This window comes from Eikenella corrodens, from assembly GCF_900187105.1.
Taxonomy (GTDB): domain Bacteria; phylum Pseudomonadota; class Gammaproteobacteria; order Burkholderiales; family Neisseriaceae; genus Eikenella; species Eikenella corrodens.
The window spans coordinates 1,743,402-1,801,072 of the sequence record NZ_LT906482.1 but is presented as its reverse complement, the minus strand read 5'-3'; the positions used below and the strand labels follow the sequence as shown (position 1 = coordinate 1,801,072).

Annotated in this window: 50 protein-coding genes and 1 pseudogene (2 of these 51 cut by a window edge); 19 read left to right on the top strand and 32 right to left on the bottom strand. The window is 56.2% G+C overall.

Annotated features, from left to right (window positions below):
- Positions 1-2,311: the 5' portion of an exodeoxyribonuclease V subunit beta gene (gene recB, locus CKV94_RS09035; RefSeq protein ID WP_003821902.1), read on the bottom strand. The gene continues 1,415 nt to the left of window position 1, outside the view; 2,311 of the gene's 3,726 nt are visible here — the first part of the coding sequence; its start codon is at positions 2,309-2,311; its stop codon lies off the left edge, out of view.
- A 477-nt stretch (positions 2,312-2,788) separates the two neighbouring features.
- Here recB and CKV94_RS09030 point away from each other — a divergent pair, with 477 nt between their 5' ends.
- The 3 genes from CKV94_RS09030 (at position 2,789) to imm45 (ending at position 5,979) form a co-directional block, all read left to right on the top strand.
- Positions 2,789-4,039: an NAD(P)/FAD-dependent oxidoreductase gene (locus CKV94_RS09030; RefSeq protein WP_003821904.1), complete on the top strand. Its 1,251-nt coding sequence runs from the start codon at positions 2,789-2,791 to the stop codon at positions 4,037-4,039.
- A 199-nt stretch (positions 4,040-4,238) separates the two neighbouring features.
- Positions 4,239-5,594 carry a prephenate-dependent tRNA uridine(34) hydroxylase TrhP gene (gene trhP, locus CKV94_RS09025; RefSeq protein ID WP_035579870.1) on the top strand — a complete coding sequence of 452 codons (1,356 nt, stop codon included), beginning with the start codon at positions 4,239-4,241 and terminating at the stop codon, positions 5,592-5,594.
- Between the two features lie 103 nt (positions 5,595-5,697).
- Complete coding sequence (gene imm45, locus CKV94_RS09020) at positions 5,698-5,979, top strand: Imm45 family immunity protein (RefSeq protein WP_003821908.1); 282 nt, start codon at positions 5,698-5,700, stop codon at positions 5,977-5,979.
- A 35-nt stretch (positions 5,980-6,014) separates the two neighbouring features.
- Here the strand turns inward: imm45 and CKV94_RS09010 are convergent.
- From CKV94_RS09010 to CKV94_RS09000, 3 genes and pseudogenes are all read right to left on the bottom strand, one after another.
- Positions 6,015-7,304: pseudogene (locus CKV94_RS09010) on the bottom strand (ISL3-like element ISPpu12 family transposase).
- A gap of 21 nt (positions 7,305-7,325) precedes the next feature.
- Positions 7,326-7,838 carry a signal peptidase II gene (lspA, locus tag CKV94_RS09005; RefSeq protein ID WP_003821921.1) on the bottom strand — a complete coding sequence of 171 codons (513 nt, stop codon included), beginning with the start codon at positions 7,836-7,838 and terminating at the stop codon, positions 7,326-7,328.
- Between the two features lie 3 nt (positions 7,839-7,841).
- Positions 7,842-8,738 (bottom strand): cation transporter, encoded by an 897-nt coding sequence (locus tag CKV94_RS09000; RefSeq protein WP_004364974.1) that lies wholly within the window; start codon positions 8,736-8,738, stop codon positions 7,842-7,844.
- Positions 8,739-8,834: 96 nt separating this feature from the next.
- Between CKV94_RS09000 and cadR the strand changes: the two genes are divergently transcribed.
- Together cadR and CKV94_RS08990 are read left to right on the top strand one after the other, a co-directional pair.
- Entirely contained in the window at positions 8,835-9,242 is a 408-nt protein-coding gene (gene cadR, locus CKV94_RS08995) for a Cd(II)/Pb(II)-responsive transcriptional regulator (protein ID WP_003821923.1), read from the top strand.
- Positions 9,243-9,436: 194 nt separating this feature from the next.
- Complete coding sequence (locus CKV94_RS08990) at positions 9,437-10,621, top strand: sugar transporter (protein WP_003821927.1); 1,185 nt, start codon at positions 9,437-9,439, stop codon at positions 10,619-10,621.
- 167 nt (positions 10,622-10,788) lie between these two features.
- Here CKV94_RS08990 and CKV94_RS08985 read toward each other — a convergent pair whose 3' ends face one another.
- Positions 10,789-11,061, bottom strand: coding sequence for a VOC family protein (locus tag CKV94_RS08985; RefSeq protein WP_231934010.1), 273 nt, complete (start codon positions 11,059-11,061; stop codon positions 10,789-10,791).
- Positions 11,062-11,175: 114 nt separating this feature from the next.
- Between CKV94_RS08985 and CKV94_RS08980 the strand changes: the two genes are divergently transcribed.
- Positions 11,176-11,811, top strand: a complete 636-nt coding sequence (locus CKV94_RS08980; RefSeq protein WP_088384379.1) for an IS1595-like element ISEco1 family transposase — start codon at positions 11,176-11,178, stop codon at positions 11,809-11,811.
- 10 nt (positions 11,812-11,821) lie between these two features.
- Here CKV94_RS08980 and CKV94_RS08975 read toward each other — a convergent pair whose 3' ends face one another.
- The 11 genes from CKV94_RS08975 to CKV94_RS08925 form a co-directional block, all read right to left on the bottom strand.
- Positions 11,822-12,502: an IS1595 family transposase gene (locus CKV94_RS08975; protein WP_049257889.1), complete on the bottom strand. Its 681-nt coding sequence runs from the start codon at positions 12,500-12,502 to the stop codon at positions 11,822-11,824.
- A 194-nt stretch (positions 12,503-12,696) separates the two neighbouring features.
- A complete protein-coding gene (locus CKV94_RS08970; RefSeq protein ID WP_023886315.1) occupies positions 12,697-13,446 on the bottom strand; it encodes a DUF4261 domain-containing protein in 750 nt (249 codons plus the stop codon).
- Positions 13,447-13,563: 117 nt separating this feature from the next.
- Positions 13,564-14,379, bottom strand: coding sequence for a pyruvate formate lyase 1-activating protein (gene pflA / locus CKV94_RS08965; protein ID WP_003821933.1), 816 nt, complete (start codon positions 14,377-14,379; stop codon positions 13,564-13,566).
- Between the two features lie 195 nt (positions 14,380-14,574).
- Positions 14,575-16,854, bottom strand: a complete 2,280-nt coding sequence (gene pflB / locus CKV94_RS08960; protein WP_003821935.1) for a formate C-acetyltransferase — start codon at positions 16,852-16,854, stop codon at positions 14,575-14,577.
- A 179-nt stretch (positions 16,855-17,033) separates the two neighbouring features.
- Positions 17,034-18,119: a DNA polymerase IV gene (dinB, locus tag CKV94_RS08955; protein WP_003821936.1), complete on the bottom strand. Its 1,086-nt coding sequence runs from the start codon at positions 18,117-18,119 to the stop codon at positions 17,034-17,036.
- Between the two features lie 220 nt (positions 18,120-18,339).
- Positions 18,340-18,933 carry a glutathione S-transferase family protein gene (locus CKV94_RS08950; RefSeq protein WP_035579735.1) on the bottom strand — a complete coding sequence of 198 codons (594 nt, stop codon included), beginning with the start codon at positions 18,931-18,933 and terminating at the stop codon, positions 18,340-18,342.
- A gap of 119 nt (positions 18,934-19,052) precedes the next feature.
- A complete protein-coding gene (locus CKV94_RS08945) occupies positions 19,053-19,763 on the bottom strand; it encodes a helix-turn-helix transcriptional regulator (protein ID WP_003821938.1) in 711 nt (236 codons plus the stop codon).
- A gap of 386 nt (positions 19,764-20,149) precedes the next feature.
- Positions 20,150-20,764 carry a peptide chain release factor H gene (gene prfH / locus CKV94_RS08940; RefSeq protein ID WP_003821940.1) on the bottom strand — a complete coding sequence of 205 codons (615 nt, stop codon included), beginning with the start codon at positions 20,762-20,764 and terminating at the stop codon, positions 20,150-20,152.
- A 114-nt stretch (positions 20,765-20,878) separates the two neighbouring features.
- Positions 20,879-21,463 (bottom strand): hypothetical protein, encoded by a 585-nt coding sequence (locus CKV94_RS08935; protein ID WP_003821941.1) that lies wholly within the window; start codon positions 21,461-21,463, stop codon positions 20,879-20,881.
- A gap of 4 nt (positions 21,464-21,467) precedes the next feature.
- Entirely contained in the window at positions 21,468-22,607 is a 1,140-nt protein-coding gene (locus CKV94_RS08930) for an RNA ligase RtcB family protein (protein WP_035579738.1), read from the bottom strand.
- Positions 22,608-23,053: 446 nt separating this feature from the next.
- Complete coding sequence (locus CKV94_RS08925) at positions 23,054-23,410, bottom strand: hypothetical protein (RefSeq protein ID WP_003821944.1); 357 nt, start codon at positions 23,408-23,410, stop codon at positions 23,054-23,056.
- Positions 23,411-23,928: 518 nt separating this feature from the next.
- Here CKV94_RS08925 and folP point away from each other — a divergent pair.
- Positions 23,929-24,771 (top strand): dihydropteroate synthase, encoded by an 843-nt coding sequence (gene folP / locus CKV94_RS08920; protein WP_003821946.1) that lies wholly within the window; start codon positions 23,929-23,931, stop codon positions 24,769-24,771.
- A gap of 97 nt (positions 24,772-24,868) precedes the next feature.
- On the opposite strand, the gene CKV94_RS08915 is transcribed toward folP, so the two are convergent.
- From CKV94_RS08915 to CKV94_RS08895, 5 genes are all read right to left on the bottom strand, one after another.
- Positions 24,869-25,636 (bottom strand): hypothetical protein, encoded by a 768-nt coding sequence (locus CKV94_RS08915; protein ID WP_003821947.1) that lies wholly within the window; start codon positions 25,634-25,636, stop codon positions 24,869-24,871.
- A gap of 122 nt (positions 25,637-25,758) precedes the next feature.
- Positions 25,759-29,457 (bottom strand): DUF2339 domain-containing protein, encoded by a 3,699-nt coding sequence (locus CKV94_RS08910; RefSeq protein WP_003821949.1) that lies wholly within the window; start codon positions 29,455-29,457, stop codon positions 25,759-25,761.
- A gap of 244 nt (positions 29,458-29,701) precedes the next feature.
- Positions 29,702-30,322: a phosphoribosylglycinamide formyltransferase gene (gene purN, locus CKV94_RS08905; RefSeq protein ID WP_035579740.1), complete on the bottom strand. Its 621-nt coding sequence runs from the start codon at positions 30,320-30,322 to the stop codon at positions 29,702-29,704.
- An 86-nt stretch (positions 30,323-30,408) separates the two neighbouring features.
- On the bottom strand, positions 30,409-31,224 hold the full coding sequence (murI, locus tag CKV94_RS08900) for a glutamate racemase (RefSeq protein WP_003821951.1): 816 nt from the start codon (positions 31,222-31,224) through the stop codon (positions 30,409-30,411).
- 114 nt (positions 31,225-31,338) lie between these two features.
- Entirely contained in the window at positions 31,339-31,815 is a 477-nt protein-coding gene (locus CKV94_RS08895) for an FxsA family protein (protein WP_003821952.1), read from the bottom strand.
- A gap of 181 nt (positions 31,816-31,996) precedes the next feature.
- Here CKV94_RS08895 and CKV94_RS08890 point away from each other — a divergent pair, with 181 nt between their 5' ends.
- Entirely contained in the window at positions 31,997-32,404 is a 408-nt protein-coding gene (locus tag CKV94_RS08890; RefSeq protein WP_003821953.1) for a nuclear transport factor 2 family protein, read from the top strand.
- Between the two features lie 148 nt (positions 32,405-32,552).
- Here CKV94_RS08890 and CKV94_RS08885 read toward each other — a convergent pair whose 3' ends face one another.
- Positions 32,553-33,182, bottom strand: a complete 630-nt coding sequence (locus tag CKV94_RS08885) for a DJ-1/PfpI family protein (protein ID WP_003821956.1) — start codon at positions 33,180-33,182, stop codon at positions 32,553-32,555.
- Positions 33,183-33,399: 217 nt separating this feature from the next.
- Here CKV94_RS08885 and CKV94_RS08880 point away from each other — a divergent pair, with 217 nt between their 5' ends.
- Positions 33,400-34,062: a M23 family metallopeptidase gene (locus CKV94_RS08880; protein WP_003821957.1), complete on the top strand. Its 663-nt coding sequence runs from the start codon at positions 33,400-33,402 to the stop codon at positions 34,060-34,062.
- An 87-nt stretch (positions 34,063-34,149) separates the two neighbouring features.
- Here CKV94_RS08880 and CKV94_RS08875 read toward each other — a convergent pair whose 3' ends face one another.
- Both CKV94_RS08875 and CKV94_RS08870 read right to left on the bottom strand, forming a co-directional pair.
- Positions 34,150-34,581, bottom strand: coding sequence for an EamA family transporter (locus CKV94_RS08875; protein ID WP_003821958.1), 432 nt, complete (start codon positions 34,579-34,581; stop codon positions 34,150-34,152).
- A gap of 275 nt (positions 34,582-34,856) precedes the next feature.
- The gene (locus CKV94_RS08870) at positions 34,857-35,426 is read right to left on the bottom strand and encodes a hypothetical protein (RefSeq protein WP_003821960.1); all 570 of its coding nucleotides are present in this window, start codon (positions 35,424-35,426) and stop codon (positions 34,857-34,859) included.
- A 132-nt stretch (positions 35,427-35,558) separates the two neighbouring features.
- Here CKV94_RS08870 and CKV94_RS08865 point away from each other — a divergent pair, with 132 nt between their 5' ends.
- Complete coding sequence (locus tag CKV94_RS08865; RefSeq protein ID WP_003821961.1) at positions 35,559-36,467, top strand: patatin-like phospholipase family protein; 909 nt, start codon at positions 35,559-35,561, stop codon at positions 36,465-36,467.
- Between the two features lie 131 nt (positions 36,468-36,598).
- Positions 36,599-37,669: a hypothetical protein gene (locus CKV94_RS08860; RefSeq protein WP_003821962.1), complete on the top strand. Its 1,071-nt coding sequence runs from the start codon at positions 36,599-36,601 to the stop codon at positions 37,667-37,669.
- 80 nt (positions 37,670-37,749) lie between these two features.
- Here the strand turns inward: CKV94_RS08860 and dut are convergent, their stop codons facing one another.
- From dut to guaB, 4 genes are all read right to left on the bottom strand, one after another.
- Positions 37,750-38,202 carry a dUTP diphosphatase gene (gene dut, locus CKV94_RS08855; RefSeq protein ID WP_003821963.1) on the bottom strand — a complete coding sequence of 151 codons (453 nt, stop codon included), beginning with the start codon at positions 38,200-38,202 and terminating at the stop codon, positions 37,750-37,752.
- A 99-nt stretch (positions 38,203-38,301) separates the two neighbouring features.
- Positions 38,302-39,048: a 3-oxoacyl-ACP reductase FabG gene (gene fabG / locus CKV94_RS08850; RefSeq protein WP_003821965.1), complete on the bottom strand. Its 747-nt coding sequence runs from the start codon at positions 39,046-39,048 to the stop codon at positions 38,302-38,304.
- A gap of 68 nt (positions 39,049-39,116) precedes the next feature.
- Positions 39,117-40,043, bottom strand: coding sequence for an ACP S-malonyltransferase (fabD, locus tag CKV94_RS08845; RefSeq protein WP_003821967.1), 927 nt, complete (start codon positions 40,041-40,043; stop codon positions 39,117-39,119).
- Between the two features lie 258 nt (positions 40,044-40,301).
- A complete protein-coding gene (gene guaB / locus CKV94_RS08840) occupies positions 40,302-41,768 on the bottom strand; it encodes an IMP dehydrogenase (RefSeq protein WP_035579741.1) in 1,467 nt (488 codons plus the stop codon).
- 155 nt (positions 41,769-41,923) lie between these two features.
- Here guaB and CKV94_RS08835 point away from each other — a divergent pair, with 155 nt between their 5' ends.
- The 8 genes from CKV94_RS08835 to CKV94_RS08800 all read left to right on the top strand — a co-directional run bounded on the left by CKV94_RS08835 (position 41,924) and on the right by CKV94_RS08800 (position 50,431).
- Positions 41,924-42,391 (top strand): hypothetical protein, encoded by a 468-nt coding sequence (locus tag CKV94_RS08835; protein WP_003821969.1) that lies wholly within the window; start codon positions 41,924-41,926, stop codon positions 42,389-42,391.
- A 71-nt stretch (positions 42,392-42,462) separates the two neighbouring features.
- Positions 42,463-44,289 (top strand): excinuclease ABC subunit UvrC, encoded by a 1,827-nt coding sequence (uvrC, locus tag CKV94_RS08830; RefSeq protein ID WP_003821970.1) that lies wholly within the window; start codon positions 42,463-42,465, stop codon positions 44,287-44,289.
- An 11-nt stretch (positions 44,290-44,300) separates the two neighbouring features.
- On the top strand, positions 44,301-44,891 hold the full coding sequence (pgsA, locus tag CKV94_RS08825; protein WP_003821972.1) for a CDP-diacylglycerol--glycerol-3-phosphate 3-phosphatidyltransferase: 591 nt from the start codon (positions 44,301-44,303) through the stop codon (positions 44,889-44,891).
- 229 nt (positions 44,892-45,120) lie between these two features.
- Positions 45,121-45,921, top strand: a complete 801-nt coding sequence (locus CKV94_RS08820) for a hypothetical protein (protein ID WP_035579744.1) — start codon at positions 45,121-45,123, stop codon at positions 45,919-45,921.
- Between the two features lie 225 nt (positions 45,922-46,146).
- The gene (locus CKV94_RS08815) at positions 46,147-46,965 is read left to right on the top strand and encodes a hypothetical protein (protein ID WP_003821975.1); all 819 of its coding nucleotides are present in this window, start codon (positions 46,147-46,149) and stop codon (positions 46,963-46,965) included.
- 163 nt (positions 46,966-47,128) lie between these two features.
- Entirely contained in the window at positions 47,129-47,884 is a 756-nt protein-coding gene (locus tag CKV94_RS08810; RefSeq protein WP_003821977.1) for a uroporphyrinogen-III synthase, read from the top strand.
- An 82-nt stretch (positions 47,885-47,966) separates the two neighbouring features.
- The gene (locus tag CKV94_RS08805; protein ID WP_003821979.1) at positions 47,967-49,214 is read left to right on the top strand and encodes a uroporphyrinogen-III C-methyltransferase; all 1,248 of its coding nucleotides are present in this window, start codon (positions 47,967-47,969) and stop codon (positions 49,212-49,214) included.
- Positions 49,211-50,431 (top strand): heme biosynthesis HemY N-terminal domain-containing protein, encoded by a 1,221-nt coding sequence (locus CKV94_RS08800; RefSeq protein WP_003821980.1) that lies wholly within the window; start codon positions 49,211-49,213, stop codon positions 50,429-50,431. Before CKV94_RS08805 ends, CKV94_RS08800 begins: the two co-directional genes overlap by 4 nt.
- Positions 50,432-50,679: 248 nt before the next feature.
- Here CKV94_RS08800 and glmS read toward each other — a convergent pair whose 3' ends face one another.
- The 4 genes from glmS to CKV94_RS08780 all read right to left on the bottom strand — a co-directional run.
- Positions 50,680-52,521: a glutamine--fructose-6-phosphate transaminase (isomerizing) gene (gene glmS / locus CKV94_RS08795; RefSeq protein WP_003821981.1), complete on the bottom strand. Its 1,842-nt coding sequence runs from the start codon at positions 52,519-52,521 to the stop codon at positions 50,680-50,682.
- 177 nt (positions 52,522-52,698) lie between these two features.
- Complete coding sequence (locus CKV94_RS08790; RefSeq protein ID WP_003821983.1) at positions 52,699-55,797, bottom strand: type I restriction endonuclease subunit R; 3,099 nt, start codon at positions 55,795-55,797, stop codon at positions 52,699-52,701.
- Between the two features lie 78 nt (positions 55,798-55,875).
- A complete protein-coding gene (locus CKV94_RS08785; protein WP_003821985.1) occupies positions 55,876-57,141 on the bottom strand; it encodes a restriction endonuclease subunit S in 1,266 nt (421 codons plus the stop codon).
- Between the two features lie 165 nt (positions 57,142-57,306).
- Positions 57,307-57,671, bottom strand: partial view of a virulence RhuM family protein gene (locus CKV94_RS08780; protein ID WP_003821988.1) — the 3' portion only. 646 nt of this gene lie beyond the right edge of the window; the window shows 365 of its 1,011 coding nt (coding positions 647-1,011); its start codon lies beyond the right edge, outside the window; the stop codon is at positions 57,307-57,309.

The following is a 57,671-nucleotide window of genomic DNA, read 5'->3' as shown; positions in this document are numbered from 1 at the left end:
ACACCAGCGGGTACTCCAGCCCTTTGGCGGCGTGCATGGTAACGATTTTCACCAAGTCTTCATCGCTTTCCAGCCGCAGCTGGTATTCTTTATTTCCCTTATCCTCCCTATCATTTTTATTTTCTTTGCTTTTCTTGTTTTTCTTGCTACTTTTCAGCCGCATTTCCAACCATTGCGCCAATGCGACTGGGCTGGCACATTCAGCAGCGGCCAGCGCCAAGATTTCGGCCAGCTGCCGGAAGTTGGTGAAACTGCGTTCGTTGCGGGTGTGCAGAAGATGCTGCTCGAGGCCGCTTTGGCGGGCAAAGCGGGTGAGCGCGGTGTAGATGCCGTGCTGCTGCCAGGCTTCAGCGGCGGTTTCGGCCAGGGTTATCCACTCGGCCAGGCGGTTTTCGTTGCCGTTCAATTCGGCCAGGTCTTGCGCGGTGTAGCCATAGAAAATGCCACCAAGCACGAAACGCAGGTATTCGGTTTGCTGCGGGGCCAGCCAAAACAGCAACAGGGCGTGCAGGGCTTCGGCTTCGGGCGTGTCGAACACCGATTGCTGTTGTAGCAATACGCTGCGCACGCCCCGACGTTTGAGCGCGCGCGCGACCATTTCTCCTTCTTCGTGTTTACGTACCAACACAGCAATTTGGCCGGGATGTAACGGTTTGTTTTTTTTACTATCTTTACCCTCAATCATGAGACTACCTGAAAAAGCTTGGTTTAATCTTGCAGCAATTTCGCGGGCACAATAGTTAGCAGAAAGTTCGCGCAAGAAATCTTTATTCGGCAGTTTGCCATCTTCGGCAGATGGATTGATCCAGCGCACGGCCACGGCGGCTTCGGGCGCAGGGCTGAGCAGGCTCTCGGCGCGGGCGGCCTGCACGGCGGGGTAGGCAATCTGCGGCAGCACGAAAGGGCGGCTGCGGGCGGCAAACAGATGGCCGATGCCGTTTACCAAATCGCGGTGGCTGCGGTAGTTGGTGTGCAGGGTATAGCTTTGCTCGGGGGCGGTATCGGCGGCAGCGGCGAGGTAGGCATGGATGTCGGCACCGCGAAAGCCGTAGATGGCCTGTTTGGGGTCGCCCACCAAAAATACAGGCACGCCTTGGCGGATAAAGGCGGTGTGGAAAATGGCGTATTGCAGCGGGTCGGTGTCTTGGAATTCGTCGATGAGCGCCACGCGCCATTTGGCAGCCAGGGCTTGGGCAAGCGCTTCGGCTTGCTCGGGATGTTCGGGGTTGGACAGGGCAGCATGCACGTCGAGCAGCAAATCATCATAGTCGCGGCGCGAGCTGCGGCGTTTGTCTTCGGCCAAACGGGTTTTCAGGTAGCCTAAACATTCGAGCTTGAGGCGGATGGCGGCTTCCTGCTCGGCATCGTCGATTTCGGCCAGGCGGCGGCCAAACACGGCCAAGGGTTGCAGTGCGGCGATGTCGGCTTCTTCAATATGCTGGTTTTTCCGGATTCTGTTGCGCAGGGCGTTTTCTTCAAAACACAGCAGCCTGTCCGGCTTGGAAAGCACGGGTTGTTCCAAACCTTCTTGTGCGGCTTGCCGGAGCTCGGTAAACAGGGTGTCGATGGAGGCATTGAATGTGCCGCCGTGAAGCTGCGGCTTGATGCGGCGGTACACGGCTTCGATTTCCTCCACATTCCGTTGCAGCTTCTGCCAAGCGGCATGGAGGCCTTTCTGTATTTGCGTCAGGCGGTTTTCAGGTAGCCTGTAGTCCAAAAAGGCGCGTTTGAGGCTACCTGAAAATTCGGCTAGCACGGAGGCGGGGGTGATGCCGAAGCGGGCGGCGATGCGCGCGTTTTGCGGGTGGTCGGCCACGTGTTCGCGCCAGAAATCCTGTGCGGCCACCAGGCGGGCGGCGGTGTCGACGGGGCCGGTTTCCAGCTCGAAGGGCACGCCGCACAAGAAGGCGTAGTCGCCCAGCACGCGCAGGCAGAAGCCGTGGATGGTGTAGATAGCGGCGGTATCGAAGCCGGACAGGGCGGCCTGCAGCTGCAGGATGAGTTTGCTGCGCTCTTGTTTGGCCAAGGCTTCGGCCAGCAGGTGTTGTAGAAACTCATCGGCCGGCGTCTCCCCGCTCTGCAGGGCAGCCAAAACTTCGCCCAGCCGGGCGCGCAGGCGGTTTTTCAGCTCGGCGGTGGCGGCTTCGGTGAAGGTAACCACCAGTATGTTTTCCGGCGCCCAGCCTTCGAGCACCACCAGGCGGGTGAACAGCGCGGCAATGCTGTAGGTTTTGCCCGTGCCGGCGGAAGCCTCGACAAGGTGGGTGCCCTGCGGCGGCAGCGGCAGTTGTGCAACGTGGAAATCCTGCATGGTGGAGTCCTTGGTGTTTCAAGTAGCCATGGATAATGGGCATTATTGTACGTCCTGTCCAGCAAGCTGTCTGCGGGCGTTAGCGGACAAATTTGCTGCCGATGCCGGGCTGTAAACCGCTAACAAGACTCGAAAGCACATTAATGCCAACATACGCTGTGGCAGGAATAAAGTTAATCCGCTAATTTAAAAATAAATATAGCTTGGCAGAGTAATTGCTTTCAGGTAGCCTATAGGCCTATTGCTTACCGGGCAACACTGCTCAAACAGGCAAAGGTCGTGCCGTGTTGCCCACGGCGGTTGGTTTTGGACAATTTTTGTCCAATTATTAATAATCATAAATAGTTTTCAAACCATTCAAGCCCATGCTGCCATGTAATGGAAGGCAATGGCTGATTGGCTGAAAACAAATAATCTTGCCACTACTTACAACCAACCAATTGCAGCTGAGCAGAAACCAATAATTAAAGGGAAAACATGATTCAGCATTACGACGTCGTTATCATCGGCGCCGGCCCCTCTGGGGCAGTGGCGGCTGCTTTATTGAACAAGCGGGGATTCAATGTTTGTGTGGTGGAAAAGCAGCATTTTCCGCGTTTCGTTATCGGCGAGAGCCTACTGCCGCATTGCATAGAGTTGCTGCATGAGGCCGGCTTCCTACCTGCCGTGCAGGCCGGATTCGGCTTTCAATATAAAAACGGCTTCGCTTTCTCCTGGGGCGAACGCAACACCAGCTTCAAATTCACCGATAAATTCTCCTCCGGCCCATCCACCGCATTCAATGTAGAGCGTGCCCGTTTCGATAAAATCCTGATCGACGAAGCCATCAAGCAAGGCGTAACCGTACAGTTCGGCTCCACGGTGAAAGCCTTCGACAACCATGGCGATTTCGCCAAACTGGTGGTGCAGCAGGAAGGCGGCGATCCTTATGTGCTGGGCGCGCGTTTCGTGCTGGATGCCAGCGGCTACCACCGCGTGTTACCGCGCATGCTCAGCTGGGACATTCCTTCCGACCTGCCTGTACGCCACGTGCACTTTACCCATATCGAAGACCACATCACCGATCAGTCCTTCGACCGCAATAAAAACCTAGTGTGCGTCCACCCCGAACACCGCGATATTTGGCTGTGGCTGATTCCCTTCTCCAACGGCCGCGCTTCAATCGGCGTGGTGGGGCTACCTGAAAAACTCGGGCAGGAAAGCTCTGCCGTTATCCTGAAAAAATTTGCCCTGGAAGTGCCGTTCCTACGCCGCATTTTGAAAAACGCACAATGGGATAACGACTTCCCCTTCATCTACCTGCCTGGCTATTCCGCCAGCGTAAAATCGCTCTACGGCCGCCACTTCGCCCTATTGGGCAATGCCGCCGAATTCCTCGATCCGGTATTCTCCTCCGGCGTTACCATCGCCACCCACTCGGCCAAGCTCGCCGCCGATTTGGTGGCTCGCCAACTGAACGGCCAGCAGGTGAACTGGCAAAACGAATTCGCCCGCCCGCTGATGTCTGGCGTAAACGTGTTCCGGCACTATGTGGAGGCTTGGTATTCCGGCACGCTGCAAGACATGATTTTCAGCGGCCAGCGCACGCCGGAAACCGACCGTATGCTAAGCGCCGTGTTTGCTGGCTATGTGTGGGATCAAAACAACCCCTATGTGCACGATGCGCAACTCTTCACCTCGCAGATTTGGGAGCCCGCGCCCAAACACGACACCGCCGAAGCCGGTTAGCCGCCGTTTTGCGCTATAATCCGTTTTACTGCCGCTTCTGTGGAAGCCAAAGTTTTAGCTTCGCAGAAACTTCGTTTTCAGGTAGCCTGCTTAAGGGGCTACCTGAAAATCGTTTAAAGCATCTCCGAATAACTTAAAGGCTACCTGAAAGCAAACCGCTTCTATTCCGATTACCCCCTTATCCCATTTGAATCACGCCATGAAATCTCCCGAACTCCTTCTCCCCGCCGGCGGACCCGAGCGTATGCGTACCGCCTTCGATTACGGCGCCGATGCCGTGTATGCCGGCAGCCCGCGCTATTCCCTGCGTGCCCGCAACAACGAATTCGCCAAGCTCGACGTATTGCAGGCCGGCATTACCGAAGCCCACGCACGCGGTAAAAAGTTCTATCTCACCGTCAACACCCTGCCGCACAACAGCAAGCTCAAAACCTTTGTGGCCGATATGGAGCCGCTGGTTGCCATGAAGCCAGACGCGCTGATTATGGCCGACCCCGGCTTGATTATGGTTACCCGCGAACGCTGGCCAGATATGCCCATCCACCTCTCCGTGCAGGCCAACACCACCAACTACTGGGGCGTGAAATTCTGGCAGAAAATCGGCGTGGAACGCATCATCTTGTCGCGCGAATTGAGCATGGAAGAAATCGCCGAAATCCGCCGAGAATGCCCCAATGTCGAGCTCGAAGTATTCGTACACGGCGCACTCTGCATCGCCTACTCCGGCCGCTGCCTGCTCTCCGGCTACTTCAACCACCGCGACCCCAACCAAGGCACCTGCACCAACTCCTGCCGCTGGGACTATAAAGTCCACCCCGCCGAAATCGACGAAATGGGCGACGCCCGCCTGCTGCAAGGCTTTGATTTCAACAAAGCCCAAGAAGAAGCCAACGCCGCCTTCGAAGGCATCAACGGCCAAGTGCGCCACCCCGCCGCCAATAAAATCTTCCTCATCGAAGAGAGCAACCGCCCCGGCGAAATGATGCCGATTATGGAAGACGAACACGGCACCTACATCATGAATTCCAAAGACTTGCGCGCCGTAGAGCAAGTGGCCGAGCTCGCCCGCATCGGTGTGGACAGCCTCAAAGTGGAAGGCCGCACCAAATCCGTGTACTACGTCGCCCGCGTGGCCCAGGCCTACCGCAAAGCCATCGACGACGCCGTAGCCGGCCGCCCCTTCGACTACAGCCTGCTGGCCGAACTCGAAGGCCTCGCCAACCGCGGCTACACCTCCGGCTTCCTCGAGCGCCACCAAACGCAAGACTACCAAAACTACCTCACCGGCCATTCCGTAGCCAAACAGAGCCAATACGTCGGCCACGTTACCGAAATCGACGCCGAAGGCTGGGCCACCGTGGAAGTGAAAAACCGCTTCGCCGTGGGCGACACGCTGGAAATCATCCACCCGCAGGGCAACCAAACCATCGTGCTACAAGCCATGAAACGCAGGGGCGAAGCGGCGGAAGTGGCCCCCGGCAACGGCATTCAAGTGCAGATTCCGAATATGGCGGGCAAGGATAAGGCGCTAATTGCAAGAATATTGAATCCTTAACCCGTCTGCCGAATCAGGGTTTAAAGGCTACCTGAAAACTGTTGCCAATCATTTCAGGTAGCCTATATTTCAGAAACGCCCAGCACTGGCATAAGGCTCAATCATGAAAAAACTGCTTGATTATCACGGCAACTTGAAGCGTGGAATGGTTCTTCGCCTGCCTGGCGCATATCCGCATGAGGAATATGTTGATTTGATGTTGGTGGAGCTGCCAGATGGCGACAGAAGGTTTGGTTTGCTGGTTGCCACCGGCCATAAGGCGGGATTGGTTTTGGTGAAACTGCCGCAAGAAGCCGAGCTGGCTGGCGCGTCAGGTATCAGCCGGGAATGGGTGGTAGATAATTGGAATCGATGGATATATGGGGTATACGGATTTAATGGTTGATGGGGCACCTTCACCCCATCAATCTGATACCACCCTCAGATGGTTGATAGATCGACTCCGTAGTTGAGTTCCTCTGCGAAGTCCGGCAGTCCGTAACCGATGGTTTTCTTGTAGAAAGGAGAGACCTTCGCAGTCGGTGCCTTCTTCTTGTGCTTCGTGGTGTAGAGCATTCGTGCCCGCATCACCTCGAAGGAGTAACCGCGCCCTTCACGGTTCTTGTCCTTGGCCAGTCGGTTGATGGACTCCGTGTAAGCGTTGGTGACGGGCATGTCCATCTCGAAGTAGGTCATGGTCTCTTCACGCCAGTTTCCCACTGCCCTGACCAGATCGCTCCAGACTTCCTTTTGGCCCTTCGGGATGGTGGCTATCCACTCGTCCAGGGCGGCTTCTGCCTGGAGCCGTGTGGTGGCGTCCCAGATGCCGTAGAAGCGCTCCTTGTGCTCGTAGGCGGCCAGCAGTTGCGGGAACGCGCCTGTCCAGGTCTCCATGATGAGGCGCTCCCGGTCTGAGACTTCGTGAGCGCGTTTCAGCAGGATTTTCCGGTCTCCCTTGAGAGTCCGGCTCTGGGACGGTTTCAGCTCCTTTCTGAGGCCCTTGCGCACTCTCTCTAGGGCATCGTTGGCCATGCGCACCACATGGAACTTATCGACCACGATACGGGCCTGGGGCAGTACAGCCTTGACCGCTGCCCGGTAGGGGTTCCACATGTCCATGCTGACGATCTCGACCTTCTGCCGGTCTTTCAGCTTCATCAGGTAGTTGGTCACCACGTCCTGGCGGCGGGTGGCCAGCAGGTCGAGCAGGGTTCGCTCCTCAATGTTGGTCAGAATGCAGCGGTAGCGCTTGTTCAGGTATAGCTCGTCAATGCCCAGGATGCGGGGCGTCTCGAAGCGGTGCCAGCGCCCCAGGAACTCGGCGCGGGCGTTGAAGATGTCGCGCACCGTCTTCTCGTCCAGGCCGGTCTGTGCCGCCACAAAGGTGTAGGGGTGGTTGAAGGATTCCTTCTCCACGTACTCATGCAGCCGCAGTGTCATACGGAATCCGTCCACCATCTCCGGTAGCTGGGGCCTGAATGTTGTCTTGCAGGCCCGGCAGGTGTATCGGCGGCGGACCACCCAGAGAGTGACCCGCTTGCCGTGGATGGGCAGATCACGATAGGGAACGTCACGCTTGCCGAACCGTACGAACTCACCCTACACGCCGCATTCCTCGCAGGCAATGGGATCGGGCACGTCCACCTGGAAGTGCATTTCGTCGTCGGTTGATTTGCAGCCCAGTACTTGGTATTGCGGCAGGTGAAGGATGTTGTCGGGAAGTTCGGTCATGGTGTTGTATAGGCGTAGGTGTCAGTCAGATCCATCCGACTCGGCATTGGTGTTTGCTTTTTTACCCAACAAGCTGCTGGAAACGAAAAGTAAGGCACCGAGGACAATTGCAATATCAGCCAGGTTGAAGGCCGGCCAATGCCAGTCTCGCCAATAGAAATCAAAGGAATCCACAACATAGCCGCGAAAGACCCGGTCAATCAGGTTGCCCATGGCGCCACCGAGGATAAGACTGTAAGCGATGGCTTCTCCTTTATGACGATTTTCAAGGATCAGCTTGATCAGAAAAATCGAGACCACTACCGCGATTCCGATAAAAAAGTAGCGCTGCCAGCCTCCACCATTCGCAAAAAGACTGAATGCGGCACCGGTGTTCCATAGGTGCACCCAGTTAAAGAACGGGGTCACCGAAACATACTCGCCATAGGCCATTGATTGCTGCACCAGCCACTTTACAGCCTGATCAGACGCTGCCAGCAGGCCCGATATGGACAATAGGGCATACGGCGAGAGCTTTTTGCCAATAATGAGCATTATTTAACCCTTCAACGCCAAAATGCGTCTGGCACCGTTAAGTACAATGCCCCCCGCGATGGTGCCGATAATCAGATCCGGATAATTGGAACCGGTCCACGCGACCAGGGCGCCGGCGGTGATGACCCCCAGGTTGATCACCACGTCGTTGGCCGAGAATATCCAGCTTGCCTTCATGTGCGCCCCGCCTTCCCGATGTTTGGATATGAGCAGCAGACAACTGGTATTGGCAATCAATGCGACGAATGCGATAGCCATCATCACCAGCGATTCAGGCTCACTACCGAATACAAAGCGTCTCACCACCTCTACGAGCACGCCCACAGCCAAGATCAGTTGCAGTACACCAGCAAGATGCGCGGCACGTACCTGCATTTTCACGCTATGTCCAACCGCATAAAGGGCAAGCCCGTACACCGCCGCATCGGCAAAATTGTCCAGGGATTCTCCAATCAGGCCGGTGGACCGGGCGATCAAACCGGCAGTCATTTCCACCACGAACAGAAGTGCATTGATGCCGAGCAACCAGCGCAGGGTCCCGGATTCTTGCTTAGCAGAAGCTGCCGAAAACTCGGCGGCCTTGATGGTCTCCGGATTTGCAGCGACGGTTTCCTGAAGCGAGGCGCCTAGCCCCAAGGTCTTCAGTTTCGAGGTGACGGGCTCGACCTCGCCGTCATGCACGACCTTCAGCCGGCGGTTCGACAAGTCGAAGGACAGCGCCCGAATCTCCTCAAAGCCGTTCAGGGCTAGGCGAATCATTCGTTCTTCTGATGGACAGTCCATCTTCGGCACGGCATAAACACTGACCCATCTCCCTGGCGCCTCGGAGGAGGCCTGTATATCGGTATCCGCTGCGGACGTTGCATCACCGCCACAGGCGCCACCACAGGATTTGCTCATGATACTACATCCACTTGAACAATGTTGTGGTACCATTTTAAACTATAAAGCTACTATAAGGTCAATAGAGTAAAGAATCCGTTGGGGAGGAGGCTGATGCGCATTGGTCAGTTGGCGCGGTTGGTAGGGGTCGAAACACAGACGATCCGCTTCTATGAACAGCAGGGCTTATTGCCGCCGCCTGATCGGCAGGACAACGGTTACCGTGTCTATACCGAGAAGCATGGTGAGGGGCTGGCCTTCATCCGTCGCTGCAGAATCCTGGGCCTGTCACTGGCTGAGATTCACGAACTACAGAGCTATCAGGACGACCCTCATCAGCCTTGTACCGCCGTCAACGCCTTGCTCGATGATCACATCTCTCATGTGCGGTCGCAGATAACCGCTCTGCAAGCGCTTGAGAAACAACTCGTTTCACTGAGAGCGAGTTGCAACGATGACCGGGAAGTTGAGGCGTGTGGGGTTCTTGCTGGAATTAGCGAAGGAAACATGCACCAGCAGTAGGTGAAGCATCAACCAGATAATCCGATGAGATGCTAGTCTGTCTCACTCTCATGCAAAGGTAAGATCAACCATTTAATCCGCTTACCCGATATATGAAACTTGCCGTGCCGAAGAGGTTTATCTGATAGCAAATTATCCCGTTCCCCAGCCGGTAAAGGCTACCTGAAAACCTTACTTCGCTTGTCATCTACGCTATGCTCAAACATCACCCCCACGCCCCCATCTTGCTGGCCTATCTGCGCGTGTTTGCCATGTCGGTGGCCGCTTTTGTGGTATGCACCACCGAATTCATCCCCATCGCCATGCTTACCGACATCGGCAAGGGCTTTAATATGTCTGCCGCCGACACGGGCATCATGATTACCGTGTATGCCTGGGTGGTGTCGCTGGCTTCGCTGCCGCTGATGCTGCTGGTGGCCAATGCGGAGCGGCGCAGGCTGCTGCTTGCGTTGTTTGTTGTGTTTGTGGCCGGGCATGGACTGTCTGCCGTGGCTTGGAGCTTTCCCGTGCTCCTGGCTTCGCGTGTGCTGATTGCCTTTACCCATGCGCTGTTTTGGGCCATTACCGCCTCGCTGGTGATGCGCCTGGCGCCGGCGGGCAGGCGGCAGCAGGCTTTGGGCTGGATGTCGTTGGGCACTTCCATGGCCACGGTGTTGGGCTTGCCACTGGGGCGGCTGGTGGGGCAGTGGCTGGGCTGGCGGTTTACCTTCGCACTGATCGGCGTGCTGGCCTTGGGCGTGATGGTGCTGTTGGCCAAAATCCTGCCGCACCTGGAAAGCAAAAACGCGGGTTCGCTCAAAAGCTTGCCGCTGTTGGCCAAACGCCCACGCCTGTTGGGGATGTATGCGATGGCGGTGCTAATTGTGAGCGCGCATTTCACGGCCTATAGCTACATCGAGCCTTATGTGCTGGAAATCACCCATATGCCGCCGGATACGGCCACGGCGCTGTTGCTGGTGTTCGGTTTGTCTGGTATGGCGGCCAGCTGGCTGTATTCGCGCTTCTACCCGAAACACCCCAACCCCACCCTGATTGGCTCGGCGGTGCTGCTGCTGGTGTCATTACTGCTGTTTAAGCCTTTAGGCGACAGTACGGCGGCGATGTTTGCGCTCTCGCTGGTCTGGGGCATCGGTATCGGTGTGCTGGGCTTGAGCATGGTTGCACACGTGATCCGCTATGCGCCGGATGCCACCGATGTGGCCAATGCGATTTACTCGGGCAGCTACAACATCGGCATCGGCGGCGGCGCGCTCTTAGGCGGCATCATCTCGCGCCACTGGGGGTTGGGCGCACTAGGCTGGGTAGGCGCTACCCTTGCCGTTGCTGCGCTGGCAGTATTCGCGTGGACGCAGCTTGGCTTTAAAACAAAGCCGGCTTGAGATTGAGTGGTCGAGTCGATAAAAAGACTGGCTAACAACCACCAACTCAACTACTGCCTACCATACAAAAGGCTACCTGAAAATGCTTGTCGGCACTTTCAGGTAGCCTTTATCTATGCGCTAGCTGCTCATATTCTTTTCGGTTCCATGAACGCTCTAATTTGCGTTTACTCCTGATAATCAACCAACCCCAACCGATTGCTGGACGGATCGACAAATTCCACTGCCCATCCGGTACGGATACGGAATGGCTCGCTTAGGAAACGGATATTCCTACCCTGCAATACGGCATATTTTGCCCGCACATCTTCCACTTCAATCCACAAAGTAGGAGCCATATCGGGGAATTTTTTCCGTTCTTTGAGGATGATGGCGGCTTCTTCGTTACCTACCCGAAAAGCCACCATGCCGTTTTCAGAAAAGTCGAATTTAACGGGCAAATCCAGCACATCTTGGTAAAAGCGGCAGCTTGTAGCAAGATCATCGGCGGGAAAGAAAAAATTAGGGGCTGTCCTAGATAACCAGGAATATTCAAAATTGATTAAAATATTCCTATGAGAAAAAGTCGCCTCAGCCAGCCCGTTCAAAACAAACTGATCGAATTGTTCGTTGCAGGAGCAACTGCCCGTACTGCCGCTGAATTGGCCGGAGTCAATAAAAACACCGCTGCCTACTACTTTCACCGTTTACGCTTGCTTATCTTTAATCGTTGCGAACACTTGGAAATGTTTGATGGAGAAGTAGAAGCAGATGAAAGCTATTTTGGCGGCTGCCGCAAAGGCAAACGCGGTCGCGGAGCAGCCGGAAAAGTGGTGGTATTCGGACTGTTGAAGCGTAACGGTAAGGTTTACACCGTTACCGTAGCCAATACGCAGTCGGCTACCCTGCTGCCGACTATCCGGGAGAAGGTAAGGCCGGACAGCGTGGTTTATACTGATTGCCACAGTGCCTACAATGTATTGGATGTTAGCGAGTTTAACCACTTGCGCATCAATCACCGTACCTGTTTTGCAGACAGGCAAAACCACATTAACGGGATTGAGAACTTCTGGAGTCAGGCCAAACGCCATTTGCGTAAATTCAACGGCATTCCGAAAAAGCATTTCGAGCTGTATTTGAAAGAGTGCGAATGGCGATTTAACAACAATGAAATGAAATCTCAAATTGCCATGTTAAAACAAGGGGCTTAGGAAGCAAAATTTATTTTAAAGGATTTTCCCGCAACATTCTCAGCAGTATTTTATATAAATCATCATGCCTGTGATTGAAGCGGAACTCGGTTTCTTTTAAATGCAGGTAAAACGTATGTTTCGGCACCCCGTTAAATTGCACCAAGCGATGCTTGGCGTAACTCCAAAAAGATTCAATACCGTTAATATGCCGCGTACCACGGACAAACTCATTGTCACCATGATGTACCCTGAAATGTTTGGCAAAACCCATGTCAACCAATCCCTGATAACCGCGCCAACCGTCGGTATTGATGACACTCTCGATACCGACACGACCTCTAATGACCTTTTGCAGCGTTGCCTTGGAGGCATCGGGAACAATCTCGGTATAAACCTTGTCCCCGCGTTTCAAAATGCCGAAAACGATGGTTTTCCCACCCGCACCGCGCCCGCGTTTGCCTCTGATGCGTTTGGCACCAAAATAGGATTCGTCCAATTCTACAATGCCGTATAAAGGTGCCTGCCTCCCGCATTCGTCAGCCAAACGCCGGCGCAATTTCAGGTACAGGTTATTGACACTTCTGATGCTGACACCCGTCAGTTTTGCGGTATCGGAGGCAGTCAAATCCAAAGCAAACAGCCGCAGGAGCTGGCGAAATTTGGGCTCGGTAATTTTACTGAACTTTTGGTACTTGTTTTTTAAATTTATTTCAGAAGCTTATCACTATATTGAGTGATTTTGCTTCCTAAGCCCCAAAACAAATAGTAAAAGATAGTCTAACTTAGTTATCTAGGACAGCCCCAAAAATTATCGTACTTCATGATTTTCCTCCTTACTAAGAATTTGTTAGCACTACCGCTCTTCCACTGTTATTCCATTAAGATCGCCTGAAACAACACTGTTCAGTAGTCGATCTTCAGGGTTTCTTCAGCCACGCCGGCTACAGCCGGGGAGCGGGTGATGGAGAGTTTTTCTTCGGCGGAAAAGCCGATGGTTTCGCCATCTTGCAGGGTAACGTTTTGCGAGATAAGGTAGTCGCTGATGTTGCACAGGAAAGCGTGCAAATCGGCAGGCTCTTGTTCGCTGTTGAGGATTTCGAGCTCCATTTTGTTGAATTGCTCCAGGCCGATGGTGTAGGCACTGCTTCCTTCTTCGCTGCCGTAGAGGCCGATAAATATCCAGGCGGGAATGGGTAGTTCGTTTTCGTGCAGGCTGCTGCATACGTCGCGGTAGAAATCGGGGGCGAAAACGGTGCCGGAGGTGTAGATGCCGATGCTGTTTTCGTCGGCCAGGGCGGCGCAGGCCAGTTTGCTGTAGAGCGCCATCACGTCGACCGGGGTAGCGTCGGTTTCGCCAAGAGGCATCACGACAAGCAGGATGTGCGCCTGATGTTTGGCGGTTTCCTCCACGGCTTCCGGCCAGTAGTAATTAAAGGCGGCATTTTGTTCGGCTTCGCCGTCGGGCAGCGGCGCAGGCATGAGGGAGAGGGCGCAGAGCAGGCCGTTTACGTTGAAGTTGAGGATGCCGTCTTCGTTGGTGATGCCTTCGCCTTCGTCCGGGCTGATGCCCCATTCGTGTTGCAGGGTATGCAGGAAGCGGGCGGGGTCGAAACGGTTTTCTTTCAGCAGGACAAAGCCTTGGGCGTGGCGCATGATGAGCCTTTCGGGAATGAGTGGGAAAGTGGGCAGTATAAGGGGGATGGCGGTAAAAAGGCTATCTGAAAATATTTGGGGGTTTTCAGGTAGCCTTAGTTTGCTTTCCACTGCGGCTCACACGATGGTTTGCTTGCCGTAGCTTTCGATGATCTCCTTTATCCGCAGCATGGTTTCTTTGGGCGGGGGAGACACGCCTTTGAGCTTGTATTCGTCGCCGCACAGCTCCCATTTATGGGCGCCGAGTTCGTGGTAAGGAAGGAGTTCCACGGTGTCAGCGTTGGGCATATCGGCAATGAATTCGCCGAGCAGATGGGCGGAGCGGTCGTCGTCTGTGTAGCCGGGCACGACCACATAGCGGATGCGGGTGGGCTGGCCTCGGTCGGCCAGATAGCGGGCAAAGTGCAACACTTTGGTGTTGGGGATGCCGACCAGCACTTTGTGAATCTCGGGATCAATTTGTTTAAGATCAAGCATAACGAGATTGGTGTTGTCCAGCAGCTCTTCCATAGCGCTGTCGTAGTGCAGGGCGTAGCCGTTGGTGTCGAGACAGGTATGGATGTCGTGCTCGCGGCAGGCCACAAACCAATCGCGGATGAATTGGTATTGCAGCAGGGGCTCGCCGCCGGTAGCCGTTACACCGCCGCCGGTGGCGCGGAAGTAGTGTTTGTAGGAGAGCACTTGCTGCATGAGCTGGGGCACGGTGAAGTGCAGCTCTTTTTCGCTGTGCCTATCCCAAGTGTCGCGGTTGTGGCAGTAGAGGCAGCGCATCAAGCAGCCCTGCATGAAGAGGACGAAACGCAGGCCGGGGCCGTCTACGGCACCGCCAGTTTCTACGGAGTGGACGTAGCCGATGCCTTCGTAGGGGCGGGCGCGGGTGTCAGGCTGCTTTTTAGGCGAAGTATCGGAACTAATAGGGATGGTTTCTGGCATGGTGGTTGGCGTGTGTTGTTTTCAGGTAGCCTTTATGGCTTGAAGCGTTTAGGTAGAAGACTGAAAGCCTGCCCTACCCTGTTTGGGCTATAAATGTTCAGGTAGCCTGGGCACAGGAGTGAGGCTACCTGAAAACCGGAATAAACAAAAGTGCCGGAAGGGATTCCGGCACTGATTCCAGCTAGCTGGGCATGATTACATCCGGCTGGTGAAGGTGCGGGTGATCACGTCTTGCTGCTGCTCTTTGGTGAGCGAGTTGAAACGCACGGCATAGCCGGACACACGGATGGTGAGTTGCGGATATTTTTCCGGGTGTTCCATCGCATCCATCAGCATTTCGCGGTTGAGCACGTTTACGTTGAGGTGCTGGCCGCCTTCCACACCAGCTTCGTGGTGGAAGTAGCCGTCCATCATACCGGCCAGGTTGCGTTCGCGGGAGCTTTCGTCTTTGCCCAGTGCGCCGGGGATGATGGAGAAGGTGTAGGAAATACCGTCTTTGGCAAACTCAAACGGCAGTTTGGCTACAGAAGTCAGCGAAGCCACCGCACCGCTCACATCACGGCCGTGCATGGGGTTGGCACCCGGGCCGAACGGCGCACCGGCACGGCGACCATCCGGGGTATTACCGGTTTTCTTACCATATACCACGTTCGACGTAATGGTCAGTACCGATTGGGTCGGGATGGCGTTGCGGTAGGTCGGGTGAGTGGATACTTTCTTCATGAAGCGCTCTACCAAATCGCAGGCAATGCTGTCCACGCGGTCGTCGTTATTACCGAACTGTGGGTATTCGCCTTCGATTTCGAAGTCCACGGCAATCCCGTTTTCGTCGCGAATCGGTTTCACTTTGGCATATTTGATGGCAGACAGCGAGTCGGCAGCCACAGACAGACCGGCAATACCGCAAGCCATAGTACGGCGCACATCGCGGTCGTGCAGCGCCATCAGGGCGGCTTCGTAGCTGTATTTGTCGTGCATGTAGTGGATGATGTTCAGCGCGGTTACGTATTGGGTGGCCAGCCAGTCCATGAAGCTGTCCATGCGGGTCATCACGGTGTCGTAGTCCAATACTTCGTCTTTAATCGGCTCGGTTTTCGGGCCGACCTGGTCTTTGGATTTTTCGTCCACGCCGCCGTTGATGGCGTACAGCAGGGTTTTGGCCAGGTTGGCGCGTGCGCCGAAGAACTGCATCTGTTTGCCGATTACCATCGGGCTCACGCAGCAGGCGATGGCGTAGTCGTCGCTGTTGAAGTCGGGGCGCATCAGGTCGTCGTTTTCGTATTGGATAGACGAAGTATCGATCGACACTTTGGCGCAGAACTCTTTGAAGCCTTGCGGCAGTTGTTCCGACCACAACACGGTGATGTTCGGTTCGGGAGACGGGCCCATGTTGTACAGGGTGTGCAGCACGCGGAAGTTGGTGCGGGTGACCAGCGTGCGGCCGTCCAAGCCCATGCCGCCGATGGATTCGGTGGCCCAAATCGGGTCGCCAGAGAAGAGTTGATCGTATTCAGGCGTGCGCAGGAAACGAACCATACGCAGTTTCATCACCAGGTGGTCGATGAATTCCTGTGCCTGGCTTTCGGTGATCACACCATTTTTCAGATCGCGCTCAATGTAGATATCCAAGAAAGAAGACACGCGACCGAAGCTCATTGCGGCGCCGTTTTGCGATTTCACGGCGGCGAGGTAGGCAAAGTAAGTCCATTGGATGGCTTCTTGCGCGTTTTTGGCCGGGCCGGAAATATCGTAGCCGTAAGAGGCTGCCATTTCCTTCATCTGTTTCAGCGCAATATGCTGCTCGTTGATTTCTTCGCGCAGGCGGATAACGCTTTCCAAGTTTTGGCCAGATTCCAAATCGGCTTGCAAAGAATGATACTGCTCGGTTTTGTCTTCCATCAGGCGGTCGATACCGTAAAGCGCCACACGGCGGTAGTCGCCGATGATGCGGCCACGACCGTAGGCATCGGGCAAACCAGTTAAAACGCCCGATTTCCGGCAGCGGCGGATGTCGGGCGTATACACATCAAACACACCTTGGTTGTGGGTTTTGCGGTATTTGGTGAAGATTTCTTCCACTTCAGGATTCAGTTCCACGCCGTAGATTTTGCAAGAATCTTTCACCATTTTCAGGCCGCCGAAAGGCATGATGGAACGTTTCAGCGGCTCGTCGGTTTGCAGGCCAACGATGGTTTCCAAATCTTTATCGATATAGCCGGGACCGTGGCTAGTGATGCCGGAAACAATTTGCGCATCAATCTTATACGGCGCGTGGGTTTTATTCTCAACCTTAATGCCTTCCATCACTTCCGCCCACAGCTTGGTGGTGGCTTCAGTGGCCGGAGCCAAGAAACTGCCATCGCCTTCATAAGGGGTGTAGTTCTTCTGGATGAAATCACGCACATCGATGCTGTTTTCCCAATCGCCACCTGCAAAGCCTGCCCAAGCAGCTGGACGTTCTATTGCTGAAGCCATATTAACCTCCTGTTTAGTATGAGCAAATAAAATAACGTTGCCAATTAAAATTCACTGTAAAGAATAGCACGCTCCATGCCACTTTGGGCAGAAAACTCTAGTTAATCAGCCTTCCATTGATGTAAATCAAACTTTGTCTTTTAATTATTATTTATCAACAGATTAGAAGCATAAGTGATTCAGGTAGCCTTTCCTGTATCTATACCCTGCTCTGCCCACAATTCCGGCTGACTACCCTGTGGCAACAGGTGGCTGATGCCCAAGCCGATAAGCCGGTAGTCGCGGCCGGCAGGCATGCGCTGAGCCAGCTGTCGGGCGGCCTGCTCCAGCGCGGCAGCATCGGGCAGGACGGAGGAATAGGTTTGCGAGCGGGTGAGGATGTGGAAATCGGCGGTTTTCAGCTTGAGCGTGAGCGTGTGCGCCTGCACTTGTTTGCGCTGCGCCTGCGCCCATAAATCCTTCGCCAAATCAGCCAGGTGGCGGACGATTTTACTAAGCGGCAAATCTTGCGGCAGGGTGATTTCGGTGGAAATCTGCAAACGCTCGCGCTGCGGCTGCACCGGGCGGTTGTCGATGCCGCGGGCGAGGTCGTAGAGGCGGTAGCCCCAGCGGCCGAATAGGTTAACCAATTCGCCGCGCTGCATTTTTTGCAAATCCCCGGCCGTTTGCAGGCCGAGGGCGTGCATTTTTTGCAGAGTCTTTTTGCCCACGCCGGGAATTTTGCCCAGCGGCAGGGTGAGCAAAAATTGGGCGATGCGCGGCGGCGGGATCACGAATTGGCCGTTGGGCTTGCGCCAATCGGAAGCGATTTTGGCGAGAAACTTATTCGGCGCGATACCAGCCGAGGCGGTGAGGCCGGTTTGGCGCAGGATTTCGGCACGGATAGCAGCGGCGATTTCGCTGGCATAAGGCAGGTTTTGCTTGTTATGAGTAACGTCCAGATAGGCTTCGTCCAGCGAGAGCGGCTCGACTAAATCGGTGTGCTGCCGGAACACGGCATGAATCTGCTGCGACACTTCGCGATACAGATGAAAACGCGGCGGCACAAACACAGCCTGCGGGCACAGCCGCCGCGCAGTGGCGGCGGGCATGGCCGAATGCAGCCCGAAACGCCGCGCCTCATAGGAAGCGGCGCACACCACCGAACGGCCGCCCTCCCAAGCCACCACCAAAGGCTTGCCGCGCAGATGCAGCTGCTCGCGCAGCTCTACCGAGGCGTAGAACGCGTCCATATCGATGTGGATGATTTTGCGGGCGGCAGGCATGGCTAGCTGGGCGAATGGGGAAGATACGGATTATAACGGAAGCACAATCTCGTTTCAGGTAGCCTAATCTCAGCAAGCTGCTATAAGTGAGTCTGCCCTCCTACCGCTTGCTGATATAACCACGAAAGTTCTATATCACACGCTTACTAAAAGGCTACCTGAAAGTTAGCTTCATCAAAATTCCGCTCCGCTTTCAGGTAGCCTTTTACGTACCTACTCCCTACTCCTGCGCCTCCCTCGCTGCCGGCCGTTGCAAATGCCGCTGCATATAGATTGCAAACGGCTCAACGTTTGGCACCACTTGGGTGCGGAACATGCCCCAAGCCAAGAGGCCGCTCAAGTATAAATCGAGCGCACTAAAGTGTTGTCCCACAGCGTATTCGCGGCCGTCGGCCAGCAGGGTTTGCAGGGTGTGCAACGCGGTATCGAAATCGCCATAGCCGATAGAGCGGCGCCGATCTTCGCTCTGAGGCACTTGCTGCCAGCGGTCGAGAATGGCGTATTCGAGCTGCGTGCCAAACCACAGCCAGCGGTAGTATTGCCCGCGCTCCGGCGTGCCCGCAGCCGGGATCAGCCTTTTTTCGGGGAAAAGCTCGGCCAGATAGGTGAGGATGGCGGGCAGCTCGGTAATCACTTGTCCGGCGTGCTTAATGGCGGGCACTTTGCCCATCGGGTTGATGGCCAAATAATCCGCCTCTTTGAGCTGCGAGTAATCCAGCGTCACGGTGTCGTAATCCGCGCCGCATTCGGCCAGCATCCAGCGTACATTGTTGCCGCGCGAAGGGTGCACGGTATAGAGGGTGATTTTTCTCATGATATTTCCTTTTAAAACAGTTGATTGTGCTTTCAGGTAGCCTGAAGTGCCGCCATGATACGCCATGGCTGTGTCAGTTTTTGTCAGCAGCCAAGGCCATAGCTGAAACGAAATCAACACTAGCGGCTCAAATCAAACGCGCTCAAATCCAGCCCTTCCTGCTGCCGCCAGCATTGCAGCAGCAGGCGGTGCTGCATGGGATAGGCCGCGCCGATTTGGGCTTGCGTGATGCGTTCGCAGCGGAAATGGCGGAAGGCCTGCCGCAATGTGCACCAGGCCGCCAACAGCCGCACATCATCCAAATAGCCCAGCGCCACCGGCCACACCGTGCGCCTGCTGGCCTGCCCGCGCAAATCCGTATAGCTGAAGCTGAGCGCCGTTTCCTGCCGCAAAGCCTGCCGCACCAGCGCCAACACCTGCGCTTCGCCGCTCCCATACGCCGTGCCGCCCATCGGATACACCGCATGCGCCGCCGCCTGCTCGGCCAGGCGTGCCGGCAACACCGCGTGCACCTTGCCCAACACCGAGCGCGCCGCCTCAGCCATTTCGCCGTCGGCATGCGCTGCCGCCCAACGCATGCCCAACATCAGCGCTTCCAGCTCGTTTTCGCTAAACATCAGTGGCGGCAGATTGCAATCCCGCTGCAACACAAAACCCACGCCTGCTTCCCCGCCAATCACCGCGCCCTGACCGCGCAAGGTATCGATATCGCGATACACCGAGCGCACGCTGATGCCCAGCTCCTGCGACAACAGCCGCGCACTTTTCGGATGGCGGCTGGCACGCAGAAGCTGCAAGAGTTTGAGCAGGCGGTCGGTACGGCTGGGCATGATGAATCTCCGGATGGTTTTTCAGGTAGCCTGACTGCTTGAATGGGAGGCTACCTGAAAATAATTAGGGATGATACCGCATTTGCAGTTGACAGCGGCAAGCTGGATAAACTCCAACTAAGCAGTCGATACACTTCCCATCTGAGAGAGCTAACTACATGCTACCTGAAAACTGATAAGAACAAGCCAACACCAGCAACGGCGTGGCACTTGCTGCATGATGGTTCAGCTCACCGAAAAAGGCTACCTGAAAGTTTCAGGTAGCCTTTTTGCATGAATTTATTTTAAACCAGAGCTGTTGGTTCGCTTGACCGCACTGCCCGATCCATGCACGGCTCACCACATTGCCCGGATTCAAAGCAAATCCACTCTAGCCGCCATAGCCATCAACCTTGCTCGCGGAAACCTTCCCCCTTAAACACTCTCCGCGGATTGCCGCGCTCCACTTGGTAGAGCGATTTGTGCGCATCGGCGGCATGCTGTCGCAGGGCGGTTTGGTGGTGTTCGGCCAGCTTGAGCGCGAGTAGCCCCAGCGCACGTTTTTTATTGGCGTGCTGGCTGCGCTCGCCCTCGGCACGCACGGCAATGCCGCTGGCGAGGTGGACGGCGCGCACGGCGGATTCGGTTTTGTTCACATGCTGCCCGCCTTTGCCGCCGGCACGGCAGGTTTGGAATTCGATGCCTTCGCTTTCCGGCAGCGCGGGAATTTCAGGTAGCCTGAACACGCCGATATACCAGTTTTTGCGCGGGTGCTGCGGCCGCAGCGGGCTGGGGCACACCCATTGCAGCGTGCCCTGCCAGCCTGTGGCCAGGCTTTCGGCACGGCTGCCGGAGAGTTTGAGCACGGCGGAGAGGATGCCGTGTTTGCTCGGGGTTTGTTCCAATATTTCGGCCTCCACGCCTGCCGCTTCAGCCTCACGCAGGATTTTTTGCAGGGCAAAACGAGCAAACATCTGACATTCGGCCGGGCCTTGGGCGGTAGAAATTTGCAGATAAATCATGGTTTAATTCCTTTTCATTTTCGACCGGAACGAATGCTTGGCATCGAAGCCTTTGTTACCGATTTTGTCTTTATCAGGCACAGCCGGGCTGGTTTCGGCCTCGCTTTTGAGCTGCTACAGGTATTCGCACAGGTGTTGCCACACGATATCGGGGTTGAAGTACACACCGAGGCTGGAGAGTTGCGGGTTTTCAGCAAAATCTTGGCGACTGTCGAGCCGGGTGGGTCGGTTTGGGTCGGCGTAATAGACGAGCAGCAGCGGCGTATGGCGGTATTTGGCGATTATGGGATGGCTGCGGCTGCAGCGGCGGGGGCTGAAGTCGGGCGTTTGGTAGTGGCGATACCCCGGCCAATAGTAGTTATGGCATTGCGGCAGGCAGTATTCGCTGCCGTCGAGAAAGCGCACCATACTCAGGGGAAAGCGGTGGCGGCGGTGTTGCAGATACACGGTATCGATGTCGTATGAGCTATACACCTGCTTCTCGGTGGCAAACAGAAACACGCGCAGGTTACCGATATACAGCTCGGATACTACGGCGCAGGCACCGTACTCCTTCTTCCACTCGGCCGGCGGCTTAGGCAGGCTGCGCAGGATTTCGGCTTCGGGGCTCTGGCGGCGATCGAACACCAGCACGGGATCGATACCGTATTTGGCCACTTTGTGATCATAAAAATCTTTAAATTTACTGATGATTTTCATAGCCTCACTCCCCACAGCCACCGCTGGTTTTATAAGTGAGCACCGGTTTGAGGCGAGCGATCGGCTCGATCAGGCCGGCCTGCCGCATGGCTTCGATGATGCTGTCGATGTTTTTGTAGGCCTGCGGGGCTTCTTCGTACACCAAAGCTTTGTCGGCGCACACCACGATGCTGCCGAAGGCAGTGCGGCGCAGGCTGTCGGCACTGTATTTGTGCGACAGGCGGCCTTTGCATTCGCCACGCTGCCATTTGCGGCCGGCGCCGTGGGCGAGTGAATTGAGGGCGATACTGCAATCGGCGGCCGGTTCGACCAGATAGCTGTAATCGCCGCGCGAACCGGGAATCAGCACCAAACCGCAGTCGGATGGCGTGGTGCCTTTGCGGTGCAACCAGCCGGTTTCGCCACCAATTTCAGTGTACTGCAGGAAGTTGTGGTGCACATCGAGCAGGCAGCGGCCTTCGGCGTGCCAACGCTCCAGCATACGCTCGGCAATCAACAGCCGGTTGGCACGGGCAAAAGCCAGCGCGTCGTTGTGTTCAGCCAAATAGGTAGCGGCTTCGGAGCTGTTTTCAGGTAGCCCTTGGTGGCCGTGTGCATCCACATGGCGACGCAAAATCTGCTGGCCAAGCCCACGCGAGCCGCTGTGCACGAGCAGCTGTAGGCAATCGGTATCGAAGTTTTCAGGTAGCCTTTCGGGGCGGTAAACGGTATCCACAGTTTGCAATTCGGCAAAGTGGTTACCACCGCCAATGCTGCCTAAGGCTACCTGAAAAGGATGCTGCGGCAAGATTTCGTTAATCCGTGCCTGCCAGCTTTCATCCAGCGACGCATCGATGCTGCCAAGCTGTTTGGCCAGCTTGGCGGGTTTGGCTTTGTATGCGGCCAAATCGGTTTGCCACAGCGCCATGCCACAGCCAATATCATTACCGATGAGCGCAGGGTAAAAATGGCCAAGGCTGAAAAATGCCGCGCCGATGGGATAACCGCGCCCGGCGTGCAAATCGGGCATACCGGCTACCCGGCGCATCTGCGGCAGGCGGGCAGTGGTTTGGAGTTGTTGGATGGCGTTGCCTTCAATCCAGGTGTTTGAATCGGCTATTAAAACAATGTTTTCAGAAATGATTTGGGGATTTTGTGTGCCCATAATGTACTTTCTTGCGGCGGATAAACCCATTTGCGCACAGTTCTGCCAAGCACGCGTAAATACGGTGGCAATAGCTTGAAACGGCAAATAAATTTATCCGCAGAATGCAAATGGCAGGCGCAACAAAGCAGCGCATTAAATGCAGTTTGCAAAATAATGAGAAAGCAGCCCGAAGCGGGCGGCACAGAAAAAGGGAATGGCCTTAGGCTTCTGAGCTGCAAAGGATTGAACGGAGGATTGAAGTGTACGGCATAGCCAGCTCCTTTCTTTGCAGTGGTGAATAAATAATGAAAACCCGCGCATAGTAGCGGCCGGATACTAGCTGAGGCAAGTGCATGGCAGAAAAGGCAGGAGGATTGTTGTATTTTTCCCGCACCATACCAGGTGTGGCAAACAATAAAAACCGGCTGTCTAATAGATTAGACAGCCGGTTTCGAATATGGCAATTAGCCCATGTTGCGCTCGGCGTTAATCAGAGAACGGCGAGCCAAAGCCAAGTTAGCTTTGCTTCTGTCCAATACAGAGTACAGGAACAGACCATCATGACGGGGCAGCGGACGCAATAGGTGATATTGAGTGCCCAAAGTCATCAGGATGTCTTCGATTTCATCTTTCAGGCCAAGCATCTGCATGGTTTTGTTTTTGGCACGCATCACCTCAGTGTTGCCTGCGGCGGCAATTTCCAAATCAATGGAAGGGCTACCACCACCGGCCAACAACATGCCGCTGGAGTAATCCACTACTGCGGCAGCCAGGGCGCCATCCACGTTCAGCATTTCCGCTACGGTTTTATCGTAATTCATTTTCTACAAGATCTCCACAAAAACAAAATAAAAACAAACAGTTCATACTTCCCGAAACTAATTCATACTCTCTATTTTGTAACTCAGGAAGGTTTGGCAGGCTTTATTATCCCAAAAATATCACCTACTTCTCTTAGTGAACCAAACTAGGCAGCTGGCTAGAAAAGCTTTTCTGCCATGTCCAACACTGAATCGCAGTATATGCCTTTTGCTTTTCAAAGTAAATATTAACACCGACATAATTGTATGCATTTGATACATAGCTGCTTCAAGCATATACGCTCAAGCCCCACACCCCTCTTTTCAACAGAAAAATAATCAATAAAAATCAAAAATCTACGCACAAAAAGCACTACCCATGCAGCCAATCTTTTTCACTACATAACACTATTTTTTCAGCTATTTTTTGTTTCAAACACACCGCACCCACCCTATTTCCGCTATCTAGCACAGCAAAGAAGACCTTTACACAACGCAGGCTTATAATCCTATTTTCCCTCTTTTTCAGGTAGCCTCACATGACACAACCCATCTGGCAAGCCGGGCGTTTCCGCATCGATTTATCCACGCCCAAAATCATGGGCATCATCAACCTCACCCCCGATTCCTTCTCCGACGGCGGCACCTACTCCCGCAGCAGCAGCGCCGCCCTCGCCCATGCCGAACGCCTGCTGACCGAAGGCGCACACATTCTTGATATCGGCGGCGAATCCACCCGCCCCGGTGCCGCCCACGTCTCCCCCGAAGAAGAATGGGCACGGCTGCAACCCATCGTGAGCGAAATCATCAAATGGGACGTCCCCCTCAGCGTGGACACCCGCCGCAGCACCATCATGCAACGCCTGCTCGGTAATGGCCTGGCCGACATCATCAACGACGTATCCGCCCTAGAAGACAGCGGCGCCATCGAACTGCTCGCCGCCCACCCCAACACCGGTATCTGCCTGATGCACATGCAGGGTTTGCCCGAAACCATGCAAAACAACCCGCAATACCAAGATGTGGTGGCCGAAGTAGCAGGCTACCTGAAAGCCCGTGCCCAAACCTGCCAAGCCGCCGGCATCCGCTCCGAACGCATCGTGCTCGACCCCGGCATCGGCTTTGGCAAAAACCTCCAGCACAACATCCAACTCATGCGCCACCTGCCCGATTTGCAAGCACAAACTGATCTGCCCCTACTCATCGGCGTATCGCGCAAACGCATGATCGGCGAAATCACCGGCGAGACCGACCCCACACAGCGCATCCACGGTAGCGTAGCCGCCGCCCTCTATGCCGCCGAACGCGGCGCCGCGATCCTGCGCGTGCACGACGTGAAAGCCACCGCCGACGCATTGAAAGTGTGGCAGGCTTTGCACTAGGCTGTTGCGGCATTAAAAAAGCTACCTGAAACTGTTTTAGCTCTGTGAGTTTCTGCAGAGCTAAAACAGTTTCAGGTAGCCTTTGCATCAGCCCTGCCTATTGCAAGCCTAGTATCGGCTTGAAGGTGTGCTGAATAGCGAGGAAGTCATCGAAGGAGAGCAAGGGGTTGTCGTTGAAGATGATGTACACCCCGTCGGCTAGCGGGCGCACATCGGGCACTTTCCCGACAAGGCGGCGGATGACTTCGTCGCGGTCATAACCCAAGGCGGTTTGGCACAGGTCGTTATCCCAATAACAGGCGGGACTGAGGGTGTAGATATTGTTGCGGCCATTGGGGGTGATGCCACGGGCTCTTAAATCGTTGTAGGCAGGAACTAAGGAAATAGAAAAGCCGCTGGAATCAAAAGTCGGCGATTCGCCCGGGCGATACCCTTCCTCATAATAAATAGCGTAGTCCACGTAGTAGTTCTCTGCTACTCGTGGTTCAATAATTTCAATTACTTGTGGGAAATTGGTACAAATCACATCATGGAAGTTTACTTTTTTATATTCAGGTTTAAATTCATACCATAATCTATCTATCCCACTGAAATAATTGTCATCCTTCCAACGGCCATAATCAATACGCCTTGTATATTCATATCTTTGATAAACCCTAGGCGTATCAGGGTGTTTATACTGCACATACGGCATCGGTTGCTCATGATGTGGCATTTTAAGGCTGTTTAAATCTACTCCCTTTAGCCCAAACGGTGCATCAATATGGCAGAGTCGTTCTAATAGATAGCGGTGACGGCTTTCAAATGGTTCATTTATATCCGCAATCCTAAATGTTCTGAAAAAAAGACTCTTAATCTCTTCCATTATTTATTTCCCTTTCAACACCTATTATCCCACCTCAGGCTACCTGAAAACTGCCCGCTATATGGGAAACAGCCCTGCGCGGCTCTTTCAGGTAGCCTTTCCTCATATCAAGTAACCCACTGTTAATCCTCCCCCTCCCTCGGCGGCACGGGTGCGAACCAGCCCACCAGCAGGAGCAGCAGCCCCACGCCGATAAACGACACGATGCGGGCGATGCCGCCGCTGCCGCCCAGTTCCACCGTAAACAGCTTCAACACCACCACGCCCATCAGCCCGGCGCCGGCCATCCAGCGGATGCGCCGCCCCAAGCGGTGGCCGGACACCATCAGGCCGATGGCGGTGGCCGCCCACACGATCGACAGCGCCGCCTGCAGGCCGAAGGAAGCCATGATGCCGTGCAGCGTCCACTCCACGCCCATATAGAAATACCACAGGCGCAACACCGCGCCGCTCACCAACGTGAGGCCGAGCAGCACCGATCCGGCCAGGTGCAGCCGCAGGCCCTCGCTTTCCAGCTCGAATTCTTCCTGCCACAAATCAACGCAGCGCAGCCACAGCGCCCCCACCAACAGCCCGGCCAAATCCATCGGATTGAGCAGCGGCAGGTAGGTGAAGGGTTGCACAGTGCGCGGCTCGAGCGCATTGTTTGCCACCAGCCACATCAGTGCGTAGCCGCCGCACAGCAGCGAGCAGGCAGCCGCATACGGCCGCAACCCGGCTTTGCCGCGCCCCAGATAAAACAGCAGCCACAGTGCCAGCGGCAGTGCCAGCCAGCCGATTTGCCCCCACACGCCGCCCAGTATTTCGCCGGCGAGGATGCCGCAGAAGGCGGTGGCCGAAGCCGCCCACAGCGCAAACGCCGCCATGCCCCAGCCGCGTTCGGTATCGTGCGAACGGAAGTCTTGCAGGCGCAAAATCCATACCAATAGGGCAGCCAAGGCCAGGTGCATGAGGCTACCTGAAAGCGCGTGCGCCACCAAATCGGCGCGGCTCAATCTACTAAACAACAGCATGGCGTTCGGAATCAGCAGCGGCACCAGCACAAGCGCGGCGCGCCTGCCCTGCCGCCAATCGAGCAGCCAGGCTGCCGCCGTCCACAACGCGAAGGGCAGCGGCAAAGTCCACAACAGGGCGCCGCCAACCAGGCTCTCCGGCAGATGGTGCAGCAGGTTTACCGAAGAGAGGATCGTGCTTAAGAATGCCAGGTCGAGCAGCAGCCAGCCGACAGCTTGGTGCAGCAATAGGCTGAGCGGGCGGGCGGTGTCGCGTTGCTGCCTGCCGCGCCTGTTTTTGCTGCGCAGCGGTGCACTGGATTCATTTTCAGGTAGCCATTCATCGCCCTGGCGGTGCAAAGCGTAGGCCGCCGCACCCAGCAATATCGCGGCGGCAAAGCAGCAGATGGTGGACAGCCAATCTTCCCCGGCGGACACAACCGCCAACAGCAACAACACCAGCATGCCCCAGCTTGCTGCGGCCACGGCAAACAAGCCGCCGCCGGGCAGCCAGGCGGATTCGTCTGCCTCATCGGCATTCCCGTCTGCACCGCCTTCATCGGAGGGGCTACCTGAAAGCGCAGCCAGCGGGTTGGGCTCAAACGCATCCTGCAACACCGCCTGCATCCGTACTGCCGCCCAAGCCAATGCGGCCAAAGCCACCATGGCCCAATGGCGCGGCAGGCACATCAGCGGTAGCAGCCCCGCGAGCAGCAGGCCTGCGCCTAAAGCCCCGCGCTGGGCGCAGCTTTCCCAATAGGCCGAACCACGACAGCGCCAACGCAGCCAAGCTGCATACATGGCCAAACCGGCCGAGGCCGCCGCCAATGTCGGCACCAGCGGGCCGGCGAGCAGCGGCACACCTTCTTCGCTCACAATCCGCCAGCCCAAGTCGCCGCCAAACAGCAATGCGCCCAGCGACAGCGCATACACCACCACCGCCAAAAACCGCGTGTGCGGTCGCTGCTGGCGCAGGGCAAACACATACACCAACCCGGCCTCCAGCGACCACAGCGCCACCGTGGCCGCCTGCTCGAAGGCCAGCGGCACCGCCAGGGTGGCGAACACGAGCGAAAGCGCCGCCAAAGCCTGGCGCAAAAGCGGAAAATCGCGGCTGCCGGTAAACACCCCGGCCAACAGGGCATACACCGCAGCAAAACCCAACGCCGCACCCGCCGCCCAATGGCCGCCCTCGGGCAGCATATGGTATTGCAGCACAAACGCCGACACGGCCGAGCCGAACAGCAGCGTGCCGTCTATCGCGCCGATAGTCATGCCGTGGCGTACCAAACTATCAATCAGTTCGTCCAACCCAGCGTTATCCGGCACGGCTGCCTCATCGGCCTCATCGCGCCGGTGCAGCGCGTAGAGGCAGGCCAAGAGCGTGTAGAGCAGCCAGTGGAAAATCAGGAAAGGCTCGGTGCTGGCGAAATATTCGCCCCTGTATTCCGAAGATCCCCACATCACGGCAATAAACAGGCTGCCGATAAAGCCGATAAGGTTCAGACTACGCCAAGTTTTGAAGCGGGCAATCGCCGCCACACCGGTGTTGAGCAGCGCCAGATAAGTGAACAGCACCACATAGCTGCCGCTGCCATCGCTCACCAAAATCGGCGCGGCCAAACCGCCGATAAGCGCCACCTGCGCCATGATTTTCGCATCCTGCCGCACCGCCAGCGCCGCCATCGCGCACACCAGCCCCACCATCAGCATAAAAGCCGTGCCCGCAGACAAAAGCGGGTGCAGCTTCACCGCCGCCAGTGTGGTCAGATACATCACCGCCATGCCGAAGCCCTGCAAAATCAGGCCGTATTCGCGGCGGCGGCGTTGCAAAAACCAACCCGACACGGCAGCCGCCAAACCCGAGCCCATCACGCCCAGATAGCGCATTTCAATCGGCACATGAATCCGCTCCGAAGCAAAGCGCAGCAGGAACACCAGCCCCAAAAACAGTACCACCACGCCGGTTTTCAGCAGCAGGTTGCCGTGCATCAGCCAATCGATCAGCGGGGCAAATGCACTTTCCTCCTCCCGCTCGGCCGGGCGGGCAACGCGGCGCCGCTGGGCGGATTGGGCGGTCGAGGATTGGGCTGCCGTTTGAGCTTGGCTGTGCGCCGCCAGCGCTGCTTGAGCCGGAGTGCGGGCAGGCGTTTGGATAGCGGTTTGCGCCGCTCCCCGTTTGCGGATTCTCACCGTGCCCGGGCGGCTTCCCGGCATCACACCATGTTCCTCAACAGCCGCTTCAGGCTGCCGTGCGGCAGGAGCAGGCTGCGCTGCCGTAGCAGGCGGCACATTTCCCCCCGCTGCCGAAGCAGCAGCCGTGAGGCTACCTGAAAATACAGGCGCGGCAGGTTGTTCGAATGTGGATTGGCTAGATTGACCAGATTGGGCAGGCAGCGGATGCACCGCCGCTTCTGCAGGTTGGGAATGGGCGGCCAGATGGGCCGATTGGGCCGGGCCGGCTGCCGCAGAAGGAATGGCATCAAACGCAGCAACACTCGGCTGCGGCGCGCTCGCAGCAGCGGAAGTGGGCACGTTCGGGTTGTATGGCCAGCCGCTGAAATCGGGCTGCGCCGCACTGGGCGCATTGGGCTGAAGCCCGGCCTGCCCAAGGTGTTGAGGCACAGCCTGCTCGCTTTGGCGCAGCTCGCTACTTTCACTTTCAGCCAGCCTTTGCTCCCGCAGGGGCTGGCGGCGGCGCAGCTGTTCCACTTCTTTCTGCAGGCGCGACAGCTGTTCGACCATCTCCTGCTGCTGCATCCTCGTTTGGAACAGCATCACCACAAAAGCACCGAACATCAGCAGCAATAAGGTTACGACAAAAGCCATATTACACCTCGTTTGGGCAGGCAGCCCGCAGTCTACCTGAAAGTGGACACAGCGGGCTTCGCCAAAATAGTTTGATTAGATTATTTACTTGGATGGATTATAGCGGTATCTGGTGGCGGCGGGGAATGCGGCAAAATGTCCGCCCAAAAATTTTCAGGTAGCCTCTTGCGGGAAGGCTACCTGAAAAGGTTAAACAAAACATTTCGATGTGGACACTATTAAGCTGCCCCTGCTTGCCATACGCTCAACCTTGCCCGGCTTCTCCCGCAGTGTGCCGGTTGTGTACGCGTTTGCCGTGGATGCTCAGATTACCGGCGGCGAAGTCGGCCACGGCTTGCGGCAGCAGCTGGTGTTCGATTTTCAGCACGCGTGCGGCCAGGGTGTCGGCGGTGTCGGAATCGTATACGGGCACGGCGCCTTGGGCGATGATGGGGCCACAATCGAGCTCGGCGGTAACGAAGTGTACGGTGCAGCCCGCGAGGCGGCAGCCTTCGTCGATGGCGCGTTGGTGGGTGTGCAGGCCGGGAAAGGCGGGCAGCAGGGAGGGATGAATATTGATGGTTTGATTGGCGAAGCGGCTGCAAAACTCGGGCGGAAGAATGCGCATATAGCCGGCAAGCAGCACAAGGTCGGGCGCGTGGCTGGCCACGAATTCCAGCATGGCTTGGTTGAAATCGGCGCGGCTGGGGAAGTCTTTGGGATTGAGGGCGGCGGTATGGATGCCCTGCTCTGCCGCCCAGGCCAGCCCGGGGGCTTGGGGATTGTCGGAGAGCACGGCGGCGATGTGCAGATTGGGGATATTGGCTTGCACCACGGCCTGCATATTGCTGCCGCGGCCGGAAATGAGGATGACGGTTTTGGTCATGGCGGAGTAGTTGGAAAAGTGGTTGAGATATGTTTCAGGTAGCCTGTGCGATGACAAGCAAGGCTACCTGAAAATCTTAGAGGCAATTAGCCCAGCCGCATCATTTCGATTTGCTCGAGGCTGCGGCCGAGGAAGCGTTCGCCGATGGTTTGGAAGCGCAGGGGGATGTCGCTCACATAGAAATGGTAGTCGGCGGGGGTTTGGCTGGGGTTAAGCAGGCCGGCCTCGGCAAGGGCGGCGGCGGTGGCTTCGGCGGTGGTGAGCGCGGAATCCACCAGCGCCAGATGCGGGGCTTCGCTTTGCAGCAGGGGTTTGAGCAGGGGGTAGTGGGTGCAGCCGAGCACGAGGGTGTCGATGTCTTCGGCGAGCAGCGGCTTGAGGTATTCGCGCACGGTGAGGCGGGTAACTTCATGCTCAAGCCAGCCTTCTTCCACCAGCGGCACCAGCAGCGGGCAGGCTTGGGAAGGCACGCGCGCCTGCGGGTTTTGCGCGTGGATGGCGCGGGCGTAAGCGTTGGAATTGACGGTGGTGGACGTGGCAATGATGCCGATACGGCCGTTGCGACTGGTAGCCAGTGCGGCTTGCGCACCGGCGGCAATCACGTCGAGCACGGGCATACCGCCGGCGGTTTGCCGCACTTTGGCACCGGCCACGGCGGCGATGGTATTGCAGGCAATCACCAGTGCTTTCACGTCGTGCTGCATTAAGAATTCAACGATTTGCGCGGTGTAGGTTTCGATAGTGCTGCGCGATTTCACGCCGTAGGGCACGCGGGCGGTGTCGCCGAAATAAACGATGTTTTCATTGGGCAGCCGCTCCATCAGCGCGCGCACCACGGTGAGCCCGCCGACGCCGGAATCGAATACGCCGATGGGGCGCTGCGTGAGGCTGTTCGGTTTCATGTTGCTGGTTTGCTGTTGCAGGAAAAGGCGTATTGTACACGCGCGGCGGATAAGCGAAAGGCTACCTGAAATCTTTGTATCGATTTTCAGGTAGCCTTTTGAGCTGAATCAGCCTTATTGCGGCTCGTGATCGTGCTGCTCCAGCAGGCGGGTTTCTTCGCGCTCCTCTTGCGGGCGTACGGTTTCAAACTCGCCGTCGATGATGTCGCCGTCCGCACCATAGCCGGAAGATCGGTAGTTCTGCCCCATCTGATTTGGCCGCACCGCCGCCGGGCCGCCCTTAATCGGCAGCATCAGCACCAAGGCCAAAGCAGTGGACACAAAACCGGGCGACATCAACAGCAGCGCCGCCACAATATAACGCAGCGGCCACAGCAATTGGTAAAACGACACCTCGCCCCGGCTATTAAACAGCGATCCGGCCAGCATCACCGAAGAAAAACCCAGGTTGCGCAGCATCACCATCCCGGCCATAAACGACAACACCATCAGCAAAAGCGTGGGCATCCCGCCAAGCCGCTCAGCCACCATCACAATCGAAGCCGCTTCCGCCCCCGCCAACAGCAAGAGCCAAATTCCAAGGTAACGCATCGTTTTTTTCCTTTTCAAACAAAGAAATAATTTTAGCTTCGCAGCAACTCAACACCAAAGCATCGTTTTAAAGAAATTCGTTCCGCTTATTTTAGCGAAATTCGCTCCACTCTTTTTCAGGTAGCCTACAAGCTTCAGCAAGCGTAACATTCGGTTTTTGCATCCGACACTGGGAAACATCATGACCGCCGAACAAATATACCGGCAATGGCACGAAGCCGCCAAAAGCCGCAACACCGCCGCCCTGCTCGCACTGTATCACGAAGCAGCCGAGCTCGAATCGCCCCTGGTGCCCATCATCCTTAATCAAAACAGCGGCGTGCTGCATGGCAAAGCCGAAATCGGCCGCTTCCTCGAAGAAGGCACCCGCCGCCGCCCCAACGAATTGGTGCGCTGGTATCGCAGCGGTCAATACCTTGCCAGCGGCGACCTCCTCGTGTGGGAATACCCGCGCCAAACGCCCGATGGCGAGCAAATCGACATTTTAGAGCTGATGCAGCTCAAAGACGGCCTCATCTGGCGCCACCGCATCTACTGGGGCTGGTTCGGCACACAGATGCTGATTCAATCGGCGCTATCCAAAGCTTAAGCCTTAGGGCACAACGGCCATCCCTATATCTGCCCGCCATACATAAAATCAAGCGGGTATTTTGCAAAGTTTTCCCAAGCCCACTGCATTCAAAGGCTACCTGAAAGAGTCAGCCTCCATACAACTCAAACATAGCGAAACACAGCTTTTATGAAGCTAAAATAGAAACCGCGAATGGGTCGTCTGCTGGGTTATCGTGCCAAATATATTCGCAATGTGCAGCAATCACCTCCGCCTGTGCGCGACCGTAGTAATCTGCAATGAAACCAAGCGTCATATCCATCCCTGCCGATACGCCAGAAGAGGTGTAAAGCCGGCCAGCGGCCACCCAACGCGCAGCAGGCTGCCAATCCACCAGCCTGCCCACGCTGCGTACCCAATCAAAAGCCTGTTTATTGGACGTGGCAGGCAAACCATCCAATCGACCACTAGCCGCTAGCAGCGCTGCACCAGTACACACTGACAAACAACAAGCAGCCTGATCCAGCCACACGCCCAAATCACGCAGAAAAACCATATCTTGCACCAGCGGCCGTGTGCCCTGCCCGCCCGGCACCAGTAAGATACTATTTTCAGGTAGCCTATCCAGCCGCTGTGTCTGTACAACAAAACCCTGCCGGCTAGCCACCATACCGCCGCCATGCGACGCATAATGCAGCCTAGTTTGCGGTAGGCGGAACAAAAACTCCACCGGCCCCATTAAATCTAACGTTTCGTATTGCTCAAATAGCAAGCAATAAATATTGGTTGCGGCCTGCGGATTGAATACAGAAGACATAGCCCTCTCCTCGCGCTATATTTTGCAAACAGCCACATCATACCCTGTTCGCACCAACACCGCCCGACCAGCCGGTTTGTTTACCTGCCGTTTCCTATAGTATGATAGAAGCACTTCTTTACAGCACACTTGAGCACATGGCAAATTTGCTTAGCTCACACCCGCTGTATCTTTCATTTTTCAGGTAGCCCAGCTGCCCCATCACACGGAGCGCTTCATGAAATTCTCTTCCGCCTGCACCGCCCTCTTATGCACCGCCCTCATGGCCGCCTGCGCTGGCCCCTCCTCCGGCGATCAATACTACCGCGTGCAGCGCGGCGACACGCTCTACCGCATCAGCCGACGTTTCAACCAACCCGTCTCCCGCCTAATGGCCTGGAACAACCTGAAAAACTCCTCCCAGCTCGAAGTGGGCCAACGATTGCGCGTGGGCAGCGGCACCAACCGCAGTACATCCGCCAGCAATACGCTCAACCGCACAGTAACACGCACCCCGGCCGAGCGTACCAGCGCCGCACCCAGCAGCCTGCAATGGCCGGTGCGGGGCGAAATCATCACCCAGTTTAACGGCTCCTCCAGTAAAGGCATCGACATCGCCGGCAGCACCGGCACCCCGGTGAAAGCCGCCGCCCCCGGCCGCGTGAGCTACGTGGGCGAAGGCATCCGCGGCTACGGCAAACTCATCCTCATCAACCACACCGGCGGCATGCTCACCGCCTACGCGCACAACAGCCAAATCAGCGTGCGCGAAGGCCAGCAGGTATCCGCCGGGCAAACCATCGCCACCATGGGCAGCAGCGGCACCGACCGCGTGAAACTGCACTTCGAAGTGCGCGTAAACAACCGAGCCGTCAATCCGATGGATTATCTGCCGAAATAAACGTTTGGCACATATAAAGGCTACCTGAAACAAGCTCCGCGCATTGCTGCGAAGCTCATGTTCAGGTAGCCTTTTGCTTTACATCCACTATCGCTTCAAAGCCAACACCAACACCCCGCCGGCAATCATCGCAATCCCCAGCCATTCCTGCGCTGCCGGCCGCTCCTTGAGAAATACCACCGCCATCAGCGCCACCAGCACGATGCTGAATTTATCCACCGGAGCCACCTTGGAAGCCTCGCCCATCTGCAAAGCCTTGAAATAAGCCAGCCAAGAAGCCCCCGTGGCCAGGCCGGAAAGAATCAGAAACGCCCAGTTGCGCCCCGAAAAACCACCCACCCCCTGCCATTTGCCGGTGTAGCTCAAAAACGCTGCCAAAGCCGCAATGATCACCAATGTGCGGATAAAGGTGGCGAAATCCGAATCGATGCCCTGCAAACCCAACTTGGCAAAAATCGCCGTGAGCGCTGCGAAAAAGGCCGAAGCTAAAGCCCAATAGAGCCAAGCGTTTGAGGCCATGATGATTACTCCTTATTTGTGGAAATCGACAGCGTTGGTTTACACTTTCGGCTTTTGCTTGAAGACCTGGTTGAGCATCTATCCGGCATTGTCAAGAATGTCGATAGACACGGGAAATCCTTTCTGTTCTTGATAATGGTGGATAGATGCTTAAAAATCATTTAAGCAAAAACAAAAGCCATCTGCTTCAGAAAAAGTGTAAACAACGCTATCGATTTCCTACACTTAGATAAATTTCAAATAACGGGCTACCTGAAAACCAAGAACAGCAGTTTTCAGGTAGCCTTTTCCTGCTTTTTCAGTTCATCCATATCGATAAAACCACAGTCAGGCAAACCGCTTGCCTCCGAAATTTCGGCGCGCAGCGCGGCGGCTTCCGGGCTGTCAGCGGCAGGCGCGCGGCGTTGCAGCCAGCAAAACTTCCGTCCCTGCCGCCGTGCCGGCTGCCAATTCAGCGTCAACGCCCCGTCCGAATCCGCACGCAGCAGCACCGTGCGCAGCTCGTCCGTTCCGCCGAAGATGCTAACGCCCATATAGCTGGCCACGCCGAAAAATTCCGCCAGCACGTAATTCTCCACCCGTTCCCCGCCCCAAAACCGCCGCCGCACAACGCACACAGCCCGTTCACTCAACTGAACCGCCAGAGGCCGCGCCAGCCATTCTATCCGCCAGCGCCATACCCAACCCAACACAGCATACACGCACAGCCCGCCCATAAAATACGGATTGAGACCAAACCACCAAGCCGCGCCGAAACACAGCGCCTGCACCGCCACCGCCCCGAAAAACCCGCGCATATCTGGCTTCCGCGCCGCACGGGCAGACCACAACACTTCCGAATCCATATCGCCTCCTTTAAAGTTTCAGCCAGCCTGAGGATGCAATTATATATCACCCGCCCAACGCCCACTGCATTACCATCTTCCGCCCAATCCGCTACAATACTACCCGTTTTCCCATATTCAAAAGGACTTCCCATGAACAGCCTATTGCGCCGCAGCCTCGGCATCTCCCTGCTCACCTTGTCTCTTTCTGCCTGTGGCCTTCTCGGCGGCAGTGGTTCGCAAACCCCTTCCCGCCAGCCGCTCACCGCCACCCGCAAGCCCCAAGCCGTTATCGGCCTGGCCCTGGGCGGCGGCGCATCCAAAGGCTTCGCCCATATCGGCGTGATTAAGGTGTTGGAAGAAAACAATATCCCCGTGAAAATCGTTACCGGCACCAGCGCAGGCGCCCTGGTGGGCAGCCTCTACGCCTCCGGCATGAACGCCCCCCGCCTGCAGCGTGAAGCCGAAAACCTGCAACGCGCCGATTTGGTAGATTTAACCCTCTCCACCAGCGGCTTTATCCGCGGCGAAAAACTGCAAAACTACATCAACCGCCAAGTGGGCAACCGCCCCATCCAAAACCTGCCACGCAAATTCGCCGCCGTGGCCACCGAATTCGACTCCGGCCGCAGCGTGGTATTCCGCAGCGGTAATACCGGCCAGGCCGTGCGCGCCTCCGCCAGCATCCCCAACGTCTTCCAGCCCGCGGTAATCAACGGCAAACGCTATGTGGACGGCGGCCTCACCGCCCCCGTACCCGTATCCGCCGCCCGCCAGATGGGCGCCAACGTGGTGATTGCGGTGGACATTTCCGCCAAGCCCGCCCGCATCAGCCAAAGCGGCTTCTTCTCCTACCTCGACCAAAGCCTCAACATCATGAGCACGCCCGCGCTGAACAGCGAGCTGGCCAAGGCCGACGTGGTGATCAAACCGCAAGTGCAGCACCTCGGCGCCGTGGGCGGTTTCGATGAAAAAGCCCACGCCATCAAGCTTGGCGAAGACGCCGCCCGCGCAGCCCTGCCGCAAATCCGCGCTGTGTTGCAGCGCTACCAAGTGCATTGATGCCCATGCAAAAGGCTACCTGAAAATTTCAGCCCCGCAGAAGCCCGCCAAGCTCGTTTTCAGATAACCTCTTCAGCCCAGCCCGCCAGCATCAAAAGGCTGGCTGAAACCCTACCACCCCATGCCGCACAATGCTGTTGCGCAAGGCCGGCTATTTTTCAGGTAGCCCATATCCCGATTGGGGCTACCTGAAAAATTTCCCCTTTAAAAAAACAACCCGCCGCACACCCATGTTCACCCTATTCCTCCCCGGCCTCAACTGGCCGCAGCCCGAAGAACTCCCCAGCCTGCACACCCCCGCCCTCAACCGCCTGCTGCGTTTCGGCCGCTTCCAAGCCGCCCCCGCCGCACCTGCCGATTTCTGCTTCACCCACCTCGGCGTGCAGCTCAACCACCTATTCGCCGAACCCTATGCCTTCGCCAGCCCCCTACACCAGCAACTCGGCCTGCACAGCGCCCAGCTGCAAAGCAGCGGCCTAGCAATCAGCCCCGAAGAAGCCGAAGTGCTGTGCCACGGCCTCAACGCCTTCTGCGGCGAAGACGGCTGGCAGTTCGCCCCCCTCTCCCCCGAGCTGTGGAGCATCCGCCTGCCCCGCCCCGCCGCCTGGCAAGCCCCCTGCATCCTCAACATCGCCGGCCAACACGCCGACCTGCCCCAAGCTGTCGGCCCCCAGCACGGTCAATGGCTGCAACGCCAAACCGAAATCCAAATGTGGCTGCACGAACACCCCGTCAACCAGCGCCGCCAAGCCGAAGGCAGGCTCCCCATCAACGCCCTCTGGCTATGGGATGAGATGCCCGACACCCATGCCGAGCCCCCCTCCCTAATCGGCAGCAACAGCCCCTGGGCCGCCTACAGCCGCAGCCCGCAAATCCGCCCCGCCCCCGTCAGCCTCCCCGATTGGCAAGCTAGCTCCGCCGAGAGCCAAACACCAATCGAACACAGCGCCCTCTATCTCGACGAACTGCAACAAGCCGCCGAACTGGGCAACCTGCACGCCTACGCCCACACCCTGCAACAATGGGACGAACGATTCTTCGCCCCCCTGTGGCACGCCCTACAACGCAAACACCTCCCCGCCGCCCGCCTCCTCACCGACGGCGAACACGGCGGCAGCCTCGAAATCCGCGCCCGCAGCGGCTGGGCATTCTGGAAACCCAAACGCCGCTTCAGCGGCCGCTTAGACGGCATGAGTAAATAAAAAAGCTACCTGAAAGCGCAGCTTCAACGGAGTTAAAACTCACTGCATTCGCTTTCAGGTAGCCTTTGTTCAAACCTGCTTCACATCTTCCCGGTGCTGCCGAAGCCGCCTTCGCCGCGTGAGCTCTGGGCAAATTCTTCCACCACTTTAAACTGCGGCTGCAGCACGGGCACGATCACCATTTGTGCCACGCGTGCCATCGGTTCGATGGTGAACGTTTCGCTGCTGCGGTTCCACAATGAAATCTTGAGTTCGCCCTGATAGTCGGAATCGATCAGGCCGACCAAGTTGCCCAGCACGATGCCGTTTTTGTGGCCGAGGCCGGAGCGCGGCAGCAGCATGGCGGCGTAGGCCGGGTCGGCCAGATGGATGGCTATACCGGTGGGCACAAGATAGGTGCTGCCGGGCGGGAGCTCTACGGCTTCGTCCAAACAGGCGCGCAAATCTAGGCCGGCGGCACCGGGAGTGGCGTAATGCGGCAGGTGTTCTTGCATTTTGGGGTTAAGGATTTTAAGTTCGACTGTGGGTTGCATGGTTATCTCGATAAAGATTTGAATTTTAATGTGAATAAATTTTCAGGTAGCCTTCACGCTCCTGCAGCAGGCTACCTGAAAATATAACTGCGCTACTGCTTAGGGCATCAGCATGCCGCCGTTCACGTGCAGGGTTTGGCCGGTGATGTAGCGCGCCTGCTCGGAGGCGAGGAACAAAACGGCGGCAGCCACATCGTCTGCTTCACCAAACTTGCCCAGCGAAGTTTGGGCGGTGAAGGCCGCACGGACTTCTTCCGGCAGGGCTTGAGTCATGGCGGTATCGATGAAGCCGGGGGCGACGCAGTTTACGGTGATGCCGCGGCTGCCCACTTCGCGCGCGAGGGATTTGGAGAAGCCGATCAGGCCGGCTTTGGCGGCGGCGTAGTTACTCTGCCCGGCATTGCCCATAGTGCCCACCACGGAGGTGATGCTGATAATGCGGCCGCTGCGCTGCTTCATCATGCCGCGCAACACGGCTTTGCTGGCGCGGAACACGGATTTAAGGTTGACCTGCATGATCTCATCCCACTCTTCTTCTTTCATGCGCATCAATAGGTTGTCGCGGGTGATACCGGCATTATTTACCAAGATATCCAACTTACCAAACTCTTTTTCGATGTCGGCAATCAAATTTTCGATGCTGTTTTCTTCAGTGATTTGCAACACGCGGCCATGCCCCTGCCATTGTGCCAAGCGCTGGCCAACGGCAGCCGCGCCTGCTTCGCTAACGGCCGTGCCGATCACCGTTGCCCCGGCTTGCGCCAGCGTGTCGGCAATGGCCGCGCCGATACCGCGCGAGGCGCCGGTCACCAAGGCGATTTTCTGAGAGAGATTTTGAGTAAGCATATCGGGATTCCTTTTAAGTGGGAAATAGGGTTTCAGGTAGCCCCGAGGGGTTTGAGGCTACCTGAAAATTAATGGGCGGCGATAAATGCGTCCACTGCTTCCTGCGAAGTGAGCGCGGCGCACACGGCGGCTTTATCGATGCGTTTGGCCAAGCCGGCCAGCACTTTGCCCGGACCGCATTCGGCGGATTCGGTAATGCCTTCGCGCACAAGGAGCGCCACGGTTTCCGTCCAGCGCACCGGGCTGTACAGCTGGCGCACCAGCGCGTCTTTGATTTGCACGGGGTCGGTGTAGGAGGCCACGTCCACGTTGTTGATCACGCGGATTTGCGGCGCGTTCAATGCCACGTTTTGCAGGGCGGCGGCCAGTTTTTCGGCGGCAGGCTTCATCAGGCTGCAATGAGAGGGAACCGATACAGGCAGCGGCAGCGCACGTTTGGCACCGGCTTCTTTGGCCGCGGCCATGGCGCGTTCCACCGCAGCGGCATCACCGGCAATCACCACTTGGCCGGGCGAATTGAAGTTCACCGCCTCGGCCACCTGCCCTTGCGCGGCGGCGGCGCAGATTTGGCGCACGGCATCGTCTTCCAGCCCCAAAATGGCGGCCATCGCGCCCTGCCCTTGCGGCACGGCCGACTGCATCAGCTCGGCACGCAGGCGCACCAGGCGCACGGCATCGGCGAAATCCAGGCTGCCCCCGGCCACCAGCGCGCTGTATTCGCCCAGGCTGTGCCCGGCCACGGCGGCAGGGGTTTTGCCGCCCGCCTCAAGGTAGGCGCGGTAAGTGGCCACGCCTGCGGCCAGCATCAAGGGCTGGGTGTTGACGGTTTGGCCGATGAGCGCGGCATCTTCGCCGTTCATCATCGCCCACAAATCCTCGCCCAGCGCGGCAGAGGCCTGCTCAAAGGTTTGGCGCACAACGGACACGCTGTCGAAACCGGCCATCATGTTCAGGCTCTGCGAGCCTTGGCCGGGAAAGAAAAAGGCAAAAGACATGGGGTTTCCTTATCTTATTGAAAAATATCTTGTTGGGAACAGTAGCAGGCTACCTGAAAATGCCTGATTGCGTTTTCAGGTAGCCTTTTAAAGCAATGGCAGCAAAAGAATTAAATTCCATTCATCTAATATTTTGATTAATCAAAGTTAGAATGAACGTACCGATTATTCTGATTTCTTCATTTACTTGGTTAGAACAGGATACTCAAACAGGCTACCTGAAAAACAGCATGCCGTATTTTCAGGTAGCCTCTCAAATCAGCGCCCGTGGTAGTTCGGCGCTTCTTTGGTAATCTGCACATCGTGCACGTGCGATTCGCTCATGCCGGCGGCGGTGATTTCCACAAACTCGGCCTTTTCGTGCATTTCGGCAATATTGGCGCAGCCCAAATAGCCCATGCTGGAGCGCAGACCGCCCACCAGCTGGTGGATGATGTTCACAATCGGGCCTTTATACGGCACGCGGCCTTCGATGCCCTCGGGCACGTATTTGTCGGTGCTGTCTTGTTTGTCTTGGAAATAGCGGTCGGACGAGCCTTGGCTCATCGCGCCCAGCGAGCCCATGCCGCGATAGGATTTGTAGGAGCGGCCTTGATAGAGCTCGATTTCACCCGGCGCTTCGTCTGTGCCGGCAAACATGCCGCCCAGCATCACGGTGGAGGCACCTGCGGCCAGGGCTTTGGCCACGTCGCCGGAGAAGCGGATGCCGCCGTCGGCAATCAGCGGCACGCCGGTGCCTTGGAGCGCTTCGGCCACGTTGTGAATTGCCGTCAGCTGCGGCACGCCCACGCCGGCCACGATGCGGGTGGTGCAAATCGAGCCCGGGCCGATGCCCACTTTCACTGCGTCTGCCCCGGCCGCCACCAAATCGCGCGCCGCCTGTGCGGTGGCAATATTGCCGCCGATAACTTGCACTTGCGGGAAGTGTGCCTTCACCCAACGCACCCGATCCAAAACGCCTTGGCTGTGGCCGTGTGCGGTGTCCACCACAATCACGTCCACCCCGGCAGCCACCAAGGCGGCTACGCGTTCGTCGGTTTCCGGGCCCACGCCCACCGCCGCGCCCACGCGCAAGCGGCCGTCTTGGTCTTTATTGGCATAGGGGAATTCGGTGGTTTTCAAAATATCGCGCACCGTGATCAGGCCTTTGAGCTCGTCTTGGGCGTTCACAACCAAAACGCGCTCGACCTTATGCTGATGCATCAGTTCGCGCGCGTCTTCAATGCTGGTGCCTTCGGGCACGGTAACCAATTCGGCCCGGGGCGTCATAATGGCAGACACCGGCTGGTCGAGGCGGGTTTCAAAGCGCAAATCGCGGTTGGTAACCAAACCCACCAGCTTGCCGTCCTGCACCACCGGCAGGCCGGACATTTGCCGCTTGCGCTGTGCGCGCATTTCCAACAGCTGGCCAACCAACATTTCCGGCGCAATCGTTACCGGGTCTTTCACCACGCCGCTTTCGTGCCGCTTCACCTTAGCTACGGCCTCGGCCTGGCGTTTGATGCTCATGTTCTTATGAATAATACCGATGCCGCCTTCCTGCGCCATAGAAATGGCCAAGCGCGCCTCGGTAACGGTGTCCATGGCGGCAGAAATCAGGGGCATATTAATGGAAATGTTGCGGGTGAGGCGGGTTTGCAGCGAGACGTGCTTGGGAAGCACTTGGGAATGGGCGGGAACAAGCAATACATCATCAAAGGTGTAGGCTTTTTCAACGATTCGCATGATTAAAACCTTCTTGTCGGTTGCTAATAATGCGGCCGCATTGTAGCAAATTTGTCGGCATTTAGTAAGCATCAGGCTTCAAGAATGACATTCGCCCGTCAGTTGAAGTACAATGAAACCGATTATGTAACCATATTCAACGGGAAGACCACCAAATGAATAAAAAATTAACCTTGCTGGCCGCCTGCGCCGCAACCATGCTGTTTTCAGGTAGCCTGATGGCAGAAGACGTTTACCACTGGAATAGCCGCAGCCCGACCTATTCCGATGTGCCAAGAAACCTTGTTCCGGCCACCAGCAACATCGTGAACGTGCGCACCCAAACCTCGCGCCCTGCCGTTGCGCCTTCTGGCCATCAGCAAAACCAGCTGCCGCAAGTGCAGAATAATAATGGTGAAATCTCTGCTGCTGATCTGCAAGCCATGACCAACCAGAAACAGATGGAAGAAAACCAGGCTAGGGAAGAAGCCAACCGCAAGGTAATAGAAGATAACAATGCTGCCCGCGCCAGCAACTGCAACGTTGCTAAAATCAACTTACAACACGCGCAAACTGCCCGCATCCAAAACCGCGAGCAACTCATCCAGCAATATCAGAGCAACGTAAATCAATTCTGCAACTAACGGCGCTCCAGCCGGTTTGATTCAGCCGGCCGTTCGGTCTTGCCGTTTTACTTTCCAGCAAACCTTCGGCCATGTCTGATTTCGACCCGCATGCCATCATCGGCAACCTGCCCAACCTGCCCGGCGTTTACCGCTTTTCGGATAAGGATGGGCAGGTTTTGTACGTTGGCAAAGCCGTCAACCTCAAACGCCGAGTGGGCAGCTATTTTCAAAAAAACGACTTATCCCCGCGCATTGCCCTGATGGTGAGGCAGATTGCCCACATCGAAATCACGGTAACCCGCTCTGAAACTGAAGCGCTGATTCTCGAAAACAACTTCATCAAGGCCTTGTCGCCCAAATACAATATTCTGTTTCGCGACGACAAATCCTACCCCTATCTCATGCTTACCGGCCACGACTACCCGCAGATGGCCTACTACCGTGGCAGCCTGAAGAAAACCAACCAATACTTCGGCCCCTACCCCAACAGCTATGCCGTGCGCGACAGCATTCAGATTTTGCAAAAAGTTTTCCTGCTGCGCACCTGCGAAGACAGCGTATTCGAACACCGCGACCGCCCCTGCCTGCTCTACCAAATCAAGCGTTGCTCCGCTCCCTGTGTCGGCCACATTTCACAGGAGGACTACCGCACCAGCGTGGAAGAAGCCGCCACATTCCTCAACGGCAAAGCCGACCGCCTGCTGCAAAGCCTCACCACCAAAATGCAGCAGGCTGCCGAAGCGCTCGACTTCGAACATGCCGCCCGCTACCGCGACCAAATCCAAGCCCTGGGCAAAATCCAAAGCCAGCAGTTTATCGACAGCAACAACCCCAACGCTGCCTACAACATCGATATTCTCGCCCTCGCTGCCGAGCAAGGCAGCATCTGTATCCACTGGGTCAGCATCCGCAACGGCCGACGCGTGGGTGAAAAAAGCTTTTTCCCCGACAGCCGCCATTCTGCCCCCGAAGAAGCTGCTGCCTATGGCGAAGCCTTCGCTGCCCAGCATTATCTCGGCCGCGACAAGCCCGACATCATCATCAGCAACTTCAGGCTACCTGAAAACCTGCAAGCCGCCCTGATCGAAGAGCACGGCAAACAAATCCGCTTTATTGCCAAAACCAGCGGCGAGCGGCGCGTGTGGTTGCAAATGGCCGAACAAAACGCTCTGCTTGCCCTGCGCCAGAAACAGCAACAAAACCAAAACCAAGAACAACGCGTCCAAGCCTTGGCCGAGCTGCTGCAACTGCCCACCGCCGAGCTCAACCGCATCGAATGCTTCGACATCAGCCACACCCAAGGCGAAGCCACCGTTGCCTCCTGCGTGGTATATGAAAACCAAAGCATGCGCCCCGACCAATACCGCCGCTACAACATCAAAACCGCCAAAGCCGGCGACGACTACGCCGCCATGCGCGAAGTGCTCACCCGCCGCTACGGCAAACTGGCCGAAGGCAACGAAGAAGACGGCAAATGGCCCGATCTGGTGCTGATCGACGGCGGCAAAGGCCAAGTGGCCATGGCGCAGCAAGTGTGGCAGGATTTAGGCATCCGCCTGCCCATGGTCGGCATTGCCAAAGGCCCAGAGCGCAAAGCCGGCCTCGAAGAGCTGATTATTCCGCACTTAGGCACTACCACCCAGCTCCCCCCGCACCATCCCGCCCTGCACCTTTTGCAAACCGTGCGCGACGAATCCCACCGCTTTGCCATCACCGGCCACCGCCGCAAACGCGGCAAAGCCCGCGTTACCTCCTCGCTGGCCGAAATCCCCGGCGTGGGCGACAAGCGCCGCCGTAGCCTGCTCACCCGCTTCGGCGGCCTGCGCGGTATCCAAGCCGCCAGTATCGACGACTTGGCCCAAACCGAAGGCATCAGCCGCGCCCTAGCCGAAAAAATCTACGAAGCCCTACACTGAAAGACCGCAACATGCCCTGGAACATCCCCATCCTGCTTACCTGGTCGCGCATCCTCATGATTCCGCTGTTTACCGCCCTTTTCTACCTGCCCGCCTCCTGGCGTGTGGGTATCCAAACCGTAAACACCTGCGCCGCCGCATTATTCGTGCTCGCCGCCGTAACCGACTGGTTCGACGGCTACCTTGCCCGCAAATGGAAGCAAACTTCCGATTTCGGCGCCTTCCTCGACCCCGTAGCCGACAAACTCATGGTGGCCGTTGCCCTCATCCTCTTGGTGCGGCTCGACCGTACCTGGGCCATCTGCGCCATCATCATCATCGGCCGCGAAATCACCATCTCCGCCCTGCGCGAATGGATGGCGCAGCTGGGCAAACGCAACAGCGTGGCCGTGGCCACCGTTGGCAAATTCAAAACCGCCGCCCAAATGGCCGCCATCACCCTGCTGCTGCTGCAAAGCTGGCCCGCCCTCGGCCTCGACTTCATCTGGCTGGGCAACGCCCTCATGTTCGCCGCCTGCGTGCTCACCCTGTGGTCAATGTTCTACTACCTCAAAATGGCCGCCAAAGAATTCAAACAGCCACGTCCTCCCGAAGCCGGCTGAAAACGCCACACGCACCATTAACCAACCCCATCGAACCCTCATATTTTTCAGGTAGCCTCTTTCGCACAGAAGGCTACCTGAAATCTTGTATATATAGAAAAGGCTACCTGAACCCCAGCCTGCCGCCCTCTGGCACTTTTCAGGTAGCCTTTCCTACAAGCGAATGTTAATATCCATTTACCAACCATCCAAGGTTGGCCACTCACCCACTCAAGCAAAGGATCAAGCCATGTTTGCAAAATCCCTGTTGAAACCCCTCCTCCTCGCCGCCGCCCTGATGCTGCTCAACGGCTGCGCCACCGCCTTCTTATGGAAAGATTATGAATCGGAAGGCCGCTCCACCACCTCCACCCACACCGACAAAGACACCGTGGTCGGCTTTGCCCGTGCCAAACCCGACAGCCGGCAACTGGTACCCAACAGCATCGTGATGCTGGGCGAGCGCTATATCTACGTGCTGGATAAAGGCCGCGATCCGAGAACAGGAAGCGGCAGAACAGCCCGGGAAGTGGATTTGGGCGCGATTTTAAACGTGAAGCTGTCCCAGCCCTTCCAAATGTACGACCCCTCCAACGACCCCAAAAACTGCTGTAGCGCCCAGCCTTGGGAAGGCTTCAGGCTGGAGGCCGGCAGCCCGTCGGCGCAACGCTTCTGCAGCGCGAATTTCGATTTGGTTTATCAAGAAAACCAGCGCCTTTCCCCCGCCGAGCGCCGCCGCGAGCGCGCCGAGCTGGAGCGGCTGCAATTCAGGCAAGTTACCGACAGCAAAGGCGCCTCCCGCTATGCCCGCACAATCCGGGTGTGCGGCCAGCGCTACACCCGCCCGAGCGGCATGAAAGACGACTACCGTTTTGAAACACCGATACCCGTTACCATCAGCAGCACGGTTACCCAAAGAAGCAGCAACGTATCCGGCGCAGTCGGTCGTGCCCTCGTTACCCCGTTTACCGCAGCCGTCGATATCGTTACCCTGCCCATCGTCCTGCCGTTCGCAGTCTTTGCGCTCAAGGACATGAAACCAGGCTTTTAAGCTCAGATGCAGGGAGGAGTGCCACTGGCAATCCTCCCTTTTTTCAGGTAGCCTCACCCTTCAAGCAGGCTACCTGAAAATTTACAGCAAAAATATAAGGCTATCTGAAATCTAACCTGCCGCCCGCCGACACTTTTCAGGTAGCCTTTCCCACAAGCAAATGTTAATATCCATCACCAACCATCCAAGGTTGGCCACTCACCCACTCAAGCAAAGGATCAAGCCATGTTTGCAAAATCCCTGTTGAAACCCCTCTTCCTCGCCGCCGCCCTGATGCTGCTAAACGGCTGCGCCACTTATGCGCTGTGGGAAAATCATGATTCGTCGCCAGACTACACCGTCTCAACCTCAACCCACACCGAAAACGACACCGTGGTCGGCTTCGCCCGCGTCAAGCCCGACAGCCAAAAACTGCCGCCCAACAGCATCGTCATGTTGGGCGAGCGCTATATCTATGTGTTAACCAAAGGCAGCAACCCTCGGGCTGGAAGCGGCGAAACAGCCCGGGAAGTGGATTTGGGCGCGATTTTAAACGTGAAGCTGTCCCAACCCTTCCAAATGTACTCTCCTTCCGATGACGCCAAAAACTGCTGCAGTACCCCGCCTTGGGAAGGCTTCAGGCTGAACACCAGTCCGTCGGGGCAACGCTTCTGCAGCGCGGATTTCGATTTGGTTTATCAAGAAAACCCACGTCTTTCTCCCGCCGAGCGCCGCCGCGAACTCGCCGAATTGCGACGGCTGCAATTCAGGCAGGTTACCGACAGCAAAGGCGCATCCCGCTATGCCCGCACGATTCAGGTGTGTGGCCGGCTCTACGTCCGCCCGAACGGTATGAACTACGACTACCGTTTTGAAACGCCGCTGCCCGTAACCATCAGTACCACAATAACCACAACCAAACCCGTTTCATCCATATCTGCGGGAGGGGTTGGCCGCGCACTCGCCACCCCATTCACCGCCGCCCTCGATATCGTTACCCTACCCGTCAGCCTGCCTTTACTCTGGCTGGGCACAGGGATGCAAGAGCGCATGAAATTGTTTTAAGCGCAAACAAAAGGGAGGAATGCCGCTTGGCAGCCCTCCCTTTTTTCAGGTAGCCTTCTGCCATTGCATGATGGCTGCCTGAAACGAGATTTCGGCATTTCTAAAGCTGAGCTTCTGCCAAGAGAAAACATCAAGCCAACCATTCCCGAATCCATCTTCACTGATGAACAACCCGCCTGCCCTACTCATCATCCGCCCCGCCAATCGCATTCCCGCCGATGCTGCCCTATGCCGGCGCACCGGCTGGCAACCCGTACCCTTCCCACTCATCCATATCCGGCCCGAAGCAAACGCGCTGGCCGGATTGCCCACACAGTTGCAGCAAGCCTCAGCTGCCGTTTGGATAAGCCCCACCGCAGTAGAAACCGCCCTGTCGCTACTTTCAGGTAGCCTCATTTCCAGCCTGTCGCAACCGCAAATCGCCGTAGGCAGCGGCACAGCCAAAGCCTTGCAGCAAGCCGGTTTTGCCCGTATCGTTGCGCCCGATAACGGCCACGACAGCGAAGCCGTGCTCGCCCTGCCGCTATGGCAGCGCCTGAATCCGGGTGCATCCGTGGTGATTATCCGCGGGCGGGAAGGCCGCAACACCCTACCCGATACCCTATACCGACGCGGTTTTCAGGTAGCCTGTGCCGATATTTACCAACGCCAGCCGCTCATGCCTGATTGGACGCTGTTTACCGCCGCACAGCCCGCCGCTGCGTGGATTACCTCTGCCGAACAAGTGCGCCTGCTGTTTGCCGCGGCACCTGCAAGCCTAACCCAGCAGCTGCAATCCTTGCTATACTTCGCCCATCATCCGCGCATTGCCGAGGCACTGAGCCAAGCCGGCGCGGCACGCATCCGCCTGCTCAGTTCGGCTGCAGAGTTGGAAAACGCTTTAATTGCCGAACGGCAACACCTCACTCAGGCTACCTGAAAATTGAAATTCCAATGTGTGCAAACGCCACACCGGCTTTCAGGTAGCCTCACAACCGATTGAATAATATGAAAGGAATAGCATGAGCCAACCGGAAAACGAATCCGTACCCGCCGTACAGCCTCCCGCTCCCGCCCCGGCCAGCCCTGTCGCGCCGGTGGTTGTTAAATCCGGCGGCAAAGGCCTGGGCGCGTTTGCCCTCGTGCTGGCCGTGCTCGGCCTGGGTGCCAGCGGCTTTTTGTTTGTGCAGGGGCAAAACCTGCTCAAACGCCAGGAAATCCAGTTCGATCAAAAAATCAATCAGGCTGCCTTGGGCGAATCGCAAAATGCCGCCCTCTTGGCCGATGCCGGCCGCAAGCTGCAAGACAACGAAGCTGTAATCAAGCAGCTGCAAAGCGATATGCAAACCCAACAGGCTGAAGCCGCTGCCAACAACCGCGCCCTGCAAGAGCTGCTGAAAACCCGTAGCGACTGGGTGGTGGACGAAGCTGAAGCCGCGCTCAATCTGGCCGGCCAGCAGCTGGTGATTGCCGACAACGTGCCCGCCGCCGTGGCCGTGCTCGAAGGGCTCGATGCCCGTTTGGCACGTTTCGAGCAGCCGCAGCTGCTGCCTTTGAAACAGGCCGTTAGCGCCGACTTGGCCAAACTGCGCCAGCGTCCCTTCACCGACACCGCCAACGCCGCACTGCGCTTGAGCCGCCTGGAAGCCGCCGTGGGCGCACTGCCGCTCTTGGCCGATTCCAGCCTGCGCCCGCCGCAAGCCGCCGCACCTGCTGCCACCTCGCCGAATGATCCGTGGTGGCGCCAAGCCTGGAACCGCACTCTCGGCGGCCTCAAAGGCATGGTGGAAATCCGCCGCCTCAATAGCACCGATGCGCTCCTGATGTCGCCCGAACAGGCGTTTTATGTGCGCGAAAACCTGCGCCTGCACCTGCTTTCTGCCCGAGTGGCTCTGATGCAGCGCCAAAACGACATCTACCAAAACGACCTGGCCGCCTCGGAAAACGCCGTGCGTCAATACTTTGACGCCGCCACTCCCGCTGCCCAATCTTGGCTGCGCGAAATTGCCCAGCTCAAGGCCATCCAGCCGGGTAGCGGCAACGTGGGCGACAGCCTTTCCGCCAGCCTGAAAGCCATCGCCGACTACCACCAGCAGCGCCAAGGCGAAATCCTCGGCCAGCCTGAAGCCGCTTCCGAAGCCGCCGCTTCGCAACCTGCCGCGCCCGTTTCCGTGCCCGCGCCGGCCAGCCAACCCACACCGGCAGCCTCCGCTCCCGCACTTCCTGCGCCGGCTCAGGCTTCCGCCGCTCGCAAGGGGATTGAATCATGAAAGGCCTGATTTGGATTATCGTGCTGTTTGCCGCCGCTGTCGGCCTCACCATTGTTGCGCAGCATTACAGCGGCAACGTGTATATCGTTATCGATCAAACCCAAACCCAGATTGCGGTAAACCTGCATTTGTTTGCGGGCGCCATGATCGTGTTCGTGGTGCTGCTTTATCTGCTGTTGCGTCTGATTAACGGCATCATCAATATCCCCGGCCGCATGCGCCGCTTCGGCCGCAGCCGCCAGGCGCATCATGCCGAAACCGCGCTCAACAAAGCCGGCCTCGCCTACTTCGAAGGCAAATTCCAACACGCCGAGCAAGAAGCCGCCAAAGTGCTGGAAAACAAAGAAGCCGGCCACAACCGCACCCTCGCCCTGATGCTCGCCGTGCACAGTGCCGACCAAATGGGCGACGATGCCAAGCGCGAAGGCTACCTGAAAGAAATCGCCCAGCTGCCGCACAAAGCTCAGCTCTCGCGCCACCTGCTCGAAGCCGAATCCGCACTCAACCGGCAGGATTATCCCGCCGCCGAGGCCGCCCTGGCTGCCGCTGCCGCCATCAACCCCAAGCTCACCCGCCTGGTGCGCCTGCAGCTGCGCTATATGTTTGAGCAAAACAACCCCTTGGAAGTGCTTGACCGTGTGGCCAAACTGGAAAAAGCTTCTGCCCTCAACGCCGCCGAAGCCGCCCAATACCGCGAATGGGCCTGGCGCGAGCTCCTCGCCCTCGCCACCGACTATCCCGCGCTCAAAGCCTGCCTCGGCCGCATTCCCAAAGAAATGCAGGAAGGCGAACTCTGCGCCCCGATTGCCGAAAAAATGCTGCAAATCGGCCAGTATCCCCGCGTGGTGAAATGGGTGAAAACCCACTATCCGAAACACCGCAACGCCCAGCTCCTGCCGCCCATGATTGAAGCCGCCCGCTACCTCAGCCCGCGCGAACAGCAGAAAATCATGGATACCGTGGAAGGCTGGCTGAACGACGCCCCGCAAGATGCCGCCCTGCTGCTGCACCTCGGCCAAATGGCCTACGCCAAACAACTGTGGGGCAAAGCCCAAGGCTATCTCGAAGCCAGCCTGCAAGCCCAAGCCACCCCGCAGGCACGCCTGGTGCTGGCCAAAGTGTTTGACGAAATGGACAAACCCGATCAGGCCGAGCAGCAACGCCAGCTGGTGCTGACCGAAATCACTCCGGAAGACGACGAAACCGCTGCCGAATAAAGGCATACGGTAAAAAGGCTACCTGAAACAAGCTGCGCAAAAATTAGCAAAGCTCGTTTCAGGTAGCCTTTCTAGTTCAGGTTTAATTCGCTATACCTATTCGTGCCAACTTACCCTGTCGCTGCTAACCAGGAAATCACCTTTGCCACTAGTTGGTACAGCAATCCCAACCAACTTATATTTACCCCAAGCCAAAGGCTACCTGAAAGCCCAAAACTTTCAGGTAGCCTTTTTCCATTCCAGCCGCGCTATTCCACCGTTACCGATTTAGCCAGATTGCGCGGTTTGTCCACATCCGTGCCGCGCACCAAGGCGGCGTGGTAGGCCAGAAGCTGCACTGGGATGGTGTGCACAATCGGCGAGAGCACGCCCACGTGGCGCGGGGTACGGATGATGTGCACATTGGTGCTGGGCTGGAAGTTGCTGTCCAAATCGGTAAACACAAACAGCTCACCGCCGCGCGCGCCCACTTCCTGCATATTGGCCTTCACTTTATCCAGCAGGCTGTCGTTCGGCGCAATCACCACCACAGGCATATTCGCGTCCACCAGCGCCAAGGGGCCGTGTTTGAGCTCGCCGGCGGGGTAGGCTTCGGCATGGATATAAGTGATTTCTTTGAGTTTCAGCGCGCCTTCCAAGGCCACGGGGTAGTGGATGCCGCGCCCTAAAAACAGGGCGCTGTTTTTCTCTGCGAATTTGTGCGCCCAGGCGGCAATCTGCGGCTCGAGGTTGAGCGCGTGCTGGATACTGCCGGGCAGCTGGCGCAACTCTTCCATATAAGACTGTGCCTGCTGCTCGGACACATGGCCGCGCATTTTGCCCAGGGTAACTGCCAGCCCGAACAATACCACCAGCTGGGTGGTAAAGGCTTTGGTGGAGGCCACGCCGATTTCCACGCCGGCGCGGGTGTAGAGCACCAGTTCGCTCTCACGCGGTAGGGCGGATTCCATTACATTGCACACGGACAAGCTGTGCTTCTGCCCCAGCGATTGCGCGTATTTCAAGGCTTCCATGGTATCTAGCGTTTCGCCGGATTGGGATACGGTAATCACCAATTGGTCGGGGCTGGCAATCACGTCGCGGTAGCGGTATTCGCTGGCAATTTCCACATCGGTCGGCACTCTGCCGATGGCTTCCAGCCAGTATTTGGCAGTGAGCGCGGCGTAGTAGGAAGTGCCGCAGGCCAAGATTTTGATGCTGCGGATGTGTTCAAATACTTCCCGCGCTTTGGCGCCGAAGTTTTCCGGCTCAAAGCCGCCGCCGAGGAATACTTCGGCAGTATCGGCAATCGCCTTGGGCTGCTCGTGAATTTCCTTCTGCATGAAGTGGCTATAAGGGCCCAGCTCCAGCGAGGTAAGCGACAGCTCGGACACGCGCACTTCGCGTTTGGCTTCTTGCCCGCTACAATCAACGAGGCGATGGATACCTTCGCTACCCAATTCGGCAATATCGCCGTCTTGCAGATACACGATGCGGCGCGTGAAGGCCACCACGGCAGAAACATCTGATGCGGCAAAGGTTTCGCCCTCGCCCAGAGCCACCAAGAGCGGGCAGCCCATGCGTGCCACCACCAATTCCGCCGGTTTGTCCTGCGCCATCACGGCAATCGCATACGCGCCGTGAAAACGCGCACAGGCGGCCTGCACGGCGGCAAACAGTTGATGCCCGTTGGCGGTGTATTCGTGGTGTACGCTGTGGGCAATCACTTCCGTATCGGTTTGTGATTCAAACACATAGCCCAAGCCTTGCAAGCGGGTACGCTCTTCTTCGAAATTTTCGATGATACCGTTGTGCACCACTGCAATCAGGCTACCTGAAATATGCGGGTGCGCATTGGGCTCGGTTACACCGCCGTGCGTGGCCCAGCGGGTGTGACCGATGCCGATGTGGCCGCACAGGCCGGCTGCCTTAGCCGCTTCTTCCATCAGCTGTACACGGCCCACACGGCGCACGCGCTCAATCACGCCCTGCTCCGTGCCCACCGCAATACCGGAAGAATCATAGCCCCGATACTCCAGCCGCTTCAGGCCGTCGGTAAGAAAATCCACCACATTCTGATTGGCGCGCACCGCGCCCACAATACCGCACATTGCAAAGTCCTTCTCATACTATTTGGTTGCCAGCCGCCGAAGCGGCTAAAAATCAGGCAGATTATAGCAAACCAGGTTTCTACTGTTATTTTTGGGAAACAGGAAATTATTCCTAAAACGACAGCAGCATAAATACTTTCTTATTTCTATTGCCAATTTTAGCAAGAAATTCCAAATTTACACACCATCTCCCACCCCCTTAAACTTCTCCACAAACAAAACAATTTTTTGGAAGACACTTTGTTTTTTCGTCAAATATTGCGGGTTGAGCGGGCTCATTTTCGGTAGGGCTTCGGTCAGTTCCGTGCCGTTTTCGCTGGCATAGCCGCGTTTGAGCGAGCCGGTCAAATAGCGTTTGGCGGCGGTTTCGTTCAGGCCTTCGGCGGCAATCAGCTCTGCTGCTTCGCGCCTCATCACTTCTTGCGCGTATGTGTAAAAGGTTTCCAGTATGGTGGGAACGTCGGGCACTTTGTCCAAATCCGTATCGTTGATGAAATCTACAATCAGGCTCTCTTTGGCTCGGTGGCCGATGCTGGCGCGGATGATGCGGCGGATTTCTTCCACCAGCTCCGCTTTGCCTTTGATTTTTTTGTGGTGTTCGAAAACCAGTTGCAAGATGTAATCCAGATTGATTTCCTGCGATTTGAGCAAATCCACCTCAAAAACCACATCGTCCCAGTCGATTTTTGATTGCTCTTTCTGTTCGCCTGCTTTTTGGCGGCGCAGCCAGTCGCGGATGTCGTTATAGGTGGAACGGTAATCCTGCACTGCCCTTTCAGACGGCATCGGCACTTGCAGCATTTCCTGCACGTCTTCATCGCTCAGGTAGTATTTTTCCTGAAACGCCTTCATAGCATCTTCGTCCGCCGCATCCACATTCTGCAACTCGCGCAATGCGGCAAATTCATCGTAGTTCTGCAATACGTTTTCCGCCCGCAGGTATTCGCCGAAGAGTTTTACGAAAGCTTTTTTGTCTTTTTCCTTTTCGATTCTATCGGGATCGGGGAAGTTTTCGCGCAATTCTTTTGCCACATCCAAATAGCCGCGCCGCGCTTCGCCGGTCTGGCTGTCGGTATAGCCGTTCATGTATTCTTCGTAACTTTTTTCCAGCACCACATTTTTGGTGTTTTTGTCGCCAAACAGGGTAATCGCATCAATGGTTGCCTGCTCCAAATCGCGGAAGCAGACAATGTTGCCGAAGGTTTTGGTGGCATCGTAAATGCGGTTGGTGCGCGAAAACGCCTGCATCAGGCCGTGATAGCGCAGGTTTTTATCGACAAACAGCGTGTTCAGCGTCGGCGCGTCAAAACCCGTCAAAAACATGCCGACCACAATCAGCAAATCCACTTCCTGGTTTTTCACCCGTTTTGCCAAATCGCGGTAGTAGTTCTGAAAGGCTTTGCTGTCCGTGCCGAAATTGGTTTTGAAACAGGCGTTGTAATCGTTGATGGCAACCTGCAAAAATTCTTTCGCGCTACTGTCCATCGCTTCCGGTTCAAAGGTTTCATCGACAATTTCACCGACGGCATTTTGCTCTTCGTTGGCCGCAAAGGAAAAAATAGTGGCCACTTTCAACGGGTGCAGGCTGCCTGCTTGTTGTGTTTTGAACGCTTCGTAATAACACTTGGCCGCATCCACGCTGCTGACGGCAAACATGGCGTTAAAGCCTTTGCCGCCCGCATTCAAGCGGTGCGTTTTCTGCCTGAACTGGTTCAGGATATATTGCGTGATTTCGCGGATGCGTTCGGGGTGCAGCAGGGCTTTGCGGTTTTCGGCGGCACTCAGTTTCTTCTCGTCCTGTTCCGCTTCCACGGCTTTGAACTGCGGGCGCACATCGTTGTAATCCACTTTGAATTTCAATACTTTTTCATCGCGGATGGCATCGGTAATCACATAAGAATGCAACTCCCGTCCGAACACGCCCGCCGTGGTTTCCGCGCCCAAAGCGTTTTCGGGAAAAATCGGCGTGCCGGTAAAGCCGAATTGGCAGAATTTTTTAAATTTCTTTTTCAGGTTTTTTTGCGCTTCGCCGAATTGCGAGCGGTGGCATTCGTCGAAAATAAATACAACCTGCTGGTGATAAACCGGCAGATTATCTTCACTCTTCATCAGGTTGTTCAGCTTTTGGATGGTGGTAACGATGATTTTGTTGTCGTCTTTTTCCAAATTGCGTTTCAAGCCCGCCGTGCTTTCCGAACCGTTCACGCTGTCGGGCGAAAAACGTTGGTATTCCTTCATCGTCTGGTAGTCCAAATCCTTCCTGTCCACCACGAAGAAAACCTTGTCGATAAACGCCGATTCCGTCGCCAGACGCGCCGCCTTAAAGCTGGTCAGCGTTTTGCCGCTGCCCGTGGTATGCCAAACATAGCCGCCGCTTTCCGGCTTGCTCCAATTCTTCGCCTGCGCCGAACTGTTGATTTTCCACAAAATGCGTTCGGCGGCGGCAATCTGGTACGGCCGCATAATCAGCAGCGTATCATTCGCATCGAACACGCTGTAATGCAGCAAAACGCTCAGCAATACGCTTTTCTGCAGGAACGTGGCGGTAAAGTCTTTCAAATCTTTAATCGGATAATTGTCCGACCGCGCCCAATTCATCGTGAAATCGAAGCTGTTTTTGTCGCGCTTGGTGGTGTTGGCGAAATAGCGCGTGTCCGTGCCGTTGGAAATCACGAAGATTTGCAGGAATTTGAACAGCGAATTTTCGCTGTTGAAGCTCTCTTTGCTGTAACGGTGCACCTGATTGAATGCTTCACGCACCGCCACGCCGCGCTTTTTCAATTCAATCTGCACCAGCGGCAAGCCGTTTACCAACACGGTAACGTCATAACGGTTTGCATGCGTGCCCGTCTGCTCAAACTGGTTGATAACCTGCACATGGTTGCGGGCAAGGTTTTTCTTGTCCAGCAGATAAATGTTTTTCAGACGGCCATCATCAAAAGCGAAATCGTAAATATGGTCGTCGTGGATTTTGCGGGTTTTATCGGTAATGTTTTCAGACGGCCTGTCCAGATATTCCGTCAAAAACCGCGCCCATTCGCCGTCTGAAAACGCCACATCGTTCAGCCGCTGCAACTGGGCGCGCAGGTTTTCCAGCAGCCTGCTTTGGCTGTTCAAGTCCTTGCGGTATTCGTACCCCTGATTCTGCAAATCGGCGATTAACTCCGCTTCTAACTGGTTTTCCGATTGGTAGCTGCCCGACTGTTCGATTTTTTCATATTGGTCGAGCACGATGAAATTCGGCGTTTCGGCGATGGGTTTGGTTTCGAGGTTCATGGGTCGTCCTTTGCAGTATCGGGTTTTAAACGGTTTGATGTTCGGATTGGGCTACCTGAAAATGTGCAGACTGCTTTTTCAGGCTGCCTTGGGGAAGGCAAGCAGCTGTTCGCGGTAATATTCGTATTGTTTGCGGCGCAGGGCGATTTCGTGCGGCAGGCCTTCGCTGATGGAGTGGGTCAGGGTGTCAAATTTGTCGAGGATAGCGACGATTTTTTCTTGTTTGGGGAGTGGGGGGATGGGGATTTTATATTGCATAATCGCTGCTTTGCTGCCACGCGGCATTTTTGCACCTTTGGCGTGCTTCATATTAAAAGCAAAAAATTTATCATCGGCCAATACCTGATACAAATATTTTGGATTAACCTTTTCATCTGTTACCCGGATAACCAAAACATCACCGTTTGTTCCACCTGTGCAGTCTGCCTGCCAGATTTTTTTCAAATACGGACGAATATTTCCAATCAAAATGTCATTGACAATATATTCTGTCATTTTTCCTTCGCTTGGAACATAACCGGATAACTTTTTACCTTCTCTATTTTGTAAGAGATTATCCACGCCCACGTAATTATGTTCGTTCAGTTTATCCGAACAAATACGGTCTTTTGAATATTCGGCAATCTCCCCCAACGTCTTCCAAACCACATCTTTCAGACGGCCTTTATAGCCATCAGCTATCCACCCCCCGATTTGATTGTCAAAATCTAAAAGAAAGTCGCGGTAATACTGGTATTGACGTTTGCGCAGGACTAATTCTGCTTCCAGCGTAGCTTCCAGCGTAGCTTCCAGCTCGGTGAATTTGTCAAGTATTTTTACAATTTTTTGCTGAGTTTCCAATGATGGGATGGGGATTTGGATTTTTGCCATATCGGTTGCGGAAACATCAATAACCTTTGTTCCTTTTGCAAATTTTCTTTTTGCCTTATCAAAAATTTCTGTTTGAGTGAAATAGACAAAGAATTTGCCAACAATTTCTTTGCTTGGTTTAAAAATAGTTGCGTGTCCTCCTGTAACGGCTTGCTCTTCTCCCAAATATAAAAGGGCTTTTCCTACGTCTTCTATATTTTCACTAGTGTTGGTAATTACCACATCACCTTTATCTACTTTCTTCAGTTTTTCCGCCAATTCCGGTGAAACGAAAGAAAGAGTCTTATCCGTCTGATTGCCATAATAGGTGTAAATTTGTCCGTAATGAATCGCCGGTACGCCGCTCTCGGTAAAATCTTTTTTCTGCAAACCGTTGCCACGAACCAATAGGCCAACCTCTCCCAACGGCTTCCACTCCACCGATGCCGTCTGAATTATCTCAATCAATTTTTTCGCTTTGCTTTGCATATCCATGGTTGTTTTCCGTTTCTTTCCCGCTGCGGCGGGATGTGGGGCGGTTGTGAGGGGCTTCAGCCCGCTATGTCCGTTTGCCGTTGTTTCGGCGGGCTGAAGCCCGTCCTGCTTTCAGGCTGCCTGAAACAGTGTGCAGGCTGCTTTTTCAGGTAGCCTGAATCAGGGTTATTTTTTGCCGTCTTTTTTCTGTTTAAGCTGTTGCACGGCTGTTTTTTCCAACGCTTTAACGCTTTCCAGATAGGCTTGCTCCACCGGCGACAGGATGCGCGCTTCATAGGCGCGGTATTCGCGTTCGGCTTTCTGCTCTGCCTGTTTGCGGCTGATGCTGCCTGCACCCTGTAATGTGCCTTGGCCGTACAGCCCGGAAAATTTGTCCAATTCGGCTATCCAGTCGCGCATATACATGGGGCTTTGCTCCTGCGCTTTGATTTCCGCCAGGTCGAAGAAGGCGGAAACCAGACGGTTCAGGCGGAACAGTTCGTCTTCGGTCAGGTAGTTTTTGGCGATTTTGGCTTCATTCAGGGTGGGGA

What these genes read in the sequence shown, in the direction of transcription:
- pflA (WP_003821933.1), bottom strand. Translation starts at nt 14,379, where the DNA reads ATGCCAGAAACCATCCCTATTAGTTCCGATACTTCGCCTAAAAAGCAG.
- CKV94_RS08810 (WP_003821977.1), top strand. Translation starts at nt 47,129, where the DNA reads ATGAACAACCCGCCTGCCCTACTCATCATCCGCCCCGCCAATCGCATT.
- CKV94_RS08870 (WP_003821960.1), bottom strand. Translation starts at nt 35,426, where the DNA reads ATGGATTCGGAAGTGTTGTGGTCTGCCCGTGCGGCGCGGAAGCCAGAT.
- cadR (WP_003821923.1), top strand. Translation starts at nt 8,835, where the DNA reads ATGCGCATTGGTCAGTTGGCGCGGTTGGTAGGGGTCGAAACACAGACG.
- CKV94_RS08815 (WP_003821975.1), top strand. Translation starts at nt 46,147, where the DNA reads ATGTTTGCAAAATCCCTGTTGAAACCCCTCTTCCTCGCCGCCGCCCTG.
- prfH (WP_003821940.1), bottom strand. Translation starts at nt 20,764, where the DNA reads ATGATTTATCTGCAAATTTCTACCGCCCAAGGCCCGGCCGAATGTCAG.
- CKV94_RS08785 (WP_003821985.1), bottom strand. Translation starts at nt 57,141, where the DNA reads ATGGATATGCAAAGCAAAGCGAAAAAATTGATTGAGATAATTCAGACG.
- folP (WP_003821946.1), top strand. Translation starts at nt 23,929, where the DNA reads ATGACACAACCCATCTGGCAAGCCGGGCGTTTCCGCATCGATTTATCC.
- lspA (WP_003821921.1), bottom strand. Translation starts at nt 7,838, where the DNA reads ATGCTCATTATTGGCAAAAAGCTCTCGCCGTATGCCCTATTGTCCATA.
- fabG (WP_003821965.1), bottom strand. Translation starts at nt 39,048, where the DNA reads ATGCTTACTCAAAATCTCTCTCAGAAAATCGCCTTGGTGACCGGCGCC.
- CKV94_RS08820 (WP_035579744.1), top strand. Translation starts at nt 45,121, where the DNA reads ATGTTTGCAAAATCCCTGTTGAAACCCCTCCTCCTCGCCGCCGCCCTG.
- CKV94_RS08890 (WP_003821953.1), top strand. Translation starts at nt 31,997, where the DNA reads ATGACCGCCGAACAAATATACCGGCAATGGCACGAAGCCGCCAAAAGC.
- uvrC (WP_003821970.1), top strand. Translation starts at nt 42,463, where the DNA reads ATGTCTGATTTCGACCCGCATGCCATCATCGGCAACCTGCCCAACCTG.
- glmS (WP_003821981.1), bottom strand. Translation starts at nt 52,521, where the DNA reads ATGTGCGGTATTGTGGGCGCGGTGCGCGCCAATCAGAATGTGGTGGAT.
- CKV94_RS08800 (WP_003821980.1), top strand. Translation starts at nt 49,211, where the DNA reads ATGAAAGGCCTGATTTGGATTATCGTGCTGTTTGCCGCCGCTGTCGGC.
- CKV94_RS08935 (WP_003821941.1), bottom strand. Translation starts at nt 21,463, where the DNA reads ATGAAAATCATCAGTAAATTTAAAGATTTTTATGATCACAAAGTGGCC.
- CKV94_RS08880 (WP_003821957.1), top strand. Translation starts at nt 33,400, where the DNA reads ATGAAATTCTCTTCCGCCTGCACCGCCCTCTTATGCACCGCCCTCATG.
- CKV94_RS08970 (WP_023886315.1), bottom strand. Translation starts at nt 13,446, where the DNA reads ATGCGCCACGCCCAAGGCTTTGTCCTGCTGAAAGAAAACCGTTTCGAC.
- CKV94_RS09030 (WP_003821904.1), top strand. Translation starts at nt 2,789, where the DNA reads ATGATTCAGCATTACGACGTCGTTATCATCGGCGCCGGCCCCTCTGGG.
- CKV94_RS08915 (WP_003821947.1), bottom strand. Translation starts at nt 25,636, where the DNA reads ATGGAAGAGATTAAGAGTCTTTTTTTCAGAACATTTAGGATTGCGGAT.
- guaB (WP_035579741.1), bottom strand. Translation starts at nt 41,768, where the DNA reads ATGCGAATCGTTGAAAAAGCCTACACCTTTGATGATGTATTGCTTGTT.
- dut (WP_003821963.1), bottom strand. Translation starts at nt 38,202, where the DNA reads ATGCAACCCACAGTCGAACTTAAAATCCTTAACCCCAAAATGCAAGAA.
- CKV94_RS08805 (WP_003821979.1), top strand. Translation starts at nt 47,967, where the DNA reads ATGAGCCAACCGGAAAACGAATCCGTACCCGCCGTACAGCCTCCCGCT.
- CKV94_RS08835 (WP_003821969.1), top strand. Translation starts at nt 41,924, where the DNA reads ATGAATAAAAAATTAACCTTGCTGGCCGCCTGCGCCGCAACCATGCTG.
- pflB (WP_003821935.1), bottom strand. Translation starts at nt 16,854, where the DNA reads ATGGCTTCAGCAATAGAACGTCCAGCTGCTTGGGCAGGCTTTGCAGGT.
- CKV94_RS08895 (WP_003821952.1), bottom strand. Translation starts at nt 31,815, where the DNA reads ATGCGTTACCTTGGAATTTGGCTCTTGCTGTTGGCGGGGGCGGAAGCG.
- imm45 (WP_003821908.1), top strand. Translation starts at nt 5,698, where the DNA reads ATGAAAAAACTGCTTGATTATCACGGCAACTTGAAGCGTGGAATGGTT.
- CKV94_RS08925 (WP_003821944.1), bottom strand. Translation starts at nt 23,410, where the DNA reads ATGAATTACGATAAAACCGTAGCGGAAATGCTGAACGTGGATGGCGCC.
- CKV94_RS08990 (WP_003821927.1), top strand. Translation starts at nt 9,437, where the DNA reads ATGCTCAAACATCACCCCCACGCCCCCATCTTGCTGGCCTATCTGCGC.
- CKV94_RS08980 (WP_088384379.1), top strand. Translation starts at nt 11,176, where the DNA reads ATGAGAAAAAGTCGCCTCAGCCAGCCCGTTCAAAACAAACTGATCGAA.
- CKV94_RS08950 (WP_035579735.1), bottom strand. Translation starts at nt 18,933, where the DNA reads ATGAGAAAAATCACCCTCTATACCGTGCACCCTTCGCGCGGCAACAAT.
- CKV94_RS08875 (WP_003821958.1), bottom strand. Translation starts at nt 34,581, where the DNA reads ATGGCCTCAAACGCTTGGCTCTATTGGGCTTTAGCTTCGGCCTTTTTC.
- CKV94_RS08885 (WP_003821956.1), bottom strand. Translation starts at nt 33,182, where the DNA reads ATGTCTTCTGTATTCAATCCGCAGGCCGCAACCAATATTTATTGCTTG.
- murI (WP_003821951.1), bottom strand. Translation starts at nt 31,224, where the DNA reads ATGAAACCGAACAGCCTCACGCAGCGCCCCATCGGCGTATTCGATTCC.
- CKV94_RS08945 (WP_003821938.1), bottom strand. Translation starts at nt 19,763, where the DNA reads ATGCCCAGCCGTACCGACCGCCTGCTCAAACTCTTGCAGCTTCTGCGT.
- CKV94_RS08865 (WP_003821961.1), top strand. Translation starts at nt 35,559, where the DNA reads ATGAACAGCCTATTGCGCCGCAGCCTCGGCATCTCCCTGCTCACCTTG.
- CKV94_RS09000 (WP_004364974.1), bottom strand. Translation starts at nt 8,738, where the DNA reads ATGAGCAAATCCTGTGGTGGCGCCTGTGGCGGTGATGCAACGTCCGCA.
- CKV94_RS08910 (WP_003821949.1), bottom strand. Translation starts at nt 29,457, where the DNA reads ATGGCTTTTGTCGTAACCTTATTGCTGCTGATGTTCGGTGCTTTTGTG.
- CKV94_RS08860 (WP_003821962.1), top strand. Translation starts at nt 36,599, where the DNA reads ATGCTGTTGCGCAAGGCCGGCTATTTTTCAGGTAGCCCATATCCCGAT.
- purN (WP_035579740.1), bottom strand. Translation starts at nt 30,322, where the DNA reads ATGACCAAAACCGTCATCCTCATTTCCGGCCGCGGCAGCAATATGCAG.
- fabD (WP_003821967.1), bottom strand. Translation starts at nt 40,043, where the DNA reads ATGTCTTTTGCCTTTTTCTTTCCCGGCCAAGGCTCGCAGAGCCTGAAC.
- pgsA (WP_003821972.1), top strand. Translation starts at nt 44,301, where the DNA reads ATGCCCTGGAACATCCCCATCCTGCTTACCTGGTCGCGCATCCTCATG.
- CKV94_RS08930 (WP_035579738.1), bottom strand. Translation starts at nt 22,607, where the DNA reads ATGGGCACACAAAATCCCCAAATCATTTCTGAAAACATTGTTTTAATA.
- dinB (WP_003821936.1), bottom strand. Translation starts at nt 18,119, where the DNA reads ATGCCTGCCGCCCGCAAAATCATCCACATCGATATGGACGCGTTCTAC.
- trhP (WP_035579870.1), top strand. Translation starts at nt 4,239, where the DNA reads ATGAAATCTCCCGAACTCCTTCTCCCCGCCGGCGGACCCGAGCGTATG.
- CKV94_RS08790 (WP_003821983.1), bottom strand. Translation starts at nt 55,797, where the DNA reads ATGAACCTCGAAACCAAACCCATCGCCGAAACGCCGAATTTCATCGTG.